The 51,897-nt window shown below is 67.6% G+C and carries 64 protein-coding genes (2 of these 64 running past the window's edge); 30 read left to right on the top strand and 34 right to left on the bottom strand.

Annotated elements, in window-relative coordinates; translation table 11 throughout:
- The 8 genes in view from NL112_RS11590 to NL112_RS11555 are tightly spaced (at most 42 nt apart) and all read right to left on the bottom strand, a layout consistent with a single transcriptional unit that may run on beyond the window.
- Nucleotides 1-864 carry the 5' portion of a hypothetical protein gene (locus NL112_RS11590; protein ID WP_255148999.1) on the bottom strand. It extends 249 nt beyond the left edge of the window, so the window shows 864 of its 1,113 coding nt (coding positions 1-864); the start codon lies at nucleotides 862-864; the stop codon falls past the left edge of the window.
- Nucleotides 861-1,067, bottom strand: coding sequence for a DUF677 domain-containing protein (locus tag NL112_RS11585; protein WP_255148998.1), 207 nt, complete (start codon nucleotides 1,065-1,067; stop codon nucleotides 861-863). The genes NL112_RS11590 and NL112_RS11585 overlap by 4 nt, the downstream gene beginning before the upstream one ends.
- The gene (locus NL112_RS11580) at nucleotides 1,057-1,860 is read right to left on the bottom strand and encodes a DUF8125 domain-containing protein (protein WP_255148997.1); all 804 of its coding nucleotides are present in this window, start codon (nucleotides 1,858-1,860) and stop codon (nucleotides 1,057-1,059) included. Before NL112_RS11580 ends, NL112_RS11585 begins: the two co-directional genes overlap by 11 nt.
- The gene (locus tag NL112_RS11575) at nucleotides 1,857-2,432 is read right to left on the bottom strand and encodes a DUF8063 family protein (protein WP_255148996.1); all 576 of its coding nucleotides are present in this window, start codon (nucleotides 2,430-2,432) and stop codon (nucleotides 1,857-1,859) included. Before NL112_RS11575 ends, NL112_RS11580 begins: the two co-directional genes overlap by 4 nt.
- A 30-nt stretch (nucleotides 2,433-2,462) precedes the next feature.
- Complete coding sequence (locus NL112_RS11570) at nucleotides 2,463-4,262, bottom strand: Env/VP5 family phage fusion protein (RefSeq protein WP_255148995.1); 1,800 nt, start codon at nucleotides 4,260-4,262, stop codon at nucleotides 2,463-2,465.
- Nucleotides 4,263-4,304: 42 nt separating this feature from the next.
- Nucleotides 4,305-4,799: a hypothetical protein gene (locus tag NL112_RS11565; protein ID WP_255148994.1), complete on the bottom strand. Its 495-nt coding sequence runs from the start codon at nucleotides 4,797-4,799 to the stop codon at nucleotides 4,305-4,307.
- A complete protein-coding gene (locus NL112_RS11560; protein WP_255148993.1) occupies nucleotides 4,796-5,020 on the bottom strand; it encodes a hypothetical protein in 225 nt (74 codons plus the stop codon). Before NL112_RS11560 ends, NL112_RS11565 begins: the two co-directional genes overlap by 4 nt.
- A 1-nt stretch (nucleotide 5,021) precedes the next feature.
- A complete protein-coding gene (locus tag NL112_RS11555; protein ID WP_255148992.1) occupies nucleotides 5,022-5,417 on the bottom strand; it encodes a DUF8023 family protein in 396 nt (131 codons plus the stop codon).
- Between the two features lie 140 nt (nucleotides 5,418-5,557).
- Here NL112_RS11555 and NL112_RS11550 point away from each other — a divergent pair, with 140 nt between their 5' ends.
- From NL112_RS11550 to NL112_RS11540, 3 genes are read left to right on the top strand one after another with little or no spacing between them, the layout of a single operon-like run.
- Entirely contained in the window at nucleotides 5,558-5,749 is a 192-nt protein-coding gene (locus NL112_RS11550; protein ID WP_255148991.1) for a DUF8053 family protein, read from the top strand.
- Nucleotides 5,746-5,940 carry a hypothetical protein gene (locus NL112_RS11545; RefSeq protein ID WP_255148990.1) on the top strand — a complete coding sequence of 65 codons (195 nt, stop codon included), beginning with the start codon at nucleotides 5,746-5,748 and terminating at the stop codon, nucleotides 5,938-5,940. The genes NL112_RS11550 and NL112_RS11545 overlap by 4 nt, the downstream gene beginning before the upstream one ends.
- Nucleotides 5,937-6,269: a hypothetical protein gene (locus NL112_RS11540; protein WP_255148989.1), complete on the top strand. Its 333-nt coding sequence runs from the start codon at nucleotides 5,937-5,939 to the stop codon at nucleotides 6,267-6,269. Before NL112_RS11545 ends, NL112_RS11540 begins: the two co-directional genes overlap by 4 nt.
- A 13-nt stretch (nucleotides 6,270-6,282) precedes the next feature.
- On the opposite strand, the gene NL112_RS11535 is transcribed toward NL112_RS11540, so the two are convergent.
- Genes NL112_RS11535 through NL112_RS11520 form a run of 4 tightly spaced genes read right to left on the bottom strand, consistent with a single transcriptional unit; the run spans nucleotide 6,283 to nucleotide 7,368 of the window.
- Entirely contained in the window at nucleotides 6,283-6,534 is a 252-nt protein-coding gene (locus tag NL112_RS11535) for a type II toxin-antitoxin system HicA family toxin (protein ID WP_255148988.1), read from the bottom strand.
- 5 nt (nucleotides 6,535-6,539) lie between these two features.
- Nucleotides 6,540-6,785: a type II toxin-antitoxin system HicB family antitoxin gene (locus NL112_RS11530; protein ID WP_255148987.1), complete on the bottom strand. Its 246-nt coding sequence runs from the start codon at nucleotides 6,783-6,785 to the stop codon at nucleotides 6,540-6,542.
- Nucleotides 6,786-6,844: 59 nt separating this feature from the next.
- A complete protein-coding gene (locus NL112_RS11525) occupies nucleotides 6,845-7,090 on the bottom strand; it encodes a type II toxin-antitoxin system HicA family toxin (RefSeq protein ID WP_255148986.1) in 246 nt (81 codons plus the stop codon).
- Nucleotides 7,091-7,092: 2 nt separating this feature from the next.
- Nucleotides 7,093-7,368 (bottom strand): type II toxin-antitoxin system HicB family antitoxin, encoded by a 276-nt coding sequence (locus NL112_RS11520; RefSeq protein WP_255148985.1) that lies wholly within the window; start codon nucleotides 7,366-7,368, stop codon nucleotides 7,093-7,095.
- Nucleotides 7,369-7,578: 210 nt separating this feature from the next.
- Here NL112_RS11520 and NL112_RS11515 point away from each other — a divergent pair, with 210 nt between their 5' ends.
- The 5 genes from NL112_RS11515 to NL112_RS11495 all read left to right on the top strand — a co-directional run bounded on the left by NL112_RS11515 (nucleotide 7,579) and on the right by NL112_RS11495 (nucleotide 10,873).
- A complete protein-coding gene (locus tag NL112_RS11515; protein ID WP_255148984.1) occupies nucleotides 7,579-8,169 on the top strand; it encodes a site-specific integrase in 591 nt (196 codons plus the stop codon).
- Between the two features lie 314 nt (nucleotides 8,170-8,483).
- Nucleotides 8,484-8,918: a type IV pilin domain-containing protein gene (locus tag NL112_RS11510; RefSeq protein ID WP_255148983.1), complete on the top strand. Its 435-nt coding sequence runs from the start codon at nucleotides 8,484-8,486 to the stop codon at nucleotides 8,916-8,918.
- Complete coding sequence (locus NL112_RS11505; RefSeq protein ID WP_255148982.1) at nucleotides 8,918-9,424, top strand: type IV pilin domain-containing protein; 507 nt, start codon at nucleotides 8,918-8,920, stop codon at nucleotides 9,422-9,424. Before NL112_RS11510 ends, NL112_RS11505 begins: the two co-directional genes overlap by 1 nt.
- Nucleotides 9,424-10,008 carry a type IV pilin domain-containing protein gene (locus tag NL112_RS11500; protein WP_255148981.1) on the top strand — a complete coding sequence of 195 codons (585 nt, stop codon included), beginning with the start codon at nucleotides 9,424-9,426 and terminating at the stop codon, nucleotides 10,006-10,008. The genes NL112_RS11505 and NL112_RS11500 overlap by 1 nt, the downstream gene beginning before the upstream one ends.
- A 43-nt stretch (nucleotides 10,009-10,051) precedes the next feature.
- Nucleotides 10,052-10,873, top strand: a complete 822-nt coding sequence (locus NL112_RS11495; protein ID WP_255148980.1) for a hypothetical protein — start codon at nucleotides 10,052-10,054, stop codon at nucleotides 10,871-10,873.
- Between the two features lie 100 nt (nucleotides 10,874-10,973).
- Here NL112_RS11495 and NL112_RS11490 read toward each other — a convergent pair whose 3' ends face one another.
- The 3 genes from NL112_RS11490 to ilvD form a co-directional block, all read right to left on the bottom strand.
- Nucleotides 10,974-12,071, bottom strand: a complete 1,098-nt coding sequence (locus NL112_RS11490) for an AI-2E family transporter (RefSeq protein WP_255148979.1) — start codon at nucleotides 12,069-12,071, stop codon at nucleotides 10,974-10,976.
- A 139-nt stretch (nucleotides 12,072-12,210) separates the two neighbouring features.
- Nucleotides 12,211-13,674, bottom strand: coding sequence for a PAS domain-containing sensor histidine kinase (locus NL112_RS11485; RefSeq protein WP_255148978.1), 1,464 nt, complete (start codon nucleotides 13,672-13,674; stop codon nucleotides 12,211-12,213).
- 66 nt (nucleotides 13,675-13,740) lie between these two features.
- Nucleotides 13,741-15,495 carry a dihydroxy-acid dehydratase gene (gene ilvD, locus NL112_RS11480; protein WP_255148977.1) on the bottom strand — a complete coding sequence of 585 codons (1,755 nt, stop codon included), beginning with the start codon at nucleotides 15,493-15,495 and terminating at the stop codon, nucleotides 13,741-13,743.
- A 134-nt stretch (nucleotides 15,496-15,629) separates the two neighbouring features.
- Here ilvD and NL112_RS11475 point away from each other — a divergent pair, with 134 nt between their 5' ends.
- Nucleotides 15,630-16,406, top strand: a complete 777-nt coding sequence (locus NL112_RS11475) for a class I SAM-dependent methyltransferase (protein WP_255148976.1) — start codon at nucleotides 15,630-15,632, stop codon at nucleotides 16,404-16,406.
- Nucleotides 16,407-16,433: 27 nt separating this feature from the next.
- On the opposite strand, the gene NL112_RS11470 is transcribed toward NL112_RS11475, so the two are convergent.
- Nucleotides 16,434-17,192, bottom strand: a complete 759-nt coding sequence (locus NL112_RS11470; RefSeq protein WP_255148975.1) for a creatininase family protein — start codon at nucleotides 17,190-17,192, stop codon at nucleotides 16,434-16,436.
- A gap of 137 nt (nucleotides 17,193-17,329) precedes the next feature.
- Between NL112_RS11470 and NL112_RS11465 the strand changes: the two genes are divergently transcribed.
- Nucleotides 17,330-18,595 carry a Glu/Leu/Phe/Val family dehydrogenase gene (locus NL112_RS11465; protein WP_255148974.1) on the top strand — a complete coding sequence of 422 codons (1,266 nt, stop codon included), beginning with the start codon at nucleotides 17,330-17,332 and terminating at the stop codon, nucleotides 18,593-18,595.
- Nucleotides 18,596-18,979: 384 nt separating this feature from the next.
- Here NL112_RS11465 and NL112_RS11460 read toward each other — a convergent pair whose 3' ends face one another.
- The 6 genes from NL112_RS11460 to NL112_RS11435 all read right to left on the bottom strand — a co-directional run bounded on the left by NL112_RS11460 (nucleotide 18,980) and on the right by NL112_RS11435 (nucleotide 24,325).
- A complete protein-coding gene (locus NL112_RS11460; protein ID WP_255148973.1) occupies nucleotides 18,980-20,266 on the bottom strand; it encodes a metal-dependent hydrolase family protein in 1,287 nt (428 codons plus the stop codon).
- A 556-nt stretch (nucleotides 20,267-20,822) separates the two neighbouring features.
- A complete protein-coding gene (locus NL112_RS11455) occupies nucleotides 20,823-21,146 on the bottom strand; it encodes a transcription factor S (protein ID WP_255148972.1) in 324 nt (107 codons plus the stop codon).
- A gap of 31 nt (nucleotides 21,147-21,177) precedes the next feature.
- Entirely contained in the window at nucleotides 21,178-21,690 is a 513-nt protein-coding gene (locus NL112_RS11450) for a DUF8135 domain-containing protein (RefSeq protein WP_255148971.1), read from the bottom strand.
- Nucleotides 21,687-22,394 carry a hypothetical protein gene (locus NL112_RS11445; protein WP_255148970.1) on the bottom strand — a complete coding sequence of 236 codons (708 nt, stop codon included), beginning with the start codon at nucleotides 22,392-22,394 and terminating at the stop codon, nucleotides 21,687-21,689. Before NL112_RS11445 ends, NL112_RS11450 begins: the two co-directional genes overlap by 4 nt.
- 50 nt (nucleotides 22,395-22,444) lie before the next feature.
- Nucleotides 22,445-23,284: an RAD55 family ATPase gene (locus NL112_RS11440; protein ID WP_255148969.1), complete on the bottom strand. Its 840-nt coding sequence runs from the start codon at nucleotides 23,282-23,284 to the stop codon at nucleotides 22,445-22,447.
- 78 nt (nucleotides 23,285-23,362) lie between these two features.
- Nucleotides 23,363-24,325, bottom strand: coding sequence for a beta-ribofuranosylaminobenzene 5'-phosphate synthase family protein (locus tag NL112_RS11435; protein ID WP_255148968.1), 963 nt, complete (start codon nucleotides 24,323-24,325; stop codon nucleotides 23,363-23,365).
- A gap of 103 nt (nucleotides 24,326-24,428) precedes the next feature.
- On the opposite strand from NL112_RS11435, the gene NL112_RS11430 reads away from it, so the two are divergent.
- The gene (locus NL112_RS11430) at nucleotides 24,429-25,460 is read left to right on the top strand and encodes a deoxyhypusine synthase (RefSeq protein WP_255148967.1); all 1,032 of its coding nucleotides are present in this window, start codon (nucleotides 24,429-24,431) and stop codon (nucleotides 25,458-25,460) included.
- Nucleotides 25,461-25,519: 59 nt separating this feature from the next.
- Here the strand turns inward: NL112_RS11430 and pdhA are convergent, their stop codons facing one another.
- Nucleotides 25,520-26,632: a pyruvate dehydrogenase (acetyl-transferring) E1 component subunit alpha gene (pdhA, locus tag NL112_RS11425; protein WP_255148966.1), complete on the bottom strand. Its 1,113-nt coding sequence runs from the start codon at nucleotides 26,630-26,632 to the stop codon at nucleotides 25,520-25,522.
- Between the two features lie 103 nt (nucleotides 26,633-26,735).
- Between pdhA and NL112_RS11420 the strand changes: the two genes are divergently transcribed.
- The 4 genes from NL112_RS11420 (at nucleotide 26,736) to NL112_RS11405 (ending at nucleotide 28,375) form a co-directional block, all read left to right on the top strand.
- Nucleotides 26,736-26,999, top strand: coding sequence for a hypothetical protein (locus tag NL112_RS11420; protein WP_255148965.1), 264 nt, complete (start codon nucleotides 26,736-26,738; stop codon nucleotides 26,997-26,999).
- A gap of 237 nt (nucleotides 27,000-27,236) precedes the next feature.
- Nucleotides 27,237-27,488: a hypothetical protein gene (locus NL112_RS11415; RefSeq protein WP_255148964.1), complete on the top strand. Its 252-nt coding sequence runs from the start codon at nucleotides 27,237-27,239 to the stop codon at nucleotides 27,486-27,488.
- Nucleotides 27,485-27,955, top strand: coding sequence for a PIN domain-containing protein (locus NL112_RS11410; protein WP_255148963.1), 471 nt, complete (start codon nucleotides 27,485-27,487; stop codon nucleotides 27,953-27,955). Before NL112_RS11415 ends, NL112_RS11410 begins: the two co-directional genes overlap by 4 nt.
- Nucleotides 27,956-28,180: 225 nt before the next feature.
- On the top strand, nucleotides 28,181-28,375 hold the full coding sequence (locus NL112_RS11405) for a cold-shock protein (protein WP_255148962.1): 195 nt from the start codon (nucleotides 28,181-28,183) through the stop codon (nucleotides 28,373-28,375).
- Nucleotides 28,376-28,598: 223 nt separating this feature from the next.
- Here NL112_RS11405 and eif1A read toward each other — a convergent pair whose 3' ends face one another.
- From eif1A to NL112_RS11385, 4 genes are all read right to left on the bottom strand, one after another.
- The gene (gene eif1A / locus NL112_RS11400; RefSeq protein WP_255148961.1) at nucleotides 28,599-28,883 is read right to left on the bottom strand and encodes a translation initiation factor eIF-1A; all 285 of its coding nucleotides are present in this window, start codon (nucleotides 28,881-28,883) and stop codon (nucleotides 28,599-28,601) included.
- Between the two features lie 62 nt (nucleotides 28,884-28,945).
- Nucleotides 28,946-29,887 (bottom strand): hypothetical protein, encoded by a 942-nt coding sequence (locus NL112_RS11395; protein ID WP_255148960.1) that lies wholly within the window; start codon nucleotides 29,885-29,887, stop codon nucleotides 28,946-28,948.
- Between the two features lie 69 nt (nucleotides 29,888-29,956).
- A complete protein-coding gene (locus NL112_RS11390; protein ID WP_255148959.1) occupies nucleotides 29,957-30,340 on the bottom strand; it encodes a pyridoxamine 5'-phosphate oxidase family protein in 384 nt (127 codons plus the stop codon).
- A 50-nt stretch (nucleotides 30,341-30,390) separates the two neighbouring features.
- Nucleotides 30,391-31,560 carry a hypothetical protein gene (locus NL112_RS11385; RefSeq protein ID WP_255148958.1) on the bottom strand — a complete coding sequence of 390 codons (1,170 nt, stop codon included), beginning with the start codon at nucleotides 31,558-31,560 and terminating at the stop codon, nucleotides 30,391-30,393.
- A 166-nt stretch (nucleotides 31,561-31,726) separates the two neighbouring features.
- On the opposite strand from NL112_RS11385, the gene NL112_RS11380 reads away from it, so the two are divergent.
- Nucleotides 31,727-32,335 carry a translation initiation factor IF-2 subunit beta gene (locus NL112_RS11380; protein WP_255148957.1) on the top strand — a complete coding sequence of 203 codons (609 nt, stop codon included), beginning with the start codon at nucleotides 31,727-31,729 and terminating at the stop codon, nucleotides 32,333-32,335.
- Between the two features lie 54 nt (nucleotides 32,336-32,389).
- Here the strand turns inward: NL112_RS11380 and NL112_RS11375 are convergent, their stop codons facing one another.
- Entirely contained in the window at nucleotides 32,390-33,667 is a 1,278-nt protein-coding gene (locus tag NL112_RS11375; RefSeq protein WP_255148956.1) for an aryl-sulfate sulfotransferase, read from the bottom strand.
- Nucleotides 33,668-33,910: 243 nt separating this feature from the next.
- Nucleotides 33,911-34,912 carry an RNA 3'-terminal phosphate cyclase gene (rtcA, locus tag NL112_RS11370; protein WP_255148955.1) on the bottom strand — a complete coding sequence of 334 codons (1,002 nt, stop codon included), beginning with the start codon at nucleotides 34,910-34,912 and terminating at the stop codon, nucleotides 33,911-33,913.
- Between the two features lie 108 nt (nucleotides 34,913-35,020).
- Here rtcA and NL112_RS11365 point away from each other — a divergent pair, with 108 nt between their 5' ends.
- The gene (locus NL112_RS11365; protein ID WP_255148954.1) at nucleotides 35,021-36,199 is read left to right on the top strand and encodes a redox-regulated ATPase YchF; all 1,179 of its coding nucleotides are present in this window, start codon (nucleotides 35,021-35,023) and stop codon (nucleotides 36,197-36,199) included.
- Nucleotides 36,200-36,206: 7 nt separating this feature from the next.
- On the opposite strand, the gene NL112_RS11360 is transcribed toward NL112_RS11365, so the two are convergent.
- The gene (locus tag NL112_RS11360) at nucleotides 36,207-37,208 is read right to left on the bottom strand and encodes an alpha/beta fold hydrolase (protein WP_255148953.1); all 1,002 of its coding nucleotides are present in this window, start codon (nucleotides 37,206-37,208) and stop codon (nucleotides 36,207-36,209) included.
- A gap of 168 nt (nucleotides 37,209-37,376) precedes the next feature.
- Here NL112_RS11360 and NL112_RS11355 point away from each other — a divergent pair, with 168 nt between their 5' ends.
- A complete protein-coding gene (locus tag NL112_RS11355) occupies nucleotides 37,377-38,420 on the top strand; it encodes a thiamine pyrophosphate-dependent dehydrogenase E1 component subunit alpha (RefSeq protein WP_255148952.1) in 1,044 nt (347 codons plus the stop codon).
- On the opposite strand, the gene NL112_RS11350 is transcribed toward NL112_RS11355, so the two are convergent.
- Nucleotides 38,421-38,651: an Lrp/AsnC family transcriptional regulator gene (locus tag NL112_RS11350; RefSeq protein ID WP_255148951.1), complete on the bottom strand. Its 231-nt coding sequence runs from the start codon at nucleotides 38,649-38,651 to the stop codon at nucleotides 38,421-38,423. It lies immediately after the preceding gene.
- An 84-nt stretch (nucleotides 38,652-38,735) separates the two neighbouring features.
- Between NL112_RS11350 and NL112_RS11345 the strand changes: the two genes are divergently transcribed.
- The 3 genes from NL112_RS11345 to NL112_RS11335 all read left to right on the top strand — a co-directional run bounded on the left by NL112_RS11345 (nucleotide 38,736) and on the right by NL112_RS11335 (nucleotide 40,198).
- On the top strand, nucleotides 38,736-39,425 hold the full coding sequence (locus tag NL112_RS11345) for a potassium channel family protein (protein WP_255148950.1): 690 nt from the start codon (nucleotides 38,736-38,738) through the stop codon (nucleotides 39,423-39,425).
- Nucleotides 39,422-39,658, top strand: coding sequence for an Lrp/AsnC family transcriptional regulator (locus tag NL112_RS11340; RefSeq protein WP_255148949.1), 237 nt, complete (start codon nucleotides 39,422-39,424; stop codon nucleotides 39,656-39,658). The genes NL112_RS11345 and NL112_RS11340 overlap by 4 nt, the downstream gene beginning before the upstream one ends.
- A gap of 75 nt (nucleotides 39,659-39,733) precedes the next feature.
- The gene (locus NL112_RS11335) at nucleotides 39,734-40,198 is read left to right on the top strand and encodes a GNAT family N-acetyltransferase (protein ID WP_255148948.1); all 465 of its coding nucleotides are present in this window, start codon (nucleotides 39,734-39,736) and stop codon (nucleotides 40,196-40,198) included.
- Between the two features lie 100 nt (nucleotides 40,199-40,298).
- On the opposite strand, the gene NL112_RS11330 is transcribed toward NL112_RS11335, so the two are convergent.
- Nucleotides 40,299-42,290 (bottom strand): hypothetical protein, encoded by a 1,992-nt coding sequence (locus tag NL112_RS11330; protein WP_255148947.1) that lies wholly within the window; start codon nucleotides 42,288-42,290, stop codon nucleotides 40,299-40,301.
- 318 nt (nucleotides 42,291-42,608) lie between these two features.
- Complete coding sequence (locus NL112_RS11325; RefSeq protein ID WP_255148946.1) at nucleotides 42,609-43,484, bottom strand: homoserine kinase; 876 nt, start codon at nucleotides 43,482-43,484, stop codon at nucleotides 42,609-42,611.
- Between the two features lie 93 nt (nucleotides 43,485-43,577).
- On the opposite strand from NL112_RS11325, the gene NL112_RS11320 reads away from it, so the two are divergent.
- The 8 genes from NL112_RS11320 to NL112_RS11285 all read left to right on the top strand — a co-directional run bounded on the left by NL112_RS11320 (nucleotide 43,578) and on the right by NL112_RS11285 (nucleotide 50,904).
- Nucleotides 43,578-43,934, top strand: a complete 357-nt coding sequence (locus NL112_RS11320) for an Hsp20/alpha crystallin family protein (RefSeq protein ID WP_255148945.1) — start codon at nucleotides 43,578-43,580, stop codon at nucleotides 43,932-43,934.
- Complete coding sequence (locus NL112_RS11315) at nucleotides 43,931-45,598, top strand: ABC1 kinase family protein (RefSeq protein WP_350356169.1); 1,668 nt, start codon at nucleotides 43,931-43,933, stop codon at nucleotides 45,596-45,598. Before NL112_RS11320 ends, NL112_RS11315 begins: the two co-directional genes overlap by 4 nt.
- Nucleotides 45,599-45,700: 102 nt before the next feature.
- Complete coding sequence (locus tag NL112_RS11310) at nucleotides 45,701-47,458, top strand: Ig-like domain-containing protein (RefSeq protein ID WP_255148943.1); 1,758 nt, start codon at nucleotides 45,701-45,703, stop codon at nucleotides 47,456-47,458.
- Between the two features lie 37 nt (nucleotides 47,459-47,495).
- Entirely contained in the window at nucleotides 47,496-48,557 is a 1,062-nt protein-coding gene (locus NL112_RS11305) for an aminotransferase class I/II-fold pyridoxal phosphate-dependent enzyme (protein ID WP_255148942.1), read from the top strand.
- 64 nt (nucleotides 48,558-48,621) lie between these two features.
- A complete protein-coding gene (locus NL112_RS11300) occupies nucleotides 48,622-48,846 on the top strand; it encodes a hypothetical protein (protein WP_255148941.1) in 225 nt (74 codons plus the stop codon).
- Between the two features lie 61 nt (nucleotides 48,847-48,907).
- Nucleotides 48,908-49,285 (top strand): translation initiation factor IF-5A, encoded by a 378-nt coding sequence (locus NL112_RS11295; RefSeq protein WP_255148940.1) that lies wholly within the window; start codon nucleotides 48,908-48,910, stop codon nucleotides 49,283-49,285.
- 5 nt (nucleotides 49,286-49,290) lie between these two features.
- Nucleotides 49,291-50,100, top strand: a complete 810-nt coding sequence (locus NL112_RS11290; RefSeq protein WP_255148939.1) for an arginase family protein — start codon at nucleotides 49,291-49,293, stop codon at nucleotides 50,098-50,100.
- Between the two features lie 39 nt (nucleotides 50,101-50,139).
- Nucleotides 50,140-50,904 (top strand): Nif3-like dinuclear metal center hexameric protein, encoded by a 765-nt coding sequence (locus NL112_RS11285; protein WP_255148938.1) that lies wholly within the window; start codon nucleotides 50,140-50,142, stop codon nucleotides 50,902-50,904.
- Here NL112_RS11285 and NL112_RS11280 read toward each other — a convergent pair.
- The gene (locus NL112_RS11280; RefSeq protein ID WP_255148937.1) at nucleotides 50,899-51,576 is read right to left on the bottom strand and encodes a hypothetical protein; all 678 of its coding nucleotides are present in this window, start codon (nucleotides 51,574-51,576) and stop codon (nucleotides 50,899-50,901) included. The two genes, NL112_RS11285 and NL112_RS11280, sit on opposite strands and share 6 nt — an antisense overlap.
- A gap of 118 nt (nucleotides 51,577-51,694) precedes the next feature.
- Between NL112_RS11280 and NL112_RS11275 the strand changes: the two genes are divergently transcribed.
- On the top strand, nucleotides 51,695-51,897 hold the start of the coding sequence (locus NL112_RS11275; protein WP_255148936.1) for a GNAT family N-acetyltransferase. 286 nt of this gene lie beyond the right edge of the window; 203 of the gene's 489 nt are visible here — the first part of the coding sequence; its start codon is at nucleotides 51,695-51,697; its stop codon lies off the right edge, out of view.

The raw sequence follows: 51,897 nt of genomic DNA, 5'->3' as shown, positions 1-51,897 counted from the left end.
GCCCTTCACGACCTTCGACGGTTGGGCGTTGGAAATCTCGGCTTCGATGAGTTCCTCGCCGTACACCTCCAGCCGCTTCTTCGAGGACTTGTGGAAGAACGCGCCTGTCTGTGCCACGAGTCTCCGGAGGTCTTTCGAGAGGTCGCGCACCGTCTGCCCGATGAACACGATACAGCGTTTCGTCCCCGCCGGGGCATCGCCCTTCCGCACGAGCTTGAGGAGCTTCGCCAGGGCGCGGGCCTGCTGGCCTTCCTTCCCGTAGCCGGTGAGGCCCTGCCCCGTCTCGTCGATGATGAGCATGAAGTCGTCGCGAGACTCCTTCATCAGCGCCTCCGCCTCCGTGTACGACGAGACGTACTCGGGCACCGGGTTCCGGTCGGATAGCGACTCGATATTGGTGGCGACGCGGCCGCGGACGGCCATGTGCCACTCGTCGCCGCAGTTCGCCGCCCAGTCCGACTTGCCCGCGCCCATGCCGCCCGTGACGAAGAACACCGACGCCTCCGACACGAGCGTCGACTGCAACCACGTCCGGAACGCCGAGTCGCTCGCGTCGGTGTCGTGACTCACCATGCCGACGTTGTACTGCATCTGCGAGATGTTGCCCTCCTCGACCGCCTCCGTGACGGCGTCGGTCGCCGTGTTCCGAAGTACGTCCTGGTAGAGCGCTGTCTCCTCGACGCGCGCCGGAAGTTCGGCGTGGTCGGGGTCGTAGGCCGTGGCGAGGAAGTTCAGCAACTCGCGCGGCTCCGCATCGGGCGCGAGGCCCGCGTGGGCGTGCAGGTCCTCGCCCTCGCCCTCGCGGACGTGCTCGCGGAGTTGCGCGGCCGAGTACGTGACCTGCTGGCTGTTCTTCTCGCTCATCGCTCCACCTCGTCGACGGTGCCGGCCCACGACCCGGTGTGATACCGGGCGAGCGCGCGGTCCCACGCGACGTACCCCACTCCCGCGAGCAGGCCATAGGCGACCGCCGTAGCTGGCGGGTTGCCCATGCCGACTGCGAGCACCGACCCGAGCGTGACGGCGGCGACGCCGTACAGCGCGTGACTCGTGGCGTCAGTCGGCATCCGGCGTCACCTCCGCCGTCTCGTGCCCGTTCGTTCGCGCCGACTCCTCGGCGGCCGCGGTCTCGCGGCGGGCCTCCTTGCGGACCTCCTCGACCTCCTCGTCGTCGGAGGTCTCCTCGTCGAGCAGGTCGTAGTCGTCGAGCGCGTCATTCACCGCGGTTTGGACCTTCTCGCCGCGGTAGATGGTGATGCCCTCGTACTGGGCGGTGAGTTCGTCCGTGATGTCGTGGACGGCGTCGCGGACGATGCTCCCGACCTTGATGCGGATACTGAGCCCCTTCTGTGCCTGCTGTTCGAGATGCGAGCGGAGTTCGTCGATACGCTCGCGGTCCGCGATGAGTTCCATGTCCGACGCGGAGCCGCGCCACGTTCCGATGGCCGTGTTCCGGTCGGGGATGTACGCCTGACACTCCCACAGCTCGTGTTTCGCCGAGAGGCGGTGGAGTTCGCCGTGGAGCACGTCGAGTTCGCTGAACTGCTGGGGCGAGAGCTTGTAGAGCGCCACGTCGTCCTCGCGGGCGTCGACTTCGAGGAGCCACACGGTCGGCGGGTCGTAGAGCCACTTCACGATACGGGAGGCGGGTGCCCACCCGAGCAGGAGGCCGCCGAGTGCCCCGAGGAGCATGATTTTGACCGGCCGGGAGACTTCGACGGTCGGGAGTGAGATGTAGCCGGTGGCGTCGGCGACGACGACGGCCGCGAGCCCGAGTGCAATCCACGTCTTGTAGGCCGTGAGCAGGTCGGTGGCTACGTCGCGCCACGACCGGCCGATTGGGGACTGCTCGCGGCTCATAGGACGCGCTCCACCTCCTTGCGGCCCTGGCGGACGCGCTGGCGGGCGATGAGCGCGACGACGCCGATGCCGCCGAGGAAGCCCGCGAAGCCCGACAGTTGCGCGTCACGCCACGTCGGGGACCCGCTGAAGATGCTCGACGACGACGAGATGGGGACGGCGTACAGCCCGGATTCGATGGCGACCGTGACGCCGACGCGGCCGTCGTCGGTCTCCGTGACGGCGATGCGGAGCGTGGATTTGCCCGAGGGCACGACCTTCCGGACCTGATTGATTTGGCCGGGCGACCACACGCCGCCCGCGTCCGTGAGCGTGACCGCTTGCGGGTCGTCGGATTCGATGACGAGGATGGCGACGCCTTTCTCCTCGTTGTAGCTCGCGCGGACGATTTCGGTGCGCGGGTCGAGCACCTGCGCGTTCTCGCCGCCGCCCGCGGGCGTCGACTGCCCGGCCTCGACGGTGACGTTCGTACTGTTCTCCTGTGCCGCGACTGGCGTGGCTCCCGCGACGACCGCGAGGAGCGCGAGGACGGCCAGCACGGCGTGCTTCTGTCGCTTGGTGGGTGCGTGCATGTGTCTGAAAGAAGGGGTGGCTGTGAGTCGTTACGAGCCTCCGAGCAGGAGGTAGCCGCCGCCGACCACGGCGGCACCGCCGCCGACGAGCGCGACCTCGCGGGAGACGCCGAGGAAGCCGGCGAGGCCAGCGACGAGCCCCGAGAGAAGGCCATCACCGCCGCCGATGCCGCCGCCTCCGTCGCGTGCTTCCTCTTGGAGTGCGTCTATCTCCGCCTGCTGTGTCTGAAGCGTCTCCATCAGGGCGGCGTACTCGGTGAGGTTCGCCGTCTCGTAGGTGATGTTCCGGTACGTCACCGACTGCTGTTCGGTGCCGTCCTTGGTGACGAACTCGGTCGGCGTGAACTCGCCCGTCAGTTCGACCGTGCCGTCCGCGGTGACGACGTACTGCCCGCCGCCGAGCGTCGAGGCGTTGTAGGTCTGACCGACTGCGAACGTGTCGTTGTTGGGCAGTTTGTCGGAGAGCAGGATGCCCTCAAGTGTCCGGTTCGCCGCGTGGTCCTCGACGACCATGCGGCCCGTGTTCTCCAGCGTCGACGGCGTCGAAACCCCGAGCCGGGAGAGCGACGACAGCGCCCACGTCTGGTAGTCAGACCCGTCCTCCGGCGCGTAGTGCTTCTGAGCGAGGTACGGGTCGATTAGGTCCGCCGTCGAGATTGTGCCGTTCTGGTAGGCTTCGTAGGTCTCGTTGGCGAACGTGTCCACATGGTCGACCGTGGACGTAGAGGCGTTCTCGATATCGTACCATCGGCTGTTCCACAGCGCCTTATCAAGTGCCACCTTCCCACTCTCATAGGGGGCTTCGCTCACGGACAGGTATCCGACTTCGAAGCCTCCGCCCTGCCTCGACCATTCGAAACCAGGATGCAGACTGTATGGGCTTCCCTCCTGCGTTCCGTCGGGGTACGGGGCCCATATGATGGTGGTATTTGCATCCGTGTTGTTCACGAGGCTCACCGAGTGACCTTCTCGGGCCTCCCACCACCTGACATCGGAGTTGTCGTCAGAATCTTTGCCGTTGATACCGAAGTGAATGAAGTCCTGATTCACTCCAGAGGAGGTATTAGCACTACTCCGAAGGTAGACAGCCTGCTCTGCCATAACACTCCATTCATTCAGGATTCCGACCTGCATCCTCGCCCAGTAATCCCGGACCGCTTCGCGGGCTCGGGAACGGGCGACTGGCTCGCTGGTGCCGTTCACGAGCGCCCTCACATAGGCGTTCTTTCCAGCGATTATCGCATCGTTCTTGTACCCCTCCAGATTGTTGTGGAAGGAGTTATTGTTCATTTGCGTCCTGACCTTCGAGGTCGCCATCTGCTGATAGATGGAGATTTTCGTCTCGTTCGCATCCAACTCGGTCGTGTTGACGCCCTGTGACGGGAGCCCTCGGCAGTCCACGATGTTCGTCGTGAACGAACCGATGGACTCCGCGAGGTCACAGTCGAGGTCAGCGTCACCACCGGAACTGGCGAATCGCTGGTAGGGCTCTACGAAGTCAGCGCCCGTTCCGAAGGTAGGCGACCCGCTCGAACCGGTCGGGACCGTGACCCGAACCTCGACCGTCTCGTAGGCCCCGGCGTTCACGAACGCGAACTCCTGTATCGCGTAGCCGTCGCCCACCGTCTTGCGAACGATGACTGTGTCCTGATTTTCGTCCGGTATCTCGTCGCCGGGGACGGTCATTTCTATGGTGAACTCGCCGCTGATGTCGCCGCCGTCCACGATGACGTACCGCGCACCGCTGGCGTCGACGGTCTTGGTGTGAACCGTCTCAGCGGCCGCGAGGCCGACGAGGTACGGCGAGACGAGTGCCGCCACGACGAGCACGGCTATCGAGCACCGTCCGAGTGTTTCGAGGGACCGCATGGGTCAGTCCCTCTTGTAGAGAATCGCCCCGACGGCGACCACCGCGAGGACGCCGACGGTCGTGATGGACTTGCCGGTGCCGCCGATGCCGCCAGCGCCGCCGGAGACCTTCTGGATGACGCCCACCTCGGTCCGTTCGACGGTCTCGTTCTCGGGGACGTGCGCGACGACTTTGACCTCCGAGTAGTTCTCGGCATCGAGGCCAGCCGCCTCGTCGAACTCGTAGAGGTCCGTCGCGTTGTCGCCCGACGCCGAGAGCGTGGCGTTCGTCACCAGCGTCTCGTTCGACCCGTTGACGTGGTAGAAGTGCGCCGTGACGTTCGCGCTGGTGTTCTCGACTTCGAGGTAGACCGACTGGGTCTCGTTGTCGACGGCGACGGTCTCGTTGACGACCTCCTCGGGGCCGGTGCCGTGGCCGGCGACGGGGACGGCCGCGACTGCCAGCACCGACAGCAGGAGCAGGAGCGCCGCGCCGACCGTGCGGACGGTGTCGGTCATGCGTCGACCACCTCCACGTCCGTGGCCGTTTCGACGAGGTTGACGACCCCGGCGGCGGCGATGACGACGACCACCAGCGAGCGGAACTCGCCGGGGACGTACGTCAGGAGGTTCACGTCGAGCAGTTCGGCGGTACCCCAGTTCACGGCCGCCAGCGACACCAGCATCCAGATGCCGACCTGGACGATGCCGTAGCGGCTGATTTTCTCGTCGAGACTCATGTTAGCGAATCCAGGCGGCGGTCGCGTACCCGACCGACATGACGCCGACTACAGCGGTACGGAGGAAGTCGGAACTCGTGACGAGGTCCTCGACGGCGGGGACCAGGGGGATGGCGAGCGTGAGCCCGACCGTTGCGACGAGGCTGACGCCGTACACGTCGTCGAACTCCCCGAGGTCGCCGACCGAGGTGTTGTCGTTGGTGATGAACATGAACGCGAGTGTTCCCAGCGAGAACAGCGTCGCTACGTCGAGGCTACTCCCGCCGAGGGAAACCACCGCGTCCGAAAACTGTACGTCGAATATCTGGACTGTGGCGATGCCGACCGTCACCGCGGTCGCCAGGGTGAACAGCCCGGCGAGCGCGAAGTCGAGCCAGTCGCCTTCCATTCGTGCCATGGGTTGAACCCGGGTGAGTAATCGCCCCTCACCGACTAGAGACGCCGGAATCCGCGGAGTCTCCGGATTCCGCGGCGTCCGAATAGTCCGGTGAACCGGAGGGTCCGAGGTTTCTAGTCGCCGAGTGCGTACTCGGAAGCATGGCCGTCACAGGCGACGACCCACTCCGGAAGTTGAGCGAGGACAAAGGCACCGTCACCGTGTCGATTCCGAAGGCCGACCTCCGGGCCGACGGCGTGCTCGACGAGGACGACGACCTCGACGGGGCGACCTACGCGAAGGTCGAACGGGAGGCCGAACGCGAGTACAGCGTCGAGGTGCTCGACCTGTGAGCGACGACCGCACCGTCCTCCAGCAGGTCGCCCACGAGGAGCGCGTCCGCGAACTTGAGGAACGGCTGACCGAGGTGTACCGCGAGAACCTCCAGTTGCGGCGGGCCGTCCATCGACTGAGCGAGAACCTCCGCGAGCAGGACGGTGGCGACCTGCCCGGAACGGCCGTCGACAGCGAGGGCCAGCGATGAGCACCGTCGACGACCGCCGCGAGGAGCGCGAGCACGAACCGGGTCCGGTCGGGCGCGTGGTCGGTCGGCTGACCGCCCGCGAGCAGGCGCTCGTGCTCGCGGCCGCGCCGCTGGCGTTCGCCGTGGGCGTGTGGCTCGGGACGTTCATGGTGCCGACCGAGGCGCTGGCCGTGCCCACGGAGTCGGTCGGCCGGCAGGGGCTCGCGCCCGCCTACTACCCCGTGACGCTGTCGCATCTGTTCGTGGGTGTGGGCGTCCCGCTGTTCGGGCTGTACGCCGCGAACAGCCGGCTCCGGGCCGCGTGGAACCAGCCCGACGGCAAGGAGTGACCCAGCGGGTTCTTCAGCGGTTCCGGTCGACCCACTCGCAGAACGCCTCGAAGTCCTTTGCTCCGGCGTCGTCGGCGATGTCGCGGAGCGTGCCCGTCGAGAGTTCATCGTGCAACGGCACGGTGACGCGCCGCCTGTCGTCGGGGTTCGTCGGGTGGTCGTACGCAAGTTGCGCGTGGTCGCCCGCCGCCCGCCGATATTCGAAGTCCCCAGCGTTCACGAGGACCTTCACGACATCGTACCCGGAAAACGTAGAGCGCCCCATCCAGGCTACTGCAACACGTCGGGGAGTTCGCCGCCGGACGTGTTGTCCGCGGGGTCGATGCCGAGGTCGCGGAGCTCCTCGTCGGTCGGCTCGTGGCCGATGTCGCCAGCCGCGAGTGCGACCGCTTCATCGAGGTTTGTAAGCGCCTCCTCGCGGGTTCGTCCCTGTGACGTGACCTCCGCGGCGATGTCGCGCGCCGTCCACCGCCCGTCGTCGTTCTCGGTGAGGCGGATTTCCCGGCCGGTGCTCATGCCTGCGAGTATGGGACCGGCCGCCAAAACACTTCGGTCGACCGGAGTGATGCGGCGACTCACCGGTTCCGGTCGGCCCACTCGCACCACTCGTCGAACTCGTTTGCGCCACACTGTTCTGCGATGTTGCGAAGCGTCCCTTCTGGTATCCGCTGTTTCATCGGAACCGTGACGTTCCGCACCTCGCCGTCGTCTGTCGTGTCCCGCATCTGAACGTGGCTCCCCGTTCGACTGACGAACTGGTAGCCGTGGCTACGGAGTACCTTCACGATGTCGCGGCCGGAGAAATCGGTCGTCCGCGACACGGCTACTGCAGGAACTCGGGGAGGTCCTTCGGGTCGTCCGCAATCTCGTCTGCGTCCACGCCGATTTCGTCGAGGAATGCCTCCTCGTCCTCGATGGGGTCGCCGCCGCCTTCGTGAAGCGTCAGCGCCTCGGCGAGCATCGACAGCGCCTCGGCCTTCGTCTCACCGAACGACGCGACGCCCGTCTCGATGTCGCGGGCCGTAATCGACCCATCGTCCTCGTGGATGAACTCGACGCCCTCGGTCGGACGGTCGTCGTCATCGGTGAGCGTGCTCATGCCCACGAATATGGGACCGCCCGGCAAAACACTTCGGTCGACCGGAGTGATTCGGGGGAGCGGCCGCTTCCGAGACCGGGCCAGTCTCCGAAACGGCGTGTCCGAGTTCATTCACAACTCGGACAATATTCTCCGATTCACCCCCGTCTGACCCGCCGTTGACCGCCCGACCACCCGAAGAACTATCCTAGTTGTCCACAAAATCCGGTTATGGTTCGGCTCGACGACTCCGGGGACGTGACGAAGTGCTGGCTCGCTCCCGACGAACTGGCCGCGGTCGAGCGCGCCGCCGGAGCGACCGACTGGGAACGCGAGATAGCCATGCAGTTGATGGGGCGGTGTGGCCTCCGCTCTGACGAAGTGCCCTACCCGTGCGACGATGGCCTCCGGTGGAGCGAGGACGGCGAGATATGGCTGTTCGAGGTCCGCGGGAAGAACACCGCGGGCGGTGCCCCGAAGGTCCGCGACGCCTGGATGCCCGAAGACGTAGAGGAGAACGTCCGCCGCTTCTCCCGCGAGCGCGGGCTCGACGCCACCGAGTCGTGGGTCTCGGTGTCGCCGCGGTCCGTCCGGCGGTGGGTCGAGGAGGCCGCCGAGCAGGTCGCCGACGACCGCGGCGACGACCGGTTCCGCGAGGTGTCGAGTCACGACCTCCGGCGGTCGTGGGCGAACCACCACCTCGTCGAGCGCGGCGTCGGTGTCCGCGAAATGATGAGCATCGGCGGGTGGAGTAGCTACTCCGCGATTGAGCCGTATCTGAACGAACCCACCGAGTCGAAGATTGGGGCGGCCGTTCGGTAGCTAATCGGTGCCGTCGCTCGTCGGTGTGAAATGGGGTCGGCGCCGGACACACAACCGGCGCGCGACCGTGGCGCGGGAGGAGGAGCGCGCAACTCTGGCCTCGACAACGCTCCTCAACGGGTGTGTGGTTGCCAGCCTGATAAATCCATTCGCCGACTCACCCCGCTCGCCTCATATAGTCGGCTTTCGGTCGTTTCGAGTTCTGATTTCGATACTGGGTTTTATAGTAAGGGCCTAAGTTGAGGAATTAACGCGCCCCTGTCACGACGCCCGGCGATGTTGGGGCGTCGACGCTGGCGCGGGAGACATACACGATGCAACTGAAAAACCTGATTGCAGACGAGGACGCCGTCAGTCCCGTCATAGGTGTGATACTGATGGTCGCCATCACCGTGATCCTGGCCGCCGTCATCGGGACGTTCGTGCTGGGGCTCGGCGACCAAGTCCAGAGTAGCGCACCGAACGCGAACTTCCAGTTCGAGTACGACAGTACGACCTGTGTTCAAATTACGCATACTGGTGGCCAAGATGTCGATGCCGACAACGTCAATGTCCAAGTGGGCGGGAGTGACGCGTCCGACTGTGGAAGTGGTGAGTACAGTTCTGGGTCGGCGTTCTCCGGAACGATAAACACCGGCACCAGCGGGGCGTATGCCACCGGTACTGCAGAGGAGACGGTGCGCGTAATCTGGAACTCCCCTGGTGGTGGCTCCTCTCAGACGATTGGCGAGAGTGAGGTTCCGTCATAATGCAACTGAAAAATCTACTCACTGATGAGGACGCCGTCAGTCCTGTCATAGGCGTGATACTGATGGTGGCAATCACGGTGATTCTTGCCGCCGTTATCGGGACGTTCGTCCTCGGCCTCGGTGACCAAGTGCAGACCAGCCCGCCAAGTGCGAACTTCCAGTTCGAGTACGGTGGAAGTTGGGTTAACTCGGGTACGCCATCCGACTCCGGCTACGTGAGAATAACCCATTCTGGCGGAGAAGATGTAGAAGCCAGTAACGTCAATTTACAGATTGGTCCGAATACCATTGACGATGTCGCTGGGAGCGGCGACCTAAAGTCGACCTGGGATAGTACCATCAGTACCGGATCGACGCTCAATGCATCCGAGAGTAATGCAGACTCTACTGGCTCCAATTATCTCCCAGATAATGACGCGGCCCCCGGCGACTCCGTTCGTATCGTCTGGCAAGCACCCGGTGGCGGCTCGTCGAACACCATCGGTGAAAGCACGATCCCGAGCTAATGAACATCAGTAATCTCGTTCAGGACGAAGACGCCGTCAGCCCTGTCATAGGGGTGATACTGATGGTCGCGATCACGGTGATACTTGCCGCTGTTATCGGGACGTTCGTCCTCGGGCTTGGCGACCAAGTGCAGACCAGTCCGCCGAGTGCAAACTTTGAATTCACGTATGAGTCCCAGGTATTCGAAGCGACCGGGACAACGGGGTCGTTCACCACCGCAGAAATCACCCACACCGGTGGTGAAGACGTAGATGTCAATAATGTTCAGGTCCAGGTCAACGGTAATACGGCCCTCGACCTGGAGAATGCGTCCGATGCAACCAATAACGACGCCGTACCACAACCAGTCTTCTCTGGCTCGACGCTATCGACTGGAAGTACAGGTACAGTAGCGTTCTACATAAGTAGTGGGTCTGTTAGTACTGGGACCAGCCAAATCGGAATCGGCACCAGCCCTACAGAATTCACACACGGTAGCGCTGATCCGACCCAGTTGAAGTCCGGCGACACTATCCGCATTGTCTGGGAAGCACCCGGCGGTGGCTCGTCGAACACCATCGGCCAGTCCGAAGTCCCGTCGTAACGACCGCGAACCACCTTCTTCGGTTATTTCAGCCCGACGAATAATGGCCCTTCCATCCCGAACGGAGCGAGCACAAGCCCTCGCTCGGACATACGGCGGCGACCGCGACGGATGGGAACGCGTCGAAGACTACCAGGACGCGATGGGCTGGCGGGGGAAGTACCCCGAGAAGGGCTCCAGTGCCGCCAGTAGCGCGCTCGATATGCCGCGGGGCCGACTGCGGGCCTGGTTCGACGGTGCGAAACCCGACCCGGCCCACGCCGTCGAGGCGGCTGACATGAACGGTTGGCTCGATGCCGCCCCCGGCGACCGCATCTTCGCGGCGCTGACCATCTGTCACGGGTGGGTGGTCGCCGGCGGCTCCATCGAGGCGACGCGGTGGATGCCGATGTTCGTCGTCGGCGACGGCGATCCCGTGGCAGGCCTCCGCGACTGCCTCGACGACCTTGGCGTCGGTGTGTCCATCTCCCGCGAGGGCTCCGAACGGAGGGCGCATGAACTGCGACCGTCCGTCAACGGCCCGGTCCTGGGGCGGTTTCTCCACGCCATTCTCGGAGCGCCACTTGGGCGCAAGACCGACGGCGACCTCTCACTCCCGCGCTGGCTCCGCGAGGCACCGTTCGACACCCGCCTCAGGTGGGCGCGAACGGTGGTGTCACTTCGTGGGACGCCCATCGACCCGGCGCGGGGCTATCGGCTCCAGATGCGCGAGGAGGACCGCCCCCGCGACTGGTACGACAGCCTCGGCGAACTGTTCCGCGAGCTCGTCGGTGAGGCTGACGAGATTGTCGTCGGCGAGCAGTCCGTTCGCTTCCGCGAGCGGGCCGCCGCGATGCTCGACGTGGTGCCGTCGCTTCCCGAGTGACCAGCGCCACGCTATCCCACCCCGACCCCGACGGGGCGACCGAGCGGGTGTCGACCTGGACGGGGCAGAGTGCCGACGGCCGGAACCGACTGCCGCCGGGTCAGAAGTCGTCGAGTCGCATCTGGTTCCGGTGGACGCCGTTGTCCGCGGCGTCGACACCCAGCAGTCGCGGCAACGCCGTATCCGCGAACGTGAGCGCCACGACCAGCAGGATGGGCGCGAAAAACAGGCCGTAGAAGCCCAGCACGACCGGTCCAAGGGTGTACGCGAGCATCAGCAGACCGACGTGGGTCGTCTCGCCGCTGAGGATGGGCCGGAGGATGAGGTCGGGAATGGTGTCGACGACGACGACGGCGACGACGAGGAAGCCGCCGACGTACGCGAGCCCCGACCCCTGGCCCAGAAGCACCGGGATGGCGGCGATGACCGCCAGCGGGAAGTAGACGATTTTCATCCCCACGACGGGAATCAGGCTTGCGATGCCGGTGAGCGCGCCGGCGAGCGTCGGGTACGGCACCTGGGCGGCGGCGGGGGCGACGACGTTGTAGCCGTGGTACGCGAGGATGGCGATGAGCGCGGTGGCGATGACGTTGAGCAGGTTGCCGAACAGCACCGCTTCCAGTTCCTCGTCGACCGCTTCGAGATAATCGCGGACGATGGCGTCGTCGTCGAACCGGAGGAGCCACGAGCGGATGCGCCCCCCGTCGACGAGCAGGTAGTAGGTGAGGATGAGGACGATGAACAGGTTGAGAAACAGCCCGGAGACGAGGCTGGTGAGGAACGTGGCGTTCTCGCGGGCGAACTCGAGGAACGGGTCGAGTTGGCCGGACTGGTAGGCCCGGTACAGCCCCTGGGCGGTGAACTCGGGGAGCGACTCGATGCCGCCGAACCAGCCGACGTTCTCGGCGGCGGTGTCGAGCACCTGGTACTGCTCGGCGAACTGGCGGGCCTCGACGACGAGCAGGACGACGGCGTAGCTGATGAGTAGCAACAGCGGAACGGCCAGCGACGCGAGGACGACGACGGCCCGGAGCCGTGCGGGCAGACGCAACCGACGGAGCGCCTTGTGGTAGCGGCGCGTCGAGTAGTAGATGAACACCGCGACCGTGATTGCGGCGATGAACCGGACCGCGAGAAAGCCGACGAGGAGGGCGACGAGCACGCCGAACGTCCCGACGGCGAGCCGTTTCTCATTCATACCCCGTTATATCCCAATGGGTACCTAAATCGTTCGACGGCTCGTCGCCTCCCGTCTCCCGGCGCGTGCGGCCGTGCGGGCGCTTCCGGCCGCCGCGCCGCGGCCGAACGCAGACGGCCCGGCTCGCAGGCGATAGGCCTCACTGTGCGACCGTCTCGCCCGACAGGTGGGCCGTCTCCTCTATCGGATGCGCTCGGGGGAGGCGGACGCGAACGGTCGTCCCGTCGTCGCCCGAGATGAACTCGACGCTCCCCCCGCTGTCGGTCACCAGCCAGTCGACCATCCAGAGTCCGAGTCCCGTCGGGTGGTCGAGTTGGGTGTGCTCGCGCTCCCCGGCGACGACCTCGTACTCGCGGCAAGGGATGCCGGAGCCGTCGTCGCTGACGACGACGGTGACGTAGTCCTCGGTGTCGGCGTGAGCGGTCACCTCGACGCGCTGGTCGTCGCCGTCGTTGTGGATGACGGCGTTCTCGACGAGTTCGCGGACCGCGCTGTGTACCTTCGGGTGCGCGTGGGCGAACAGCCCTCCGGGGACGGAGACGTCGACGTCGACACCCGACCGATCGACCGACGCGACCGCCTCCGCGATGATGTCGTCGACCGGCTGTGTCACCTGCTCGGTGTCGCCCCGGACCGCCTCCTCGATGTCGCGGGTCCGCTCCGCGAGGTCGGTGAGCCGCGCCGTCTTGTCGGTGATGCGCTCGACGTGGCTCCCCTCGTCGACCTGGTCACCGAGGAGGCGGGCGGTCCCCGAGACCACGTTCAGGTCGTTGCGGATGTCGTGACGGAGCGTCCGGGAGATGACCGACAGCCGCTCCGCGCGTTGCTCGCGGTCGGTGATGTCCAAGAAGACGACGTACCAGCCGCGGCCGTCGTCGGCCCCCTCGATGGGGGCAGTGACACAGAGGAATTCGCGTCGACCGTCGTCGGTCTCCAGCGTCAGGTTCCGCCGCTGTCTAGCTCCTCCCAGCAGTTCCCGCGCCGCCGACCAGTCCACGGTGGCCGGAACGAGCAGACTGTCGACGCGGGCCCCGACCGCCGTCGACTCCTCGTAGCCGAACACGTCGGTAAAGGCGGGGTTGACCGCCTCGATGACCGGTCCGTCGTCGCCGGGAACGACCCGGGCGACGCCGCCCGGTGCGTTGTCGAACAGCGCCGCGAACCGGTCGCGCTCGCGTTCGAGTTTCGCCCGCTCCTGCTCGGTCCGGGCGTGGTAGTAGCCGGTACCGAGCGCCAGTAGGCTCCCGAGGACGACGGCGTCCATGGCGATGACGTACGGGTCGTTCGCGGCCTGGAGGCGGGTCTGGACCGCGACCATCCACAGCATGCTCGCGGCCATCACCGTCGTACCGACGAACGTCCACACGGCGACGGTCCGCTGACGCTCCGGCGTGAGGTCGCTCCGCCAGAGCCACAGCCCCGCCGCGACCACCGCCAGCGACAGCAGGACCAGCGGCCCGTTCTCCGCGAGACTCGCAGACAGCGGCGTCCCGACCGTCCGTTCGTCTCCCCAGATGTCGAACAGGACGACGCCCAGCAAGGTCACGCCCACCCAGACGACGAGCACGGGCCAGGGCTCGACGCGTCGCTCGCCAGTTGTCACGGTTGGAATGCGAAGCTACGGTTACATAAGACCGGTGGCCAGTATGCTAGGGCGTCGGGTCGCGCGTCAGCGCTTCGCGCCGGGGTTCGTCACCGCGCCGTTCGCGGCCGACCCGAACGACTGACCGTACTTGGCGAGCACGCCCGACGTGTAGTTGGGCTCCGGCTCCTCGCGGTCGTCGAGGCGGGCCGCCAGCTCGTCGTCCGTGAGGTCCACCTCGATGGACCGGGCCTCGATGTCGATGGTGACGGTGTCGCCGTCCTCCAGCGCGCCGATGGGGCCGCCGACGTAGGCCTCGGGCGCGGCGTGGCCGATCATCGGCCCCCGCGTGGCCCCCGAGAAGCGGCCGTCCGTGAGCATCGCCACGTCGTCCTCGTGGCCCGCGCCGACGACCGCCGCGGTCACGCCGAGCATCTCGCGCATCCCCGGGCCGCCCTGGGGCCCCTCGTTGCGGATGATGATGACGTCGCCCGACTCGATGTGGCCCTCCTGGACGTACTCCATCGCGGTCTCCTCGTCCTCGAACACGCGGGCCGGTCCCTCGTGGAACCACTTGTCCTCCCCCGTGACCTTCAGCACCGCGCCGTCGGGCGCGAGGTTCCCCGTCAGAATCTTGATGGCGCCCTCCTCGTGGAACGGGTCGCCGACCGGTGCGAGGAACTCGGCGTCGATGTCGTCGTCCGCGGGGAGGTGGCCGGTCGATTCCAGATGCTCGATTTCCTCGGCCAGCGTCCGGCCGGTGACGGTGAGCGCGTCGCCGTGCATGTAGCCGCCCTCGAGGAGCCGGCGAATCACGACCGGGACGCCGCCGACCTCGTGGAGGTCGTTCATCACGCGGGTGCCACCGGGCTGGAGTTGGGCGATTTTGGGCGTCCGCTTCGAGATGCGGTCGAACTCCTCGATGGATAGGTCGATGCCGGCCTCGGCGGCCAGCGCCAGCAGGTGGAGGACGGCGTTCGTCGACCCGCCCAGCGCCACCTGCACCGCGATGGCGTTCTCGAAGCTCTCCTTCGAGAGGATGTCCGACGGCGTGCGGTCCTCGCGGACGCACTCGAGGACGAGTTGGCCCGCGCGCTCGGCCTCGTCGTACCGCGACGGGTCCTCCGCGGGAGGGCTCGCGGAGCCGAGCGGCGCCATCCCGAGCGCCTCCGAGATAGACGCCATCGTGTTCGCGGTGAACATCCCGCCACAGGAGCCCGCGCCGGGGCACGCGTCGTGTTCGAGTTCGACCAGTTCCTCCTCGCTCATGTCGCCGGACGCGACCGCCCCGACCCCCTCGAACACGTTCTGGACGGTCACCTCGCGGCCCTCGTGTTCGCCGGGCATGATGGACCCCCCGTAGAGGAACACCGAGGGGAGGTCCGTCCGGATAGAGGCCATCATCATCCCGGGGAGGTTCTTGTCACAGCCCGCGACGGTGACCAGCGCGTCCATCCGCTCGCCGAACGCGACCAACTCGACCGAGTCGGCGATGACCTCCCGCGAGATGAGCGAGGCCTTCATCCCCTCGGTGCCCATCGAGATGGCGTCCGAGATGGTGACGGTGCCGAACTCTATCGGCATGCCGCCGCTGTCGTCGATGCCGTCGATGGCGGCGTCGGCCACGTCGTCGAGGTGGACGTTACACGGCGTGATGTCGGCGGCGGGGTTGGCGACCCCGACCATCGGGGACGCGAGGTCGTCGTCGTCGAACCCCATCGCGCGGAACATCGCGCGGTGGGGCGCCTTCTCGGGCCCCTCGGTCACTTCTCGCGACCGGAGACCTTCGGGCTTCTCGGGAATCTCCGGCTCCTCGCGCTCGGGCGGCTCCTGTTGGCTCATGGTGGCCCGTGGTGGCCCGGCGGCTTAAGCGGTGGCGACCGGACAGATGTTGCTGTCGTTCCCCGCGGGGGCGAACGTGTTCGCCCGGGCGCGACCGATGCCGTTTTGCGCCGCCGGGTCGAGCGTCCGGTCCCATGTCGCCCGGCGACCCCGCCGACCGCTTCGCGGACACCGAAGCGTTCTACGCCGAGTTCCGTCCGGAGTACGGCGACGCCGTCGTCGAGCACCTCGTCGACCGGTTCGACCTCGACGCCGACGCCCGGGTCCTCGATCTGGGCTGTGGGGCGGGCCAGTTGACCGTCCCGCTCGCCGCCCGCGCGGGCGAGGTGGTCGGGATGGACCCCAACGAGGCGATGCTGGACCACGCCCGCGAGCGGGCCGACGCCGCGGGCGTCGACGTCGAGTGGGTCGTCGGCTCGGACGCCGACCTCGGCGACCTGACGGGCTCGTTCCGGCTGACCACCATCGGCCGGGCGTTCCACTGGATGGACCGGGAGCGGACGCTCGACCGCCTGCAGGCGATGACGGAACCCGGCGGCGGGGTCGCGCTCGTCGGCGACGAGGAGTGGCTCACACACGGCCGCGACGACTGGAGCGGTGACGTGTACGACGTCGTGACCGACTACGTCGACGACATCCCTGCACGCGAACACCCCGACGACGTGGAGTACGACCGGCCGTACGACGAACTGCTCGCCGAGGAGGGGTTCGTGGACGTGGAGCGGTTCACCACCCGAACCGAGCGCGAGTGGACCGTCGAGGAGATGGTCGGGTACGTGCTGTCGCTGTCGTTCTGTGCGCCCGACCTCCGCGACGAGCGGGCGGCGTTCGCGGCCGACCTGCACGCACGGCTCGACGGCCCCTGCGTCCAGCACGTCGAAGAGGGCGTCGTCTCGGGGAGGGTGCCGTAGCGCGACGCCCGTAGCGGGGCCGGCCGCTCAGGTCGCGTCGCGTTCGGCCTCGATGCGCTCGACGTACGCCTCGGTCACGCGCTCGACGATGGCCTCGCCGGCCTCGGCCGTCGCCGCCCGCGGGTCGCCGAGCACGCCGTTCTCCGTGATGGCGCGGAACCCCTCGCCGAGCAGTCGCGCCGCGGAGACGTCGCCCTCGTGGCCCACCTCGAGTTCGTCCTCGCGGACCAGTCCCTCCGCTATCGCCAGCACGACCGACGTTTCGGCGGCGCCCGCGTGAATCACGTCCTGTTCGTAGTCGACGCCCGCCTCGCGCAAGCCCTCGTTCAGGAGTCGCATGTGCTCGTCGAGGTCCGCGAGCGCGACGACGGTGGCGTCGAGTTCGCGGCCGACATCCGGTGCGACGGTGTTCACCGGCGCGAAGTTGCCGCCGTGGGTAGGCACGAGGACGACGTACTCGAAGCCGTGGTCGTCGAGCGAGCGGCAGTACGCGCGAACCGTGTCCATCAGCGTCTCGGGTGGGACGGTGATGGTGCCCGGGAACTCCATGTGGTGGCCCGAACAGCCGGGGCGTATCGTGGGCGCGGCGACGGCGTCGCCGAGGCGGTCGGCGATGCGCGCGGCGAGTGCGTCGCCGTCGAGCGTGTCCATGTTCAGGGGGAGATGCGGCCCGTGCTGTTCGATGGAGCCGACGGCCGCTATCGCCGTCCGGGTGCCGTCGTCGAGTGCCGCCTCGACCTCCGGCCACGTCATCCGCTCCAGACGTATCGGTCCGCGAGAAGACATACCGGTCCTCGGCCGGTCGGAACGGAAAGCGTTGGGGTGGCGTGGGAAACTGTCACGTCATCGAGGGGGCGTGGCAAGTATTGACGCGAGCGGCGGCGAGTAACAAGGCGTATATAACGCGGATGCGGAGCGCGGGTATGTCCGACGACGCGCTGGGCAACATGCTCGCGCAGATGGAGAACGCCGAACCGTACGCCGACGTCGACGCCGGCGTGTTCGAGCGCCTCAAACACCCCGAGCGGACGCTGAAGGTGTCGCTACCCGTCGAGCGCGACGACGGGACGGTCGAGATATTCGAGGGGTTCCGCTGTCAGTTCGACTCCGCGCGCGGCCCGTTCAAGGGGGGTATCCGCTACCACCCGACGGTGTCGATGGACGAGGTGACCGCACTCGCGGGCTGGATGACCTGGAAGACGGCGCTGGTCGACCTGCCGTACGGCGGCGCGAAGGGCGGGGTCGCCTGCAACCCGAAGGAGTTGAGCGACTGCGAGACGGAGAAGCTCACCCGCCGCTACACGGAGGGCGTCCGCCGGATGATCGGCCCGGATATGGACGTGCCCGCGCCGGACATGAACACTGGCGCCCGCGAGATGGCGTGGATGATGGACACCTACTCGATGTACGGCGGCCGCGTCATCCCGGACGTAGTGACGGGCAAACCCATCGAGGTCGGCGGCACCGCCGGCCGCGTCGAGGCGACGGGCCGGGGCGTCACCATCACCACCCGCCGGATGTTCGAGTATCTCGGCGAGGACCTCGACGGCGCCACCGTCGCCGTCCAGGGGTTCGGCAACGTCGGCTCCGTCACCGCGCGCCTGCTCTCCTCGATGGGCGCAAACGTCGTCGCCGTCTCCGACGTGTCGGGCGGCGTCCACGACGCCGACGGGCTGGACGTGATGGCCATCGAGCGGCACGTCTCCGAGACGGGCTCTATCGCCGGCTACACCGACGCGGACGGCTACGACGACGCCGACGCCATCACGAACGGCGACCTCCTCCGGTTGGACGTGGACGCGCTGATTCCCGCGGCCATCGAGAACGTCATCACCGAGGACGTCGCGGAGGACCTGCGCGCGAGCGTCGTCGTCGAGGCCGCCAACGGCCCGACGACGTTCGCGGCCGACGGGATTCTTCGGGAGCGCGACATCCCGGTCGTCCCCGACATCCTCGCCAACGCCGGCGGCGTCATCGTCTCGTATCTGGAGTGGGTCCAGAACTCCCAGCAGTACTCCTGGGACCTCGAACAGGTGAACGACGACCTCGAAACCAAACTGGCGCGTGCCTTCGACGAGATGCTCGACGCCTACACCGCCCGCGACACGCCCGACCTCCGGACGGCGGCGTACGTGGTCGCACTCGAACGGGTCGGTAAGGCCCACGAGATGCGCGGGCTGTTCCCCTGAACCTTTTTGCACGGCGGCCTCCGGCCGGCGACAAAAACGTTCACGAAAAAGACACGGCGGCGCTCCCTACGGTCGCGCCTTGGTCCCGGGCCCCACTGCGTTCGGCGCGGTGAACCGCCCCGCTCGCTTCGCTCACTCGGCGGATGCTGTGGTCGATACAGAGCGGGTAGTGTTCGATACAGAGGCCCGAACTATCACGTCGAGACGTATTCTACCGAATATCTGTCAGAGCCGGCGTGCTGAATATTGAGGCTGTAGTCAGCAGGTGTTTGGGCCCTGTAGGTGCGACCACAGACCAGCGATGCCGACCGGCCAGTAGGGGAGGGGGTTGTCCGAGGTCATGATTGCGTCAAAACGTTCCGGTCAGGTAGGTAAGTCCGGTGGCTACTCGTCGGCGACGTTCTTGTAGATCGTGCCGTCCTTCATGACCATCGTGAGGTTCTCGTCGGGATTGGCGAGGACAGAGACATCCTCGAGGGGGTCGCCGTCGACGAGTAGCAGATCCGCATAGGCATCCTCGGCAAGGACACCAATTTTCCCCTTGTCGTATGGGTCGCGTGGTCCGGACATCTTCAACAGTTCGGCGTTGTCCGAGGTGGCCATCTTCAGGACCTCGAACGGCGTGTACCACTGCTCCAGTTTCGCCAGTTGCTTGCCGGTCTTCTGTGCGAGTTCCGGGCTGAACAGCGTATCCGTGCCGAACGCGGTCTTGATGTCGTACTCCCTGGCGTAGGAGTACGCTTGTTCGGTTCCTTCCACCATCCTGAGCTGTTTTTGCCGAGAGTCCGAGCCTTCTGGGAAGGGGATGGCGTCCTCGTCGTCCAAGAAAGGCTGCGTGGAGAGCCAGACATCCTCTTCAGACAGAAGCGCTGCCGTCTCCTCGTCCATCATCTGGCCGTGTTCGATACACCGAACCCCTGCCCGAATCGCCGTCTGGATAGCGTCCGGAGTATACGCGTGGACGGTGACGTACGTGTTCCACGTCTCCGCCACGTCCACCGCGGCCTCGAGTTCCTCTAGGGTGTACTGGGATACGTCAAGCGGGTCGTAGTCCGACGCGACGCCGCCGCCGGCCGCCAACTTGATCTGCGAGGCGCCCATCCGAAGCACCTCTCGGACCCGTTTCGTCACCTCAGGGACGCCGTCAGCGACGATAGCATGAGCGTTCCGCTCGAGGTACGTCAGCGGCTGACTGGGGTCAACCGGAACAGCCGTCTTTGGCCTGAAGTCTGCGTGTCCAGACGTCTGGCTGATAATCGGGCCGGAGGGGTAGATCCTGGGACCAGCAAAATGACCGTTATCGATAGCGCGTTTCAGGCTGAAGGCGTTTCCCCCTGGGTCCCGAACAGTCGTGAAACCCTGCAACAGGAGCGACTCGGCGTTCTTCGCCGCCATCAGGTTGATGTACCCCTCCCAGGAGGACAGTAGATCCGAGAGCGGCAGGGACGCGAGCATCGTATGATAGTGCGCATCGATGAGTCCCGGCATCAGGGTCTGCCCGTCGGCGTCGAGTATCGTCGTCCCGTCGGGCGAATCGATATCAGAGCCAATCCGTGAAATCGTGTTGTCTTCGACGAAGACACTTGTCCCCTCGATCAGGTGTTCGGACGCTCCATCGAAGATGCGGGCGTTTTCGATGAGCGTGGGGCCGTTTAGTTTCCGATTTGACATACGTGGCCTCTTTCTCGGCACCCCGCCGAAGAAGGCCGCGCGACTTCGTTATATACTGCCAAGGCAATGTAAATCCAATCCTTACCGGAGTTCGGTCCACCTCTCGATAAGAGGGTCGTAGCCACGTTGAAACCCTTGTTGAGGAACATCGACACCGGTTCTCCCTCTTTGGTAGAACCCGTCACGGTAACTACGCCACGCGTACTCACCAAAATCTGAATCGCTCACACGCTCGGTAACACGAGCACCGTAGGCTAGCATCCGCCGAGCGCCGGTGCCGTGAGGCGGTTCACGGCTCGAACGAAGTGAGAGCCGTAGCGCGCGGGGGCCGACGCGCCGCGAAGCGGCGCGGAGGAAGCACGCGCGCGTATTTTCCTCACCACCGTGAGACTCGCTTCGCTCGCGGGTCGCGTCCGCTCCCCGCTCGCCTCGCGGTTCTCCCGTCGGTCGAACCGCGCACCGCTCGTCTCACGAGCAATCGGGCGCTTCGCGCCCGATGACAGTTTTTGCCGGGCGTCGAGCGCCGCAGGCGCGAGACCCCCGAGCAAAAAGTGGGTTAGTTGTACTCCCGCCAGCGGTGGCCGCACTCCTGGCATTTGAAGAACCGCGTCGGCGGTTCGTCGGCAGAACCGGTCTGCTTGATGGTGTACCACGCTTTCGTGTGGCCACACTCGTCGCATTTCACGTCGTCGGCGGTCGGCTTCCCCTCGAAGTTGGCGTCCTCGCTCGTCTCGATGACGTCGCTGTCGTCCTGCGCCTGCGTCGAGGTGTACTGGTCGCTCAACTCCTCGTCCTTCGGGACGCTGTAGCCACACGACGAACAGACCATCTCGCCGTCGTCGGCGTGCATCATCGACCCGCACTCGTCGCAGAACTGCATACAGGCCGTGGGGGCCGGAGCGTGAAAAGTCTCAGTTCTCGTCGTAGCCGAGGCTCCGGCGGCGCTCGACGACCGGGCAGTTCGCCACCCGGAAGTGGTCGACGTCGACGAGTTCGCGTATCTCCGTTCCCGGGTTCGAGCAGGCGGTCTCCGGCGGCGCGGAGAAGTGCTCGCATTTCTCGCAGTAGCTCGCCTTCGGGACGACGGTCTCCTCGGCGGCCGTCTCCACGTCGCGAGGCCCCCCGTCGTCCAGGTCCGCCGTCGCCGACTCCTCGTCGCCGAGCGAGTCCCAGACGCTCTCCTCGTCGATATCCTCCACCTCGACGGACTCGAACTGGTCGCCGCCGCTGGCCTCCCGGTCGAACGGCTCGGCTTCTATCTCCACGTCGGGCGAGCCGTCGGCGCCGGGAGCGGTCTCGGCCCCGTCGTCGAGCTCCCCGAACGGGTTGCCGCCGTCCGACGCGTCCGCGTCGATGTCATCGAACGCGCTCTCCGGGTCGTCCTCGGCGTCGCCGGCCGCTCCGTCGGGGTCGTCCTCGCTCATTCCTCGCTCGCCTCCACAGTGAGCGTCGCCGTCCGGAGCAGGCCGCCGCCCTCGATGTGGTGGAGCGACGCGTTGCAGGCCGGACACGACGCCTCCGGGAGCAGTCCGACGTGGACCGTCTCGCCGCAGGCGGCGCAGTCGGCCCGCTCGTGTCCCTCGCGGGCCGCGGTGCGCTGGAGCTCTCGGAGGCGGTCGGTATCGTCGCCGCCGGACCCGCTCTCCTCCGCGTTTCGCATCTCGACCACCGCACGAGCCAGCCGGTCGAGTTTCGACGCCACCACGGCGAGTTCCTCGTCGATGGCCGATTCGCTGTCGCGTAGTCGGTCGGCGTCCGCCGCGAGGGAGTCCACCTCATCCTCGAGCGCCGACAGCCGTTTCTCGAGGCCGTCGAGTTCGTCGAACTCCTCGTGACGGTGGTCGACGGGCGCCTTCTCCTCGGTCGTCCCCTTCAGCTGAAGAACCCGCTTGCGAACGTCCTCGAGGTTCGCCTCGTGTTCACGCTCGATGCGGTCCAGCCGTCCGCCAAGCGGCGCGTCGTCGGCCGCCACGTCGTCGGAGCCGGTGACGGCGGCTCGGTAGGCCGCGAGCAGGCGCTCGACGAACTGTTCGCGGTCGAGGCCGAGCGCTCCAGCGCGCTCGTCGAGCCAGCCGTCCAGGTCGTCTCCCCGTGATACCCGCTCCCCGTCCGTCGGCTCGCTGGCCATCACGGGCGGGTTACCGGTGGTGGAAAGTTAAGGGTTCGCCCGCCGGCTGGTCAGCGTATCTTCCGGACGTCGCTGATGTCGAACCCGGCCTCGCCGATTTCGGTCTCGAACCGGACGATGTTCTCGTCTTCGATGCGCGAGAGGACGCCCCGGAACTGCCGGACGATGAGCGTCCGGGCGCGCGCGGACCCGCCCGATTCCCACTCGAACATCAGCGTCCCGTCGCAGGCGTCGATGAGCTGACCGTGCTCCTCGGGCGTCAGCGTCTCGTGGTTGAGGTGGACGAGGATGAGCCCGCCCCAGTCGTGGGCCGCCCGGGAGATACCCTTCAGCAGTTGCGGCACGTCCGACCACGAGAGGTCGTCGTCGGCCGCGCTCAGCAGGTCGGTCAGCGAGTCGATGACGACGACGCTGTCGGCCGCGTGTTCGGAGAGCACTCCCCCGAGCGCCTCCGGGACGCTCGACCGCTCCTCGGTACGGTGGCCGAGGTCCGCGATGGAGTCGGTCCGCTCGGAGTACCAGTCTCGGGGGACCGGCGACAGCCGGAAATACTCCGGTGAGAGGTCGTGGTACTCGATGCCCGGCGACGACTCCTCGACTATCTCGGCGTCGAGCGCCAGCGACATCTCCCGTTCGAGCTGGTCCGCCTCCGCGGTGAACGAGACGTAGTGGACCGAGTCCGGGACGGCGGCACCGGGCGACACCGACCCGTAGTAGAGGTCGAACAGGTCGGGCGACGTCTCCGCGAGCGCGTTCATCGTCGTGGCGGTGTACATGAACTCCCGGGCGCCCGCCCCCGCCTCGCCGGAGAGGAGCACGAGACTGCCGGGTGGCGCGCCGCCGTCGATGGTGGTGTCGAGCTGGCGGATGCCGAACGGAATCCGGTCCATGCAGGCCCCGTTGAGCGCCAGCGTCTTTAAATCTCCACCACGGCGGCGCCTGCGTCGCCGGACGCGCCGGTCACGAACTCACTCGACGCGTGCGCCCCGGTCGTCGGCCCGCGCCACGAACACGTCGCCGTCGACGCCGGCCCCGTCGAGCGCCGTCCGCGCGGCCGTCCGTGCCTCGTCGGCGCGGCCGGCGTCGGTCACGCCGTACACCGCCGGCCCCCACGACGACTGCCCGACGCCGTGGACCGCCCGAGCATCGCCCAGTTGCTCGACGATGTCGCCCGCCGGCGGCCGGTAGACGCCGCCCTGTTCGTCGGCGTACCACGCGCCGTTGAGCCGTCCGAACTCCCCGAGCGCCGTGCCGAACGCCTCCAGCCGGCCCGCGGCGACGGCGGGCAGGAGCCGCCGGACCAGAAGCGTCGCCACCTCGTCGGCGATGGCGGGGTCCGCACGCTCAACGACCGACCGCATCGACGCGTCCTCGTCGTCGCCCGAGCGGCCCGCCGCCGTGTCCGGAAGCGCGACGACGAACCGCCAGTCGTCGGGCACGGCGTGGCGCGCCAGCACCGGCGGGACCGTCCACTCGCCGTCGGCGGGGCGGTCGGTCGTGAACCGCTCGGTCGGGTGGCCGGCGTCGACGACGAACCCGCCGGCCTCGAACCCCGCGACGCCGACGCCCGAACGCCCGCCCCGGCCGAGCGCGGGGGCGTGCTCGCGAACCTGCGGGTCGCGGTCGTGAGCGCGGGCGACCGCGGCGAGGACCGCCAGCGCGAGCTGGGTGCCTGAGCCGAGGCCGACGTGACGCGGTAGGGACTCCTCGACGGTCACGGCCACCCCTGGGACGTCGAGGACGTCACACGAGCGGCGGGCGTACTCGGCCGCGAGAGGGTCGGCGCAGTCCACCTCGTCGGCGGGGGCGGCCCGAACCGTCACGCGCGGCTCCGCGAGCGTCACGCCCACGCCGCCGTACAGACGCTCGTGGGCCAGCGAGAGGTTCTGGAAGCCGACGTGGAGCCGGGCCCCCGCGGAGACGCGCGCCATCCGGTCGCAGGTGTGGTCGCCGGGGGTATTCGGGTTTCGACGCCGGTAAGACTCGGGACCGACAATCGCGCCCTTGAAACGCCCGCCCGCCCGAAACACGCCAATGACCGACAGCGACGACGACTACGAGTGGGAGGAGCCGGACCGCCACGAGTTCAGCGACGACCCGCTCGGGCACACCGAGGTTCGGGCGGGGATGACCGTCGGCGAACTCGTCGAGCAGTACGGCGAGGCGGGCATCGGCGCCGCCAGCGTCCACGAAGCCGCCGACGTGTACGCCGAGATGCTCGCGGACGACGACTGCACCGTGTTCATGTCGCTGGCGGGCGCGATGGCGCCGACAGGGATGCGGACGGTCGTCTCCGAGTTGGTCCGCGACGGCCACGTCGACGCGCTGGTCACGACCGGCGCGAACCTCACCCACGACGCCATCGAGGCCGTCGGCGGCAAACACCACCACGGGGCCGAACACGCGGACGACAGGTCGCCGCGCGAGCACGACGAACAGTTGCGCGACGAGGAGGTCGACCGCATCTACAACGTCTACCTCCCGCAGGAACACTTCTCGCTGTTCGAGGCACACCTCCGCGACGAGGTGTTTCCCCCGCTCGAAGCGGAGGGCACCGTCAGCATCGAGCGGCTGACCCGCGAACTCGGGAGGGCGAACGCCGCGGTCAACGACCGCGAGGACGTGACCGAGGACGCCGGCATCGCCGCCGCCTGCTACGAGTCGGACGTCCCCGTCTACTGTCCGGCGGTCGCGGATTCGGTACTCGGGTTGCAGGCGTGGATGTACGCACAGACCTCCGACTTCTCGCTGGACGCCCTGCGGGACATGACGCCGCTGACGGACCTCGCGTACGAGGCCGACCGTGCGGGCTGTCTGCTCGTCGGCGGCGGCGTCCCGAAGAACTTCACGCTCCAGACGATGCTCGTCACGCCGGACGCGTACGACTACGCCGTCCAGATAACGATGGACTCCGCCTCGACCGGCGGGCTGTCGGGCGCAACGCTCGACGAAGCCCGCTCGTGGGGGAAACTGAAGAAGGACGCACGGAACGTCACCGTCACCGGCGACGCAACGGTGTATCTGCCGCTTCTGGTGGCCGCCGCCCGCGAACGACTGGACGGCTGACCGGGAGACGCGACGGCTGACCGGGAGACGCGGCGCTCGCGTCCGCTCGCTTGCGTCTCCTATTCGTCACGCACGAGCGCGTCGTCGCCGTGGCGCTCGCGCAACGCACGCAGGTACTCGCGCTGAGCCTCCATCCTCGGTGTCGGCTCGGCGAACGCGTCGGCGAACATGTCGTCGGGGTCCGGCTCCACGGATTCGAGCGTCTCGACGGCGTCGGCGAGCGCGTCCTCGATGGCTCCGTCGATGCGCTCGTCGGTCGCGTCGTCGAGGACGCCCTCGTCGCGGAGATACGCCTCCAGGCGGTCGATGGGGTCCTTCTCGCGCCACGCGTCGACCTCCTCGTCGCCGCGGTAGGCGCCCGGGTCGTCTGCGGTGGTGTGGGCGCCGTACCGGTACTCCAGCGTCTCGACGAGCGTCGGCCGGGGCGTGTCGCCCGGCGTCTTCGCCTTCTCGACGGCCGCGCGGGTCACCTCGTAGACGGCGAGCGGGTCCATCCCGTCGACCTGCACGCCCTCGAACCCGTAGGCGTCGGCCTTCTCGGCGAGGGTGGCGCTCCGGGTCTGCTCCTCCCGGGGGACGGAGATGGCCCACCCGTTGTTGTGACACATGAAGACGGTCGGGGTGTCGAACACGCCGGCGAAGTTGAGTCCCTCGTGGAAGTCTCCCTCGGAGGTGGCGCCGTCGCCGAAGTGACAGACGAACGCCTCCTCGTCGTCGTTGTCCTGGAGCTTCGAGGCCCACGCCATCCCCGTCGCGTGCGGGACGTGGTCGCCGATACAGATGTTCAGCGGGAAGATACGGTGGTCCGCGAGCACGGCGTTGCCCTCCTCGTAGCCGGCCCAGTAGCGGAGGTACTCCGGCGGGAACCCACGGGACAACGGCGCGGCGTGCTCGCGGTACTGGTAGAACACCCAGTCGTCCTCGGAGAGCGCGTACATCGACCCGAACTGCGACCCCTCCTGGCCCGCGAGCGGCGCGTACGTCCCGAGCCGTCCCTGGCGCTGGAGGCTTATCATCCGCTCGTCGAACCGGCGGCCGAGCCGCATATCGCCGTACAGCGAGAGCAGGTCGGTCTCCGAGAGCGTCGGCTCGTAGCCGCCCAACAGGGCCCCGTCGGAATCGAGCAGTCTGACGGGGTCGTCCGGCGGACGGTCGAGCAACGGTCGGTCCATGCGCGCCGGTCTCACCGCGCGCACATAGGTGCGTCGGCACCGCCGACGGTTCTGTCCTCGAGCCCCCCACGCATTTTACGCCGGCGTGTGAACGCGGACCCGCATGTCAGACTCCAGTTCCAGCGTGTTCGACGACCTGAAACGCGAGATGGAGGACACCGGCAAGAGCCTGAAACAGCTCGTGTCCGACGCGAAATCCGACGACAGCTCGAAGGGAGAGGTGAAACGTGAGCTGAAACAGGAGGCCGAGTCGACCGGCCAGTCGGTCGAGAGCCTCATCGACGACATCCAGACCCGCGCCGACCGGAACGACAACAGCGTCACCGAACAGCTGAAACAGGAGTTCGAGTCGTTCCGCTCGAAGTAGACCGCGAACGGTTTTTCCCTCCCGCCCGTAGGCCCGCGTGGCCGATGACGAGCCAGCGGGCCGAGCCGGTCTCGGCAGCCGGCGATGACGAGCCCTATGAGTGCCGAGGCCGCATTTTTGACGGTAGACGACGTCTCTGAGGGCATCTGGTTGTGGCCACGGTAGACATAGGCCCCGGTCAGCTCTCGCTGGTCGAGCGGACACGGATTTATGAGCGTTGCCGAGCAATCACCCTGTATGGCCGCCGAAATTTCCGACCGAGTTCGAGAAATCGCTGAGGCACGCGGCCTTCCCGAGTCCGAAGTGTTCGAACGGGCACTCGAACGCGGGCTCGAAGACCTGTGGGAGGACCTCGTACTCGCACAGTATCTCGACGGCGACCTCGACCGTGGGGAGGCCATCGAGCGTGTCGGTCGGACGAAAGTCGAACGCGCCGAACGGGAGCGCGCGGTCGTCGAGGAGGACGTCGACTGGGGTCTCAACGCGTGACGCTTGCGGCTGTTTCGGACGCGGGACCGCTCATTCACCTGGCCGAAATCGACTCGCTCGAACTACTGTCAGCGTTCGATACGCTCCTGATTCCGGAGACAGTCTACGAGGAAATCGAGAGGGGTGGTGTTCCGGACGGAATTTTCGACCTCTCGTACGAGCTCGTCGAAGCTGATGAAAGCCGACTCGGAGATGAAGACCTAGACGCCGGAGAACGCGCCGCGATTGCAGTCGCTGAGGAGCGGAACGTGGTTCTCCTAACCGACGACCTTGCCGCCCGAGAGGCAGCATCTGACGCAGATGTCGAAGTACGCGGTTCTATCGGCGTCATCGCGCTCGGCTACGGCCGCGGATTGCTCGACAGAGATGAAGCGGCATCGCGTATGCGAGCACTCCAGCGTGAGACGAGTCTCTTCGTGACCGAGGCAGTCGTGGAGCGAGGCATCCGGATGTTGGACGAACAGTAACGGAACGAGCGGCCGCTCTAGGGGCGCTAAACGTATTCACTATGGATAGATTGTGAGTCGTGAGTGCCGAGGCCACCAGCGTTCGACGGCTACGCGGTCTGTACCCGCCGAGCATGTACGTACTTGTGTTCGGAGAGCGCCATCGTACATATCCGTTCAGTCGAACGGAACGTTCGCCGACGGATGCCAACCCTTATCCGTGCAAGCCGACTCCCTCTACTTGCAATGGCAAACGGTAAGGTTGATTTCTTCAACGACACTGGCGGTTACGGTTTCATCGAGACTGAGGACTCTGACGAGGACGTTTTCTTCCACATGGAGGACGTTGGCGGTGAGGACCTGACCGAAGGTACGGAGATCGAGTTCGAGATCGAGGACGCCCCGAAGGGCCCGCGCGCGACGAACGTCGTTCGCGTATAACTGACTACTTCGTCGCCGGAAGGCGACCGAGATGCGGTTCCGTTCTTTCGACGCTACCCGACAGCGACAGCTCGTCGGTCGGACTGAGTCGTACGCTACTGGACGGAGACGACACAGCGTTCGAGCGTGCCGGTGGTTCCCGGATTCGACTCGTGGGACGCCCGCGACCGTCTCGCGTACGGCGTCGCCACTCGGGGTATCGGAGAGTGAAGTGAGAACCGCGTTACTCGATGTGGCCTTCCGCGCGGAGCTGTTCGGCGTCCTGCTCGTCGTATCGCCACTCGACGTTCGCCTTCTCGTCTTGCCAGTCCCACGGCTCGACGAGGACGACGTCGCCCTCGTTGATCCAGGTCCGGTACTTCATGCGGCCGGGGATGCGGCCCATCCGCTCTTTCCCGTCCTGACACTGGACGCGGACGTGGTTCCCGCCGTTGTGCTGTGTCACGACGGCGAACAGCTCGTCGTCGTTCGGCATTCTGAGGTTCTTCCGCTGAGATTCGTCAGTCACTACCCTCCGTAGGCGACACCGACGTAAGAGTCCTTGGAGACGCGCGGTAGCGTGGCACACGCCTACAGCGGTTCGAACCCCGCCAGCGACCGCTCGCCGTCGGCCAGGCGGTCGAGATAGTAGCGGACGCCGGGCTGGTGGGCCGCACCGACGACGAGGTGGACCCGTTCGGCGTCGTCGTTGTGGTAGACGGCGTAGTCGGCCATCCGCGCGTTGCGGGCGTGGGTCACGAGTTCGAGTTCCGGGTCGTGCCGGCGGAGCCACTCGCGTTCCAGCGGCTGGGGGAGAAACGCCCGCTCGTAGTAGCGCTGGAGGTCGACCAGTCGGGCGGGCGCCTCGGCGGCCGCCCGGGTCAGCCGGAACGACTCGAACTCGTCGCCGACAGCGAGCGCCGCGTGGCCGGTCAGGAACTCGGAGGCAACGTCCCCGAGCGCGGCCGCAAACCGGTCGCCGTAGAGGTCGCTCCCGGCCTCGACGAGCGAGAACACCGCCTCGCGGAACCGCTCCGTCAGCGCGTCGATGTCCTCGGTCAGTCCCTCGAACTCCTCGCCGACGAGGTCCGCGACGTGCGAGTCGGCGTCGAGTTCCGCGCACCGCTCCATCGCCCAGCGGTAGTCGTCCATCGCACAGGCGCCGACGACGCCGTCGAAGTACATCGGCCGGATGCCCTGCTCGCAGTAGACGACGGCACCCTCCTCGACGGCCGGTGCGAGATTCGACTGCAGGAACTCGCGTTCGGCGTCGGTGCCTGCGTGGGTCACCCCGTGGACCCAGAACTCGTGGCCGTCGACGACGACCGCGGTTCCCGGCACGCCGGCGCCACGCGACAGGTCGAGTTCCCGGTCTCTGAGCCGTCGCCACTCGCGTTTCGCCTCGAAGTAGGCGTGGTGGGGGTCGTCGACCCCGAGCAGGTCCGCCAGCGCCGCGAGGCTCTCGACCGACCGAAACGCCGCGAGCCGTGCCCGCTCGGCGTCCGTGAGCCCGTCCTCGCGGTCGTGTGGCATGCGTTAGCGTACGTTCGAGGAGCGGATAAATCACCGGCCACGGTGCGCGAGCGCCGCGAAGTCGTGTCGTCAGTACGTTCGCACGCTTGCGGAGCCCACGTCGATGCGGACGAGGGTGTTGTCGTCCCACGCGTCGCCGTCGACGCCGTACTTACGGTTGATGCGGGCGTTCGCCTCGCGGAACGCCGCCTCGTCGTCGACGACGGTGGCCGTCCCGCGGAGGCTCACCATCCACTCCGGGTGGCCGCCGTCGCTCGATTCGACCGACAGCGACACGTACGGGTTCTCCCGCAGGTCGTCGAGTTTTCGGCCGGTAGTCGCCACCTCCACGACGCCGTCGTCGTACACGTACCACAGCGGCGCGATGTGGGGTCGCCCGTCCCGACACGTGGCGAGGTGGGCAATCAGGGGCTCGCTCGTCAGCAACCGCTCCGCCTCGGGGTCGATGCTCATGGCCCTAGCACGCACGCTCCGGACAAGAGTGACGCGACCGGAGGCGGGCGTCAGTCGTCCCCGTCGTCGCCGTCGTCATCGTCGTCGCCGTCGTCGCCGTCGTCATCGTCGTCGCCGTCGTCCCCGTCGTCGCCGTCGTCGTCCTCCACCTCCTCGAGAAGGTCGTCGTCATCGCCATCGTCGTCATCGTCGTCGGACAGCGATTCTGCGTCGTCCTCCACCTCCTCGAGGAGGTCGTCGTCCTCCTCGTCCGGCGGCCCTCGCCCGCCGCCGGGGTCGTCCGGTGGCCCCCGACCCTCGCCGCCGGGGTCGTCCGGCGGTCCCCGTTCCCCGTCGCTTCGGTCCTCGCCGCGGCCGTTCCCGCCGTTACCCGGCTGGTCGTTCCCCTCGTGGCCGACGCCTTCCCCCTCCTCGTGGCCGCGTCCGTTGCTGTTCTCGTGTCCCTCCCGTCGACCCGGACGGTCCTCGTCGTCGGTCGGGTCCGGGCCGTCCGGCGACACCTCCGCGTTGCCACACACGCCCCGGGTGATGGTCACAGCCGTGTCCATCGAGAGGTCGTACCGGTCGGGGTCGGACAGCGACCCCGACAGCGCCTGCCAGGACCTGATACGGCCGCCGTCGTGGTTCTCCCACAGCGCACCCCGCTCGTTGAACGCGGGCGACACCGTGAGTTCGAGCGCGGGGTCGCCGTGGAGACCGAAGAACGCGCCGCCGTCGGTGCGACCCGGCGACCACCGCCAGTCGACCGTCGCGGTCGACCCGTTTCGGGTCCAGCGGTCGACGTTGTCCGGCCCGTCGTAGCGGTCGTCCGTCACGGCCCACGAGCCGTCGACCGGAAGGCCGTCGAACGCGAAGGAGACGACGCCTGCGGGTGCGGTCCCGTCGTACTTCCCGTGGACTATCACGAGGCTCACGCCGTCCGGCCCGTCGTAGAGAAAGAGGATGCTCGTCTCCGGACGCTGGAGCGCGACCGTGCCCGCCGAACTGTACTTCGTCTCGGCCCCGCGCCAGTCGTAGAACGTCTCGACCGGCTGGTCGCCCGACAGCGGCTCCAGCCCGAGACAGCGGTCGCCCTGTCGGAGCAGGTAGCCGGCATCGACCTGCGTGCGGACGTCCCGGACCGACAGCCCCGTCACCGCCGCGGAGACCAGGCCGAGCACCGTCCGTCGGGAGTGGGTCGACCGCTCGTCGTCCTCGGCGTCGTCCTCGGAGTCCTCCATGCCCCTGCGTACGGCCACCCGCACGGATTGTTACATCGGGGCTACCATCCGACGGCGATGCCTACCCGGCGTGGCCGACCGGACGCCGCGCTCCGTCGCATCCGCGCCCGTCCAGCAGGGACGCGGCATACGGAGCACCTATACGTCCGAACCGGCTCAGTTCAGTATGGAGTACGACGACCTTCTCGCCCGCGCGTACGACGACCTCCCGGACCGACCCGGCGACGGCGGCCGACGACTGCAGGTGCCCGACCCGGAAGGGGAGACCGACGGCGCGTTCACCCGCCTCACGAACCTCGGCGCCATCGCCGACGCACTCTCGCGTGACCCCGACCACCTCCACAGCACCATCCAGCGCGAACTGGGCACGAACGGCCAGTTCCAGGACGGCCGCGCCCGCTACAACGGCTCCTTTACCGTCGCGGACTTCGAGGCGGCCATCGACGCCTACGTCGAGACGTACGTCACCTGCTCGGAGTGTGGCCTCCCCGACACCCGCCTCGACACCGAGGACGGCGTCCGCATGCTCCGCTGTACGGCCTGTGGCGCGTTCCGCCCGGTCCAGAAGCAACGGCGGTCCTCGACGACGGAGACGGCCACCGTCGAGACGGGCCGGACGTACCGCGTAGAGATAACCGGCACCGGCCGGAAGGGCGACGGCGTCGCCAACAAGGGGAAGTACACCATCTTCGTGCCGGGCGCACAGGAGGGACAGGTCGTCGACGCCTACGTCGAGAACGTCAGCGGCGACCTGGCGTTCGCGCGACTCGCCTAGCCGACCAGCGTCGAGATACGACGACCAACGACCGTGGTCGGCCACTGCTGTTAACTACTTGGAACGTAGCTCCAAGGGCCGATGCACCGAGACGGTGTACGGAATCCAGTAGAGTTCGACGGAGAGCCACGTCAGACAGACGCCTCCGAGAATCAAGAGGGTCACGGCGTCTCCCGTTGACACCCACGCTGGGAGGATGAAGAGCAGTCCGTTGGTAATCGTTCCCGGCACGACCGACCGGATGGTCACCCATATGCGCGCTCCAATACCGGCAGAGCCACCACCGGATTGCTCAACCACGGTCGCGGTTCGCGAATCGAGTTGAAGACTCTCGGCGCTTTCGCCCCCGTAACTCTCATCGCCGGTTTCCAGCCGCTCCGCTTCGTACGGAAGCGAGGACATCGACATCGACCACACGATGTCGCCGTCTCGGCCGACCTCGATCACCCGGTGGCCGTTAGAGTCGGTGATGAGCGTGTTCCCGTTGGGAAGACGGTCGGCATCCCGTGGCCAGTTCAACTGGCTGTCGGACCACGACCACGACTGTTCCCATGCCCCGTCGACTCGCTGATACTCGACTGCTCGATTGTTCTCGGAGTCGGCTACAATCACCGCCGGGCCACCGTTCGCTTCCGGGATGTAGTCGGGGTTGTGCTGTTCGTACAGCACGTTATGGTTTCCGTCGGTCCCTAGCGTCCAGTTCGGTTGGAGCCCCGATTCATCGAGGAACACGACTTGGTCGTGGTTCCGTACACTCGCCATGTACCGACCATCGGGGAGCGCCTCGACGTCGTTCAGGTGCGTCCAGTCGCCGGCGTAGGAGCCACCACTTGCCGGGGGGTACGCGCTGTCGGCGTTCCATGCCCAGTTGATAATCCCTGTATCGGGGTCTAGCCGCTTCACCGAATCGGTGGCGATGTCAGCCACGAGAAGGTCACCGTTGGGCAACGTGTCGACGTCATGCCACCGCTTCGACCCCGGTACCATCGTCAACGGCTCTACGTACACTACGGACGTCTCGCCCGTAGTAATGTTTACACGTTCGACGATGTTTCGCCGGCAGGGAACGGAACCCCGACATTCCTCGTCCGGAACGTCGTGTACGGCGATGTACTGTAGCGTTGCCGTGGTGTTTGGGACGGGGTCGACATCGAAATATGTTTCGTGGGTGTCATTGTAGTACACCGGCCGACCAGACGGACCGACGGCAAACAGTTCCCCGACTCCGTTGCCCGTCGCATGAGTCGTGACGACGGTCGTTCCGTTCGAGGGCTCCACCACCGCGTCCCGGTCCTCTAGCGGTTTGGACATCTCCGACCTGATGTCGGTCATGACGCCCCCAGAATACGTAAGGGCGCTTATGCCGAGAAGTGATAAGCAGAATACGAGCAGGACCAAGAACGTGACTCGAATCCGCCGCTTGGTCAGTAGGGAACCGACGGTGGACCCGGTTATCCTCATTGTATATACCGGCTTGTAAATACCGAGTAGTTAAAGATACTGAATTATATATCAACGTAGTAGTTCACCAAGCCGAAACAACTCCCACCCACGCTCGGGAACCGCAACGGTTGGCTACGTACCCGATATCGTCGGCCCGTCGTCGATTGACACGTCCAGTCCGAACGCGCGAACCAGGTCGACGTTCGTCTCCACGTGCCGTGTCACCGTCGGGATGGCGACCCGTCCGCCGGCGAGCGCGACCGGCACCACGAGTTGGTCCGCGAGGTGGGCGTCGACGGCGCCCGACCCGGCCTCGAACGCGGCGGCGGCCTCGACGGCCGCTTCGGCGACCTCTTCGGCCGGAACGCCCTTCTCGCCGAGCCCCGAGACGCCCGCGACGCCGCCGTCGTAATCGAGCCGCGCCACTACGGCCGCGCCCGGCGAGTCGGCGTCGGCCGTCGTGACGCGCCGCTCGACGACGTCCCAGCCGTCGGCTTCGAGTCCCTCCACGGTCGTCCGGGCCAGCCGCTGGCCGACGTCCGCATCCGCGAGGTCGATACTCTCGACCGCGTAGACGCGCGCTCCGGTCCGGTCGCCACGGGCTGTCAGGTCCAGCGGCGACGGCTCACAGGGGTGAAGCGACAGCGTGACCTCGCCGCCGCCGACGGGGTAGAACCCTCGACGGCCGACGTCCAGCGCGGCACCCCATCCGGAGGCCCGGAGCATGGGGAGCTTCACGCGCCGGAGGTAGTCGACCGGGGGCGACCACTTCACGTCGGTGCCGCCGGTAACCGTGACCCGGAGCGGCGCGTCGAGGCGGGCCGAAAGCGGCACGGCCACGTCACACAGGAGGGTGACGCTCCCCGCCGTGCCGATGTCCAGGTCGTAGATACCGGCTCGCACGTCACCGGGCTCGAACCGGAGATGCTCGCTTCCCAACTCGGCACCCTCGACCGTCGCCTCCCCGAGGTCAGCCGCGAACTCGACCGCCGCGAGATGCTGGTGGGAGAGCCCCGAGTCCGGTCGTTCGCCACGGATGCCGGTGAGGTCGAACGCTTCACCGGTGGCGAGCGAGCAGGTGAGCGCCGAGCGGACGAGTTGGCCGCCGCCGTCGGAGCCGTCGAGGTCGAGCATACTCCGAGTCGACCGCCCGCGGACAAAAGCCCGTCCCCGGCAGGCCCTCACGTACCACACTGCCGGCGTGTGGAAACGCTGAAACGCGGGAGGCTCCCCGTTCGCGTAATGAGCTACACCATCGGCCTCGTCGGCAAGCCCTCGGTGGGCAAGTCGACGTTCTTCAACGCGGCGACGATGAACGACGTGCCCGAGGGTGCGTACCCGTTCACGACCATCGACCCCTCGGTGGGGGAGGCGTACGTCCGCGTCGACTGTGCGGCCCCGGAGTTCGACACCACCTGCTCGCCGTCGGTGGGCGTCTGCCGCGACGGCACCCGGTTCGTCCCCGTCGAACTCGTCGACGTGGCCGGCCTGATTCCGGGCGCTCACGAGGGGAAGGGGCTCGGCAACCAGTTCCTGACCGACCTCAACGAGGCGGACGTGCTGGTCCACGTCGTCGACTTCTCCGGGCAGACGGACGCCGAGGGCGAACCCACCGAGGGCCACGACCCGCGAGCGGACGTCGACTTCCTCGAGGACGAACTCGACATGTGGTATCTCGAAATACTGGAGAAGGCGCTCGACGCCTACGCCGACGCCCACCACGTCGCGGAGACGGACATCGAGGCCGTCATCGCGGAACAGATGTCGGCGTTCGGTATCACCGACGACGAGGTGAAACGGCTCGTCCTCCGCCTGAATCTGGAACTCGACCCCTCGACGTGGGACGACGCCGACGCCGAACGGCTGGCCCGGGAGATACGGCGGGAGACGAAACCCATCCTCGTCGCCGCCAACAAGATGGACACCCCGGAGGCGCAGGCGAACTACGAGGAGCTACTCGCCGACCCCGACTACGACCACCTCGACATCGTCCCCGCGAGCGCCCACGCCGAGAAGGCGCTGAAAAACGCCGACGACGCGGGCGTCGTCGACTACACGCCCGGCGACGCCGAGTTCGACGTCGTCGGCGAGGTGAGCGACGACCAGCGGCAGGGACTCGACGACGTCCGTGCGTTCCTCGACGCCTACGGCGGAACGGGCGTCCAGCAGTCCCTGGAGGCGGCGCTGTTCGACGTGCTCGGCTACGTCCCCGTGTTCCCCGGGAGCGCCAGCACCGACGGCGAGTTCCGCGACTGCTTCCTGTTGCCGCCGGAATCGACGACCGAGGACTTCGCGTACCACATCCACTCCGACCTCGGTGACGGCCTGCTCCACGGCATCGACTGCCGGAACGGCAGGCAGGTCGGCACCGACCACGAACTCGACGCCCGCGACGTGGTCGAGTTGGTGACGACGAACTAGGCGGGCTCTACTCGGCGACGCGCTCGGGGGCCTCTACCTCGACGGAGACCGGTGCGCGCCACGTGTCGAGGAAGGCGTCGAGGTCCGCGGCCGACTTCGCGGGCGTCTCCTCCATCGGGGCGTGACCGACGCCCTCGTAGGTGATACACTCGGCGTCGGGAATCTCCTCGCGGAACCGGGTCGCCCACTCCGGCGGGAGCCAGGGGTCGAGTTCACCCCACATCACGAGCGTCGGCACGTCCACCTCGGAGAGTTCGTCGTAGCGGAGCTCCGGGTCGACCATGTCCCGGCGCAGGATGTCCATCACGGCCGCGCGGTTCCCCTCGTGGAGCATCAGGTCGTGGTAGCGCTCGACCGTGCCGGGGGCGATGCGCTCGGCGTCGCCGTACACCTCGCGGACGGCGCGGGCGATGAACCACTCGGGGGTGAGCCAGCGGAACGCTTCCGTGAACCCAGGGACAGAAAGCAGGTTCAGGAGCGGCGTCGGCGGGTTCATCGGGAATCCCATCGCGTCGATGAGCACGAGTCGCTCGGCGCGGTCGTAGTCGAGCACGTAGCGCCACGCGACCGCCCCGCCGCGGGAGTTGCCGACGACGGCGAAGTCGTCGAGGCCGAGTTCCGCACAGAACGCCTCGAGGAAGGCAGTCATCCCGGCCATGTTGTGTCCGAACCCGTCGTGGGGACCCGTGAGCCCGTGCCCCGGAAGGTCGACGCGGACCACCCGGTACTCGGATTTCAGTCGCTCGGTCCACTCGTCCCAAGTGTGGAGCGACGAGAAGGTGCCGTGGAGCAACAAAAGCGTCGGCCCCGACCCCTCGTCGCGGTAGTGGACGCTGGTGCCGGCGACGTCGACGTACTCCGAGTGCTCGTCCGTGTAGTCGGGTTCCAGGTGGGTTGGGTCGTGGTCGGTGCAGATCCCCGCGGTCTGTAGCGACCCACCGACGGCGGCATCCGCGACGCGGAACGGCGCTCCGACGACGGTATCGACGAGAGTGGGAACCAGACTCATGTGTGAGCGTGTCTGTCATGGGTATCCAACGGAACACCTTATATTCATCGTATTGACTCCCGAGCCGGCCGTTGGTTTTATCCCCTGCCTTGGTCGCTCTGCAGGATTCGTTGGTTCGGCGGCGACGAGTAACGAAACCGCTTTGGGGCGGGCGGGTCACACCGGGGTATGCACCGGGTCATCGGCGAACGGAGCCTCGACGACACGCCCGTCTCGGCCGACCGGGCGCGTCGCCTCCTGCGCGATATGGTCCGTGCCCGTCGGTTCGACGAGCGGGCGCTCGCACTCCAGCGGCGGGGCTGGATGTCCGGCTACCCACCGTTCCAGGGGGCGGAGGCGTCACAGGTCGGGGCGGCCCACGCGATGGCCGACGACGACTGGCTGTTCCCCACCTACCGCTCGAACGCGATGCAGATAGCCCGCGGCGTCCCGATGAGCGACGTGCTCCTCTTCCGGCGCGGCTTCCCCGAGTACGTCTCCGGCCACGACGTCCCCAACTTCCCACAGGCGGTGCCCATCGCCACCCAGATACCCCACGCGGCCGGGGCGGCGATGGCGATGAACTACGAGGACGACGACGGCGTCGCCGTCGCGTACTTCGGAGACGGAGCCACGTCCGAGGGGGACTTCCACGAGGGGCTCAACTTCGCCGGCGTGTTCGATGCGCCCGCCGTCTTCTTCTGTGAGAACAACGGCTGGGCCATCTCGATGCCCCGCGAGCGCCAGACCCGGAGCGACTCCATCGCCGCGAAGGCCGAGGCGTACGGGTTCGACGGCGAGCAGGTCGACGGGATGGACCCGCTCGCTGTGCTGGAGGCCGTCGAGTCGGCCATCGAGGGCGCCCGCGAGGGAGAGCCGTTCCTCGTGGAGTCGCTCACCTACCGGCAGGGGCCACACACGACCAGCGACGACCCATCGCGGTACGAGGACGCCGCGGAGTTCCCCGACTGGCGGACGCGGGACCCGCTGGACCGCTACGAGGAGTTCCTGCTCGCGGAGGGCGTCGTCGACGGGGCGACCCGCGACCGGTTCGCCGCCGAGGCCGACGACGAACTCGACGAGGCAGTCGAGCGTGCCGAGGCCGAACCCGAACCGGGGCCCGACGAGGTGTTCGAGTACGTGTACGAGGAGGTGCCGCCGCGGCTGGCCGACCAGCGGGAGTGGCTCCGGGGCCACGTCGAGCGACACGACGTGGACGGCGTCGAGCGGTAGCTACTCGAGACAGACGTACGTCTTCGTGTCGGCGACGCCCGACAGCTCCCGAATCTCGGTCGCGGCCGTGTGCATCACGTCCCGGACCTCGGGCGCCTCGGCCTCCGCGATGACGTCGAACTCGCCCGCGACGACGTGCGCCTCGGTGACGTACTGGAGGTCGGCCACCGCGTCAGCGAGCGGTTCGGCATCGCCCGCGTCAGCTTTTACCATGATAAACGCTCGCACCATGCACGGCGATTCACCGGGTCCGAGCAAAAACCTTTGGCCGGCGTCGGGGCAAGGCATTTGTCCCCCTCCATCGTAACAGTTCCCATGCGATTCGTTATCGTGGGTGCAGGACGCGTCGGGATGCGGACCGCGCGCGTCCTCCGCGAGGAAGGCCACGAGGTGACGCTCGTCGAGCCGGACCGGAAGAAGGTCGACCGGCTGGAGTCCGAGGGGTACGACGTCGTGAAGGGTGACGGCTCCCAGGAGGAGGTGCTCGTCGACCTCGACCTCGATTCAGCCGACGGGCTGGCGGCGCTCTCGGGCGAGTTCGACGTGAACGTCATCGCCTGCATGATAGCTAAGTCCCACGGCTGTCGCACCGTGTTGCGGGCCGCCTCCGACTACGACGAGTACGTGCTCCGGAAGTACGCAAGCGACGTCGACGAGGTAGTGTACCCCGAACGACTCGGCGCCGTCGTCGCCAAGAACGCCCTGCTGGGGGGGTCGATCCGGGCCATCGCGGACGTGGCCCAGCATCTCCAGATAGTCGAGTTGACCGTCACCGAGGGGTCGCCGATGCGCGGCTACACGCTCTCGGAGCTAGAACTGCCCGCTGACTCCCGACTGCTCGCGTTCGGGAAGCAGGGCGGCACCTTCCAGTTGCCCAGCGACGACGAGTCGCTGGAGACGGGCGACAGGGTCGTCATCCTCGCGGACTACGAACATCTGACCGACGTGCGCCGCCTCATCGTCGGTGAGACGGGTCGCCGGGTTCCGGCGGGGGGGAGCGCATGAGCGTCGTCCACGCGTACGTGATGGTGAAGGCGTACACCGGCGACGCCGACGACCTGAAGGACGAAATCGGCGGCATCGACGGCGTCGAGAGCGTCCACATCGTCGCCGGCGACGTCGACCTCATCGCCAAACTGTCGGTCGACTCGCCCGCCGACGTGAAGGACATCGCCGCCACGCAGGTCCAGAACCTCGAGGGCGTCGAGGACACCCAGACGTACATCGCGATGGAGTAGCACCCACGCTACGATGTCCGCCATGGTGCACCACACCTGACGAACCCTGAAGGGGGAGGGCCGTGGGACCGGAGTATGGAACTCGTCGAAGCCACTGCGGATGACCTCGACGCGCTCGTCGAGCGCTGGCACTCGCTCGCGACCGCGATGGAGGCACACGACGAACTGAACGAACTCGTCGACGACGTCGACGACCGTGCCCACGACGGTTTCCGCGCGCATCTCGACGACGGGGCGGTAACCGACTACCTCGTCGTTCACGAGGACGAGACCATCGGGTTCGTCACGCTCCGTGAAGGACACCACCCGTCGCGACGCTACTCTCGGTACCTCCGCATCGTGAACATCGCTGTCGACGACGGACACCGGGGCCGGGGCCACGGCACGCAAATCGTCGACCGGGTGAAAGAACTGGCCCGCGAGCGGGGGTGTGACCACCTCACGGTCGCGTGCGAATGGCACAACGAGGGCGCACGCCGGTTCTACCGCGATACGGGGTTCCGCCCGAAACAGGTCGAGTTCGCACAGCCGCTGGAGTGAAGTAGACCGCAGGTAGGTAGCGAGCCTCCCACCGCTGTATCGGACACACCCACCGGGCGCCGGAGCCACGAGACGGTTCGCCGGCCCGAGCGAACCGGTGTCAGAACTCGACCATCGAGCCGTAGCCGGCACCGAGCAGTCCGCCGAACAGGACGAACCCCGTCAGGTACGCGAGGTTCATCGCGTAGCCGACGGGGAACGTGAACGTCGTCACGGCGGTGACGACCAGCGGGAGCGCGAGCGCGCCGACGACGACGGCCAGCGCCGCCCCGTAGGCGACGCCCATCAGCGCCGCCGTCGTGGTGACGGGCGCCCGCTCCATCAGCCCCCCGAGGACGGCGTTCAGATCCGGGTTGGTCTCGGTCGCCGTCTCCAGCGAGTCGACGTAGCCGTTGAGGTTGCCCGCGGTGATGCGGGCGAACACGGCGCCGAACACGAGACAGGCGATGAGCCAGACGGCCCACGACTTCGCCACGGAGCCGGCCACCTCGACCAGCGAACCGAAAAACTGGATGAACACGGGGCCGGCGAGCTGGTGGACGAACAGGCCGGCGAGCAGGCCACCCAGAAGCGAGCCGAACACGACACCCTTCGTCTTGCGGGCGCCGACGGCCAGCCCCCGCTCCTCGACGCTCGCGCCGAAGCCGGCGCCGACGACGCCGCCGAACAGCGTGTAGCCGGCGAGCACGAGCGGGTTGAGGTACGGAACCGGGAGCGTGAACCGGGTGGTGGCCGAGACGAGCGCGGGGACGAGGATGAGCCCCACGAGCACGCCGACGACGAACCCGTACCCGAGTCCGCGGCGTGTCGACCGCCAGAGATAGCCGGGCGAGGTGTCGCGCGGCCGGACGTAGCGGACGTAGAACACGCCGAGCACGAGCGTCAGCCCCATCCAGACGGCCCACGACCGCGGAACCGAGCCGGCGTAGCCGACCAGCGAGCCGTAGAACAGTAGCTGGGCGTGGCCCGCGGCCTGATAGACGACGCTCCCGCCGAGGAACCCGCCCAGAAGCGACGAGAAGGCGACCGCCCAGGGATGGTCACGGACGACCCGCGGGAGGACGGAGCCGCTCTGTTTCGCCGAGCCGTACGCCGCACCCAGGAACGTCCCGTAGGCGATGTAGCCGACGATGGTGCCGAGGTTCGTGTTCGGCACCTGGATGCTCCACTCCGTGAGCTGAGAGGTGTAGTGGGGCACCGCGAGCATCCCGAGCCCGACCGCGAGGATGACCCCGTACGCGAACCCGGCGGAGGCGACGCCCTTCACGTAGCCGTCGCCCTTCGAGACGGTGCGGGCGGCGGTGAACGCGAACAGAAGCGAGAGGACGAACGAGCCGACCGCCCAGACGGCGAGCGCACGCGGCGGCGTCGGACGGACGCCGACGACGAGCGCCAGCGACGCGAGATGGCCCGGCACGAGTACGAGAAACACCGCGGCGCCGGCCGCGGCCCCGACGAGCGGGCCGAACACGAGCGCCTGGATGCTCCTGTTGCCCAGCAGGACGCCCGAGCCGACGGGGAACGAGCCGCCGCGCTCGACGATACGCCCGTACGTGAACCCGAGGACGCCGCCGAACACCAGGAAGCCGAGTATCGGTTCGGGGGCGTTCCGCGGGAGTTCGTAGCTGAACGGCGTCGCACCGAGCACGAGCGCCGGCACGGCGATGCGGCCGACGAGCGGGCCGAGAACGGCGCCGTAGACGAGACCGAGGAGGGTGGTGGTCGTGGTGAGCGGTGCACGCTTGAACAACGGCCCCAGGACGGCCCGGGTCGCTCCGGAACTCTTGGCGAACGCCATGAAGTTCCGGGTGACAGTGGCGCCGTGGCGGGCGGCGAACGCGCCGAACAGGACGCCGAAGAACGCGGCGACCGAGACGAACGCGATGACGCCGCGGGTCTTCGACCCCGGTCCGATGCCGAGCACGAGAGCCATGTACCGGAGGTAGAGGGGCTTGAACGCGACGTAGATGAGCCCCGCTCCGGCGAGGCCACCGAGAAGCGAAGCGACGATGGTGGCCTTCTGCTCGGTGCGGCCGAGATCCACCGACGCCCCGGTGTCGCCTGGGTGACTGTGCGCTTTGCTAGTCGTCACGGATCTATCGGCGTATGGACAACCGACCAGTTAAAGCGTTGCGGGGTGAGTGCCCGGGTGTTTAAGCGCACGGGCGGACGGCGGCGTCGACCGGAACCACCCGTCAGAGCAATATCGGCGCCAACGGCGGGGTGAATCCGAGCGCAGTCGACACCGAACCCGGCACGGAGGTCGCAAAGCAGACGCTCCACCCCGAACCTTATCACGGAAACCGCGGCCACCGGTCCCGTGACGTAACCGTCGCCCCGGTCGCACGAGGCTGTAGCGTGGGACACCGGCCGGGAACGAGCGGACCGTCCCGCCTGCTCGCCACACCGGTCAGTACACCCGCGCGCCGTCCCCCACTCGGGTCTGGTAGGCGCGGGCCTCGACACCCGCGTCCGCGAAGGCGTCGACCATCGCCGCCGCAACCTTCCGGCGAGTCCCCTCCCGACAGACCGACAGCACCGCCGGCCCCGCCCCGGAGATGGTGACGCCCGTCGCGCCGGCCTCGAACGCCGCCTCCCGGACGGCGGCGTAGCCGTCGATGAGTTCCGCTCGGGCAGGAGTGACGATGGGGTCGTCCATCCCCCGACCCACCAGTCCGGGGTCCGAACGGGCCATCCCAGCGGTGAGGGTGGCGGCGTTGCCCACCGTCTCCACCACCTCGTCCATCCGCGCGCCGTCGGGGACGACGCGGCGGGCGTCTCGCGTCGAGACGACGATCTCGGGGAGACAGGCGACCATCGGCAGGTCCGTCCGGAGGTTCGTGACGCCGTCGGAGCGAGCGATGGTGAACCCGCCGAGGATGGAGGGGGCGACGTTGTCCGCGTGGGCGTCGCCCGACACCACCGCCTCCCCCTCGGCGGCGATGGGGACCAGTTCCTCCCGCGTCTTGCCGCGGTCGTACAGTTCGTTGAGCGCAACCGCCGCGCCGGCGGCGCTGGCGGCCGACGACCCTAGTCCCGACGCCGGGCGGACGCCCTTGTCTATCCGGATGTGGGCGGGCGCGTCGAGCGCCTCGGCGACGGCGCCGACGGTGTTCTTCTCGGGGTCCTCGGGGATGTACTGAGCGCCGACACCGGTCACCTCGATAGTCGTGCGGTCGGCCTTCTCGACACGCACCACGTCTGCGGGCCGCTCGAACGCCACCCCGAACACGTCGAACCCGCTTCCGAGGTTCGCGCTCGTCGCCGGGGCCCGCACGGTCAACATGCCTCCCCGTAGTGGGAGGCCCCCGATAAAGCTACCCGAAGCCACACCGCCGGTACCGGGGGCTTTTTCGCCCGGCCGGCCGTACGAGGAGCCATGAGCGCGCTTCGCGACGCGATGCGGGAGTTGCCCGAAGCGGTGTTCGCGGACCTGCTCGAGAGCGACGACGCCTACCGCATCGTTCTCGACCTGCCGGGCGCGAGCGCCGACACGGTCGATGTCACCGTCGAGAGCGGCCGGCTCCGCATCGAGGCCCGCCGCGAGAAGGGGCTCCCCGCCGAGTTCCGCTACCTGCGGGAGGACCGCTCGCTGTTCCTCGACGCCGAAATCCCGCTCCCGCCCACGGTGACAGGGGACGACGCCGAGGCCACGGTCGAGCGCGGCGTCCTGACGCTCACGCTTCCGAAGTCCTCCGCTACCGGAGGGACGCGGGTACCCGTCGAAGACGCCTGACCGTGGCGGTCCTCCGTGCGTACCGGCGGTTCGTCGTCGTCGCGTACCAGTTTCTCCCCCTGCTGTTGGCGTACGCCCGCGACCGCCGGAGGTACCTGCTGTTCGGAGGCCCCCGTCAGGTCTCCTCCGAGCGGCGACGCAAGCGCGCGCGCTCGCTGTTGCAGTCGATGCTGACGCTCGGGCCGACGTTCATCAAACTCGGGCAGTTGCTGTCGACCCGCCCGGACATCCTCCCCCCCGAGTACGTCGAGGAGTTCGAGCAACTGCAGGACAGCGTCCCCCCGGCACCGTGGCCCGAGGCACAGCAGGTGCTCGAAGCCGAACTGGGGCCCGTCGAGGAGGCGTTCGACGCGTTCGACACCGAGGCGATAAGCGGCGCCTCGCTCGGGCAGGTGTACATCGCAGAACACGACGGGAGACGAGTCGCGGTGAAGGTCCGTCGGCCGGGCATCGAGGAACTGGTAGCGGCCGACCTGAAGGTCATCCGCTTCTCGCTCCCCTTGCTGATGCGGTTCGTCGACGAGACGCGGTCGTTCTCCATGAAGACGCTGGCCGACGAGTTCGCCAAGGTCATTCGCGAGGAGATGGATTACAGCCGCGAACGCGAGATGCTCCGGGAAATCGGAAGCAACCTCCGCGAGGAACGCGGCATCCGGGTGCCCGCGGTCGTCGACGAGCGGTCGACCGACCGGGTGCTCACGATGGAGTACGTCCCCGGGACGAAGATATCCGAGATAGACGACCTCGATGCCCTCGGCATCGACCGCACGGCGCTGGCCGAGACGCTCCAGCGCACCTACCTCCGGATGATCGTCGAGGACGGCGTGTTCCACGCCGACCCCCACCCCGGCAACCTCGCGGTGCAGGACGACGGCACGCTGGTGTTCTACGACTTCGGGATGTCGGGTCGGGTGGACCCGTTCATCCAGGAGAAGATCGTCGAGTTCTACATGGCCATCGCCCAGCAGGACACCGACGCCATCCTCGACACGCTCGTCGAGATGGGGACGCTCTCCCCCGAAGCGGACCGCGAGGTGATGAGCGAGGTGATGGAACTGGCCATCGCGGACGCCCGCGGCGAGGACATCGAGCAGTACCGCGTCCAGCAGATCGTCTCGCAGGTCGAGGACACCATCTACGAGTTCCCGCTCCGTCTGCCGCCGAACCTCGCGCTCGTGTTGCGGGTCGCGACGGTCGTGGAGGGGGTCTGCGTCACGCTCGACCCCGATTTCGACTTCATCGACGTGGCGACCACGTATCTCCGCGAGGAAGGCTACATCGAGCAAGGTGCCCGCGAGGCCATCGAAGAGGCCGGCCAGCAGATGAACCGCACCACCCAGTCGCTGTTCCGCGTTCCACCGAAACTGGAGGGGGTGCTGGACACGATGGACCGGGGGGAGCTGACCGTCGAGATAGAACTCCCCGACGACCCCCCGCTTGCGCGCCGTCTCGCGGCACGGCTCATCTACGGCATCCTGCTGGCGTTCACCGCGTTCTCGACGGTGCTCCTGTACGCGTTCGCCACCGTCGAGGTGGCCGCCGTCGGCGCGGGCGCCACCCTCCTGCTCGTCGGACTGCTGTGGCGGTCGTTCCGCGGCCAGTCCGGCATCCGCGCGAAACCGCAGTTCACCCGGCAGAACCTCCGACAGCGACGCGACGAGTGAACCTGTCATTCGAGGCCTAAATAAACGTTCTAGTTAAATCGCCGTCTGAATCCGGGCGAACCCATAGGTGCGAGAGGCCGGGTTGTCCGGTACGGGGGAAGCGTGTTCACCGACGAGAGGGCCGCCTCCGAGCTACTCGGGTTCGTGCTCGCGTTCTCGCTGGTAGTGACGACGTTCGCCATCTACCAGTCGGACGTGATTCCACACCAGAACAAGGAGGCCGAGATCGAGTACAGCGCCGAGGCCGCGACCGAACTGACGCAGTTGCAGTCGACGGTCGGGGAGGTCGGATCGACCGGCGCACCCGCCACCAGTACCCTCCCCGCTGGCCCGACCTACCCGGACCGCGCGCTGGGCATCAACGCCCAGCCACCTGGCGGGAACCTGGAGACTACGGACCGGTACGGCGTGGAGCTCTCCGGGTTCGAGACGACTGACGCCCAGTACTGGGATGGGACGGCCCGTAGCTACCACACCCGACTGCTCCAGTTCGCGCCGAACTACAACTACTACGACGGCGAGGAGCGGTTCTACCTCGCCAACGGCGTCGCGCTGAAGGAGGCCAAGGACGCCGACTACACCCACCGACTGAGCGGGAAGGTCGTCGACGGCGACCGTATCGACCTCGCGCTGTTGAGCGGCGACCTCCAGCGGTCCGGGCGCTCGGTGGACCTCTCGTTCAGCGCGGTCAGCAGTACCACCGAGTACCGGACCGTCGAGGTGACCGAGTCGCCGTCGCCGCCGAACTTCGCGCACGTCCGCGTGCCGACGGTCCGGTCGCAGTCGGCCTGGGACTCCGTCGCCGCCTCCAACGCCAACGTCGACCGCGTGGAGGTGTACTGTCTCGGCACCACCCAGCCGAAGGCCGCCAACTGCCCGGACGCGCCGGTCGGCCACGCAGAAATCGTGTTCGAGCAGGGGACGTACAAGATGCGGGTCTCGAACGTGACGGTCGACCAGCCGACGACGCCCTCCGCGACGTACCTCACGATGCAACCGGCCGGGGAGGTGACCGAGAACGACGGACAGACGTTCCTGGTGACCACCCGCGACCGGTTCGGCAACCCCGTCAGCGGGGTCGACGTGGACCTGACGAAGTCGGGACCGGGCTCGCTGACCACCAGTTCCACCACGACCTCGGACGACGGGCGGGCGACGTTCAGCGTCACCGGCGCGAAACTCGGCGTGACGACGGTGACCGCCAGCATCGACGGCGGTCCCCCTCCAGAGTACAAATCTGCATCGGAGACAGTCGGCACTACCACTGCCAGCGGTACCCTTCCGATGACGGTCTACGCGAGCGGGCAGATGCGCCACGGGCTGGACGGGCTCGATTCGCTCGTCATCAGCGAGGGGATGATGGTTCCTACCACCGAGGAAGACTGCCTGCTCATCGGTGACGCGGGCGGCTTGCTCGGCGGACTGCTCGGGGATGTGAACTGTGAGGACAATCCCGCTGATACCCTCCAGGGACAGCTTAGAATCGATGGAAATGGTAACAAGATATATCGAGTGGTTTTCGTTCTGGTCGATACGAATCGGAACGGGCAGATGGACGGGAGTGACATCAAGAAGGTGCGTATTGAGCAGCGGAAACCCGGCTGGGATGATTCGAGAAAGATATTCGAAGGCAAATTGCAAAACGGAAGGTCGAAGGACGCGCTCAACTTCGATGGCGTGGACCTGCTCGAATCCGGGAGCTACACGTCGACCAAGTGGGAGGACTGCGGTGTCATCAGCTGTGACTGGGGCGGCGGCGACCCCTACTCCTCGTTCAGCGACCTTGACCTCTCGCAGACGGAGGTGGTGTTCGTCGAGCACATGGCAGGCCGCGTAACGGTCAACGCCTCCAGCACCTGACCGCCACGGCTTTCCCCTCGCCGGACGACGGACGGGCATGGACATCGACCCGTTCGACCTCGAACGGTTCTTCGCCCGGTTCGAGGCCGACGCCGACATCATGCTCGCGGAGTCGGGCATTCGCGCGCTCCCCGCCAGCGAGTTCGACACCGACCCCGGCGAGTTGGGCTACGTGATTCCGACCGCGGGCGACCCCGCGTTCCGCGAGACGCTCGGCGAGCGGTACGGCCGTGGGGGCGACGAGGTGCTGTGCACGTGTGGCGCCCAGGAGGCGAACTTCGTCGCGTTCGCGGCGCTGATGGGCGAGCACGCGGTCACGGTGACGCCGACGTACCAGTCGCTGTACAGCGTCCCCGACGCCTTCGGCGAGGTGACGACCGTCGACCTCCAGCCCCCGGAGTGGGACCTCGACGTCGAAGCCGTGAAAGCGGCGCTCCGACCGGAGACGGCGGTGCTCGTGGTGAACAACCCGAACAACCCCACCGGAAAGTATCTCGACGAGTCGACGGTCCGGGCGCTGTACGAGATGGCGGCGGACAACGGCACCTACCTGCTCTGTGACGAGGTGTACCGCCTGCTCGACCCGGACCCGATACCGCCGGTGGCGTCGATGGGCGAGTACGGCGTCTCCACGTCGTCGGTGACCAAGAGCCACGGGCTCGCCGGCTGTCGGTTCGGATGGCTCGCCGGCCCCCGCGAGGTGACCGAGGCGGCCGCGACCTGGAAGGACTACACGACCATCTCGCCCTCCACGTTCGGCCAACACGTCGCCCGGCAGGCCATCGACCGCGAGGACGAGATACTGGCCCGGAACCGCGAGTTGGCCGCCGAGAACCGCCAGCGCGTGGCGGCGTTCCTCGACGAGCACGGTCTCGACTGGTACGAACCGGCGGGCGTCGACGGGTTCGTCACCGTCCCCGACGGGTTCGCCACCGGGCGCTCGTTCTGTGAGTCGCTCGTCCGGACGCAGAGCGTCGTGCTCGCGCCGGGCGACGCGTTCGGCGTCCCCGACCGGTTCCGCATCGGGTTCGGTCTCCCGACCGACCGGCTGGAGAAGGGGCTGGACCGCGTCGACGAGTTCCTCGCCCACCACGCCTGAGTACACTCAAACCGCTCTTTGAACTTACTGAGGTGGTTTATCCGGTGGCGTGTACACATCGGGTATGGTCGAGGACGCGTTCCGCTCCGTTCCCCCTGGCCGATTGCTGGCGCTGGGTGTCCTGCTCGTCGGCGTCGGCCTCGCGCTGACGGGGCTTGGGTTCCACGTCGAAGCGGCCGGTGCGCGCTGTGACGGCTGTGCGCCGTACCATCCGCTGTTCGTGCTCGCGCCGGTGGCAAGCGGCGCGGCACTCACCACGGTCGGCGGCTGGCTGTTCGGCCGCGAGTGACCGGCAGGCGCCCGCAGGCGGTATCAAACCGTTTATACCGACAAGGACGGAAGGCTCGCACATGGCGAGAGAGCAGACCGAAGTTCGTGACCTTCAGGAGGGGAACTACGTCATGATAGAGGACGTCCCCAGCGTCATCACCTCGTACAGCACCTCGAAACCCGGCAAGCACGGGAGCGCGAAGGCGCGCGTCGAGGGGAAGGGCGTGTTCGACGGCGGCCAGAAGCGCAACTTCACGAACCCCGTCGACGCGAAGGTCTGGGTCCCCATCATCACGCGCAAGCAGGGCCAGGTCGTCTCCACCAGCGGCGGCGAGATGCAGGTAATGGACCTCGAGACGTACGACACGTTCACGATGCGCGTCCCCGACGACATCGAGGTCTCCCCCGACGACGAAATCGAGTTCCTCGAGTACGAGGACCAGCGCAAGGTCGTCTGAGGCGGATGGCCGGGTTCCCGGGCGCGACCGCCGACCGCGAGGCGGCCGACTACGCCGTCGTCGGCGCGCCGCTGGATATCTCCACCACCTTCCAGCCCGGGACCCGGTTCGGTCCCGACCGCGTGCGGCGGTTCTCCCGCACGTTCGACGACTACGACCACCACACCGGTCGCTCCTTCACCGACCTCGCGGTCCACGACCACGGCGACGTCCGCGCGTGGGACGACGCCGCCGACTATCTCGACTTCCTCGAAGGGACGCTCGCCGACTTCCACGCCGAGTCGACGGTCCCGCTTCTCGTCGGCGGCGAACACACCGTCTCCGTCGCCGGCGTCCGCGCCGCCAACCCGGACGTGTTCGTCTGTCTCGACGCCCACCTCGACCTCCGTGAAGCGTACGACGGCAACCCGCTGTCGCACGCCACCGTGACCAGACACGCGCTGGACGTGGCCGACCAGGCCGTCATCCTGGGCGCCCGCACCGGTTCCGAGGCCGAGTGGGACCGCGCAGGCGAAGCGGACGTCACGGTCGTCCCCCCCGCGGACGTGGCCGACTGGGCCCCGACGTTCGACGGCGACGTCTACCTCTCGGTCGACATCGACGGCGCGGACCCTGGATTCGCCCCGGGGACGGGGACGATGGAGCCGTTCGGCCTCGCGTCCCGCGAGATGCACGAGGTCGTCCGTGCGGTCGCACCCGACTGCGTCGCGTTCGACTGCGTCGAGGTGAACGACCGCGACGACGGGCAGGCCGCCGCCCTCGGGGGGAAACTGCTCCGAGCGTTCGCCTACGCGCACGCCGACGGGACGGTCTGAGGGAAAGCGCCTAACCCCTCCGCGCTCCGAGCCCCGCCCATGCAACTCTCCGAGTTCGCCGCGCGACTGGACGACAGCCTCGACGTCGGCGAGTGGGCGGGCGCGGACTACGCGGTCAACGGCCTACAAGTCGGCCCCGAGTCGGCCGAGATCGAACACGCCGCCTTCGCCGTCGACGGCGTCGTCGCCACGTTCGAGGCGGCCGCCGACGCCGGCGCGGACGTGCTGGTCGTCCACCACGGCATCTCGTGGGGCGGCATCGACCGCGTCACCGGCAAGGAGTACGACCGCCTGCGAGCGCTTCTGGACGAGGACCTCGCGCTGTACGCGGTCCACGGCCCGCTCGACGCCCACCCCGAGTTGGGCAACGCCGCCGGCCTCTGTGAGCATCTGGACCTCTCCGTCGTCGAGGGGTTCGGCCGCGACGGCCCCGGCACCGTCGGCCTCCGGGCACGGCCGGACGAGATGTACACGCCCGCCGGCCTACGTGACCGGCTCTCGGAACTCGAAACCGGTGGCCAGGACGTGCAGGTGCTGGAGTTCGGCCCCGACGAGATAGAGGACGTGGCCGTCCTCACCGGCTCGGGGGTCGACTGGCTCGACGAGGCCCGCGAGAAAGGGGTCGACGCGCTCGTCACCGGCGAGGGGAAACAGCCCGCCTACCACGAGGCGCGGGAGGCGGGCATCCACGTGTTCCTGGCGGGCCACTACGCGACGGAGACGTTCGGCGTCCGCAACCTGCAGGAACTCGCCGACGAGTGGGGGCTGGAGACGACGTACCTCTCGCACCCGACCGGGCTATAACTCGGCCAGCGAGAGGTCGAACCCCCACGTCGCGCTCGGGTTGTCGTCGCCGGCGGGCACCCCGTCCGGGAACACGTTGTACGCCGCCTCGAACCGGTGAGTGCCGGTCGGGAGACAGCCGTTCGCGTCGGGCGTCGCGTAGAGGCCGACGAACGCCGTCAGCGTCCCGCCGGCGGGTATCTCGACGGTGCCGTACTCCAGCGTGACGGCGACGTGCGAGTCGAGTTGCCAACAGCCCTCGCCACCCGTCTCGTAGTCCGGGGTGGTTCGGTCCGGCTCGCCCGACGTGGACCGCTCGGAGTGGGGGAGCCAGACGAGTCGGCCGTCGCCGCTCTCGACGTACTGGAACACGACCGAGCGGTACTCGCCGACCGTCACGGGGCCGTCGGTCGGGTTCTCGACGTCGACCCGGAGCACGGGCGGCGACCCCGAGGTGACGTACGGGTCCGCGAGCGAGACGGTCGGCCGGACCGGAAGGTCCGGAGCGGGGTCGCTGGCCGTGACGGTCGCCCGGTGGGTCGCATCCGGCGGGTGCTCGCGGTCCGAGGGCCGGGTGCCGCCGTCACCGGGGTCCGGAAGCGGCCCGGAGTCGCCCGCGATGGCGGTACAGCCGGCCAGTCCCGCGGCGCCGGCGAGACCGGCCGCGCGGAGCAGGGAACGTCGGGTGGGCATACCTCGGTGTTGTCGCGCTCGGAACATAAGCCGCGCGTAGCATCAAACGGGCGTTTGATGGCTCCACGGGCACCACGACGACCCAAGACCCATACCGGCCAGGCGGTTCACCCCTCACATGGACGTTCGGAAGGCCGGGGGCGACGAGGCCGAGGCGCTCTGTGAACTGACGGCGACGGTGTGGCGCCGCGCGTACGTCGACGTTCTCGGGGAGGAGGTGGTAGAAGCGCATCTCGCGGAGACGAACGACCCCGAGACGCTCCGGGAGAACTACCGCGAGCACGACCTCTCGACGTTCGTCGTCGTCGACCCTCTCGTCGC

This window comes from Halorarius halobius (assembly GCF_024298865.1).
Lineage (GTDB): Archaea > Halobacteriota > Halobacteria > Halobacteriales > Haloarculaceae > Halorarius > Halorarius halobius.
The sequence above is the reverse complement of the archived record's forward strand: the minus strand, read 5'-3'. Positions and strand labels throughout refer to the sequence as shown.

Excerpts from the sequence above, each read along its gene's own strand:
- NL112_RS11575 (WP_255148996.1), bottom strand. The coding sequence starts at position 2,432 with ATGCACGCACCCACCAAGCGACAGAAGCACGCCGTGCTGGCCGTCCTC.
- NL112_RS11300 (WP_255148941.1), top strand. The coding sequence starts at position 48,622 with ATGGTCGAGGACGCGTTCCGCTCCGTTCCCCCTGGCCGATTGCTGGCG.
- NL112_RS11535 (WP_255148988.1), bottom strand. The coding sequence starts at position 6,534 with ATGGGGCGCTCTACGTTTTCCGGGTACGATGTCGTGAAGGTCCTCGTG.
- NL112_RS11375 (WP_255148956.1), bottom strand. The coding sequence starts at position 33,667 with ATGACCGACATCAGGTCGGAGATGTCCAAACCGCTAGAGGACCGGGAC.
- NL112_RS11355 (WP_255148952.1), top strand. The coding sequence starts at position 37,377 with ATGCACCGGGTCATCGGCGAACGGAGCCTCGACGACACGCCCGTCTCG.
- NL112_RS11500 (WP_255148981.1), top strand. The coding sequence starts at position 9,424 with ATGAACATCAGTAATCTCGTTCAGGACGAAGACGCCGTCAGCCCTGTC.
- NL112_RS11435 (WP_255148968.1), bottom strand. The coding sequence starts at position 24,325 with ATGGCGCGCGTCTCCGCGGGGGCCCGGCTCCACGTCGGCTTCCAGAAC.
- NL112_RS11340 (WP_255148949.1), top strand. The coding sequence starts at position 39,422 with ATGAGCGTCGTCCACGCGTACGTGATGGTGAAGGCGTACACCGGCGAC.
- NL112_RS11360 (WP_255148953.1), bottom strand. The coding sequence starts at position 37,208 with ATGAGTCTGGTTCCCACTCTCGTCGATACCGTCGTCGGAGCGCCGTTC.
- NL112_RS11580 (WP_255148997.1), bottom strand. The coding sequence starts at position 1,860 with ATGAGCCGCGAGCAGTCCCCAATCGGCCGGTCGTGGCGCGACGTAGCC.
- NL112_RS11405 (WP_255148962.1), top strand. The coding sequence starts at position 28,181 with ATGGCAAACGGTAAGGTTGATTTCTTCAACGACACTGGCGGTTACGGT.
- pdhA (WP_255148966.1), bottom strand. The coding sequence starts at position 26,632 with ATGGACCGACCGTTGCTCGACCGTCCGCCGGACGACCCCGTCAGACTG.
- NL112_RS11420 (WP_255148965.1), top strand. The coding sequence starts at position 26,736 with ATGTCAGACTCCAGTTCCAGCGTGTTCGACGACCTGAAACGCGAGATG.
- NL112_RS11305 (WP_255148942.1), top strand. The coding sequence starts at position 47,496 with ATGGACATCGACCCGTTCGACCTCGAACGGTTCTTCGCCCGGTTCGAG.
- NL112_RS11465 (WP_255148974.1), top strand. The coding sequence starts at position 17,330 with ATGTCCGACGACGCGCTGGGCAACATGCTCGCGCAGATGGAGAACGCC.
- NL112_RS11450 (WP_255148971.1), bottom strand. The coding sequence starts at position 21,690 with ATGAGCGAGGACGACCCCGACGGAGCGGCCGGCGACGCCGAGGACGAC.
- NL112_RS11350 (WP_255148951.1), bottom strand. The coding sequence starts at position 38,651 with ATGGTGCGAGCGTTTATCATGGTAAAAGCTGACGCGGGCGATGCCGAA.
- NL112_RS11430 (WP_255148967.1), top strand. The coding sequence starts at position 24,429 with ATGACCGACAGCGACGACGACTACGAGTGGGAGGAGCCGGACCGCCAC.
- NL112_RS11520 (WP_255148985.1), bottom strand. The coding sequence starts at position 7,368 with ATGAGCACGCTCACCGATGACGACGACCGTCCGACCGAGGGCGTCGAG.
- NL112_RS11285 (WP_255148938.1), top strand. The coding sequence starts at position 50,140 with ATGCAACTCTCCGAGTTCGCCGCGCGACTGGACGACAGCCTCGACGTC.
- NL112_RS11490 (WP_255148979.1), bottom strand. The coding sequence starts at position 12,071 with ATGAATGAGAAACGGCTCGCCGTCGGGACGTTCGGCGTGCTCGTCGCC.
- NL112_RS11470 (WP_255148975.1), bottom strand. The coding sequence starts at position 17,192 with ATGTCTTCTCGCGGACCGATACGTCTGGAGCGGATGACGTGGCCGGAG.
- NL112_RS11495 (WP_255148980.1), top strand. The coding sequence starts at position 10,052 with ATGGCCCTTCCATCCCGAACGGAGCGAGCACAAGCCCTCGCTCGGACA.
- NL112_RS11325 (WP_255148946.1), bottom strand. The coding sequence starts at position 43,484 with ATGTTGACCGTGCGGGCCCCGGCGACGAGCGCGAACCTCGGAAGCGGG.
- NL112_RS11295 (WP_255148940.1), top strand. The coding sequence starts at position 48,908 with ATGGCGAGAGAGCAGACCGAAGTTCGTGACCTTCAGGAGGGGAACTAC.
- NL112_RS11585 (WP_255148998.1), bottom strand. The coding sequence starts at position 1,067 with ATGCCGACTGACGCCACGAGTCACGCGCTGTACGGCGTCGCCGCCGTC.
- NL112_RS11290 (WP_255148939.1), top strand. The coding sequence starts at position 49,291 with ATGGCCGGGTTCCCGGGCGCGACCGCCGACCGCGAGGCGGCCGACTAC.
- NL112_RS11540 (WP_255148989.1), top strand. The coding sequence starts at position 5,937 with ATGAGCACCGTCGACGACCGCCGCGAGGAGCGCGAGCACGAACCGGGT.
- NL112_RS11280 (WP_255148937.1), bottom strand. The coding sequence starts at position 51,576 with ATGCCCACCCGACGTTCCCTGCTCCGCGCGGCCGGTCTCGCCGGCGCC.
- NL112_RS11395 (WP_255148960.1), bottom strand. The coding sequence starts at position 29,887 with ATGCCACACGACCGCGAGGACGGGCTCACGGACGCCGAGCGGGCACGG.
- NL112_RS11560 (WP_255148993.1), bottom strand. The coding sequence starts at position 5,020 with ATGAGTCTCGACGAGAAAATCAGCCGCTACGGCATCGTCCAGGTCGGC.
- rtcA (WP_255148955.1), bottom strand. The coding sequence starts at position 34,912 with ATGCTCGACCTCGACGGCTCCGACGGCGGCGGCCAACTCGTCCGCTCG.
- NL112_RS11455 (WP_255148972.1), bottom strand. The coding sequence starts at position 21,146 with ATGCAGTTCTGCGACGAGTGCGGGTCGATGATGCACGCCGACGACGGC.
- NL112_RS11445 (WP_255148970.1), bottom strand. The coding sequence starts at position 22,394 with ATGGCCAGCGAGCCGACGGACGGGGAGCGGGTATCACGGGGAGACGAC.
- NL112_RS11380 (WP_255148957.1), top strand. The coding sequence starts at position 31,727 with ATGGAGTACGACGACCTTCTCGCCCGCGCGTACGACGACCTCCCGGAC.
- NL112_RS11440 (WP_255148969.1), bottom strand. The coding sequence starts at position 23,284 with ATGGACCGGATTCCGTTCGGCATCCGCCAGCTCGACACCACCATCGAC.
- NL112_RS11475 (WP_255148976.1), top strand. The coding sequence starts at position 15,630 with ATGTCGCCCGGCGACCCCGCCGACCGCTTCGCGGACACCGAAGCGTTC.
- ilvD (WP_255148977.1), bottom strand. The coding sequence starts at position 15,495 with ATGAGCCAACAGGAGCCGCCCGAGCGCGAGGAGCCGGAGATTCCCGAG.
- NL112_RS11390 (WP_255148959.1), bottom strand. The coding sequence starts at position 30,340 with ATGAGCATCGACCCCGAGGCGGAGCGGTTGCTGACGAGCGAGCCCCTG.
- NL112_RS11320 (WP_255148945.1), top strand. The coding sequence starts at position 43,578 with ATGAGCGCGCTTCGCGACGCGATGCGGGAGTTGCCCGAAGCGGTGTTC.
- NL112_RS11565 (WP_255148994.1), bottom strand. The coding sequence starts at position 4,799 with ATGACCGACACCGTCCGCACGGTCGGCGCGGCGCTCCTGCTCCTGCTG.
- NL112_RS11385 (WP_255148958.1), bottom strand. The coding sequence starts at position 31,560 with ATGGAGGACTCCGAGGACGACGCCGAGGACGACGAGCGGTCGACCCAC.
- NL112_RS11335 (WP_255148948.1), top strand. The coding sequence starts at position 39,734 with ATGGAACTCGTCGAAGCCACTGCGGATGACCTCGACGCGCTCGTCGAG.
- NL112_RS11365 (WP_255148954.1), top strand. The coding sequence starts at position 35,021 with ATGAGCTACACCATCGGCCTCGTCGGCAAGCCCTCGGTGGGCAAGTCG.
- NL112_RS11345 (WP_255148950.1), top strand. The coding sequence starts at position 38,736 with ATGCGATTCGTTATCGTGGGTGCAGGACGCGTCGGGATGCGGACCGCG.
- NL112_RS11510 (WP_255148983.1), top strand. The coding sequence starts at position 8,484 with ATGCAACTGAAAAACCTGATTGCAGACGAGGACGCCGTCAGTCCCGTC.
- NL112_RS11550 (WP_255148991.1), top strand. The coding sequence starts at position 5,558 with ATGGCCGTCACAGGCGACGACCCACTCCGGAAGTTGAGCGAGGACAAA.
- NL112_RS11555 (WP_255148992.1), bottom strand. The coding sequence starts at position 5,417 with ATGGCACGAATGGAAGGCGACTGGCTCGACTTCGCGCTCGCCGGGCTG.
- NL112_RS11515 (WP_255148984.1), top strand. The coding sequence starts at position 7,579 with ATGGTTCGGCTCGACGACTCCGGGGACGTGACGAAGTGCTGGCTCGCT.
- NL112_RS11530 (WP_255148987.1), bottom strand. The coding sequence starts at position 6,785 with ATGAGCACCGGCCGGGAAATCCGCCTCACCGAGAACGACGACGGGCGG.
- NL112_RS11505 (WP_255148982.1), top strand. The coding sequence starts at position 8,918 with ATGCAACTGAAAAATCTACTCACTGATGAGGACGCCGTCAGTCCTGTC.
- NL112_RS11415 (WP_255148964.1), top strand. The coding sequence starts at position 27,237 with ATGGCCGCCGAAATTTCCGACCGAGTTCGAGAAATCGCTGAGGCACGC.
- NL112_RS11460 (WP_255148973.1), bottom strand. The coding sequence starts at position 20,266 with ATGTCAAATCGGAAACTAAACGGCCCCACGCTCATCGAAAACGCCCGC.